Origin of the sequence: Streptomyces sp. MST-110588 (genome assembly GCF_022695595.1) — a bacterium.
Classification (GTDB): domain Bacteria; phylum Actinomycetota; class Actinomycetes; order Streptomycetales; family Streptomycetaceae; genus Streptomyces.
Map to the genome: position 1 here is coordinate 57672 of NZ_CP074380.1, position 55408 is coordinate 113079.

A 55408-nucleotide genomic window follows, 5' to 3' on the forward strand; every position below is an offset into this window, starting at 1 on the left:
GCTGGGTACGGTTCAGCGCGCGCAGGTTGAGCAGCACGACGTCGGGTTTGAGCCGTCCGGCCGTATCGAGCACCTCGTCCGGGCCGTCCGCCTCGCCGATCACCGAGAGCCCGGGCGACTCCGACAGCAGCACCCGGAAGCCGGCTCGTGTGACGGCTTGGTCGTCGGCCAGGAGCAGACGCACGGTCATAGCGCCCCCCGTTGGATCCGGCCGGCCTCTGGGATCGCCACTGCCGGCGGATGCGCCCAGCCTAGGACGGCTGCCAGGCGGCGAACCAGTCGTCCGGTGCCACCTGATGCGGAATCGGCCGACCCGTGCCCCGGCCGTCACGGTCGGGGCCTGGCTCGTACCGAAACCGGACGGCCGCCACGGTACGTATCGGTATGCGCCCTCCCACCGCCCCCGTCCCGATACCGGCCCGACTCACGGCCCCCGCTCCTGGCCCGATCCTGGCCCGACTCACGGCCGGATGACGGGTGCGGTGGCGGCAGACGGCCAAGGCGCCCGCCCGGCCGCCGGTGCGGTGACGAATTCCACGGCCGCCACCTGCTCCCGCGAACGGCGGTCCAGCAAGACCACCGATGCCGCCTCCCGTACGAGGTCAGGGAGGGGAGCCGTCGGCGCGGCAGGCCGTTCCGTCAGCCTGGTGGCGGGGGGTGATGTGATAACGGCCGTGCCACCGGCGCGCGGTGCGGGTGGGGGTGCCGCGTCCGGTCCGGACAGTGCCCGCAGCAGGCGGTCCAGGCCCTTGCGATGGCGGGCAAAGGCGCGGCGCGGCGCCCACCGGCCTCGGGCGTCCTGGCCGGACAATGCCTCGGCCACCCCTACGTCCAGCACGATCAGATGCAGTTCACGTCCTTGGCGTCCGGTATGTCCGGACAGCCATCGGCGCATCCACGGTCGGCCACCGCAGTCGTGGACCAGCAAAGGCCCGCCACTGCGTACCTCCGTGCGCAGCCAACGGAAGTACCGCCACCGCGCCCAGGGCCGGTACACCGCGTACGGCAACCAGCCCGGCATCACCGCCTCACAGGCGACATGCGCCACTCGTGGATCGATGACGGGTGCGGCCTCGGACGTACGCCGCAGCAGGGTGCTCTTACCACTGCCGGGCAATCCGGACACCACCACGACCGCGTCCACTGGATACGTCAGTACAGCGGGAACGCCCCCCTTTTCCACACCCCGCAGATCCACCACACCACGCGGCCGGAAGACCGGCCCCCGGTCCGCGATGACGGGCTTCCCCGTTTCCGTCACACCCGCCGATATCGAATTGCTCACTACCTGACCTTTGTCGGACCTGACTGCCCGCTCACGGCAGCCACGGGCGACGGATTTTTCTGCCAAGGCCCGCCCAGGAGCCCTCTGGGCGCAGAGGCACAGCCTGACCTTCGCCTCCCCGTTCACCTGCGCGGATACGCCTGCTTCAGAGAGCGAACAAAGACTCTAACGCCTCGCGGCTCCACGGGTGCCGCTCGCCTCCTGTGCCGTACGGGTTCGGCGCGGACGGAGTGAGCCGTGCTGAGCCGCGCCGCGCCGAGCCGAGCCGTCAGCGGCTTCAACGCCGTGAGGTGCCGAACAGGAGGCGATAGATGACGAGCAGCACCAGGGCACCCGCGATGGCGGCGACCCACGTGGCACCGTCGAAGAACTCGTGGGCGATCGGACGGTGCAGGAACTTCGCCGACAGCCAGCCGCCCACGAAGGCTCCGGCGATACCGATGAGTGTCGTACCGATCAGCCCACCGGGGTCGCGACCGGGAAGCAGGAACTTGGCTATCGCGCCGGCCAGCAGCCCGAGCACGATCCAACTGATGATGCCCACGGAAGGTCCTTCCATCCTGTGTGATTCGTCCAGACGCCAGCCGCTGACGCCGAGGCCGGAGGCGATGCCGGCCAGACCGGAGTGACGACTTCGCCGACCTGTGCCGGGACTCCCGCACGGTTCACCGCCACCGACTCGTCATTACCTTCGCCGCACCGGTGAGTGCGTAACCGTACGCAAAATCTACAGCACTGTAGAAGCTGCGGCCTGGGATCCACCGGCCATCGACTCGAAGTCGTACGTCGGCTTGCCCCACCAGCCGTTGTACGGGAGAAGTACGCGCCGCCGGCGACGTGGCCGGGCAGCACGGCCAGCACCACCGCAAGTACGGCGAACAGCCGGTCACGGAGCCGAGGTGGGATGATGTGCGGTCCGTTCATGCCTCCGGTCAAGGGGCGTGATGCTGCCAGGCCGTATCCGATTTTCGATATGCCGACGATATGGCACCGGCTCGTAGCATCGGACTATGCGTGTGTTGATCGTCGAGGACGAGCCCTACATGGCAGAGGCCATCCGCGATGGGCTGCGCCTGGAAGCGATCGCGGCCGACATCGCCGGTGACGGTGATACCGCTCTGGAGCTGCTGAGCGTCAACGCTTACGACATCGCCGTCCTCGACCGGGACATCCCCGGACCCACCGGGGATGAGATCGCCAAACACATCGTCGCCTCCGGCAGCGGCATGCCGATCCTCATGCTGACCGCTGCCGACCGGATCGACGACAAGGCCACCGGGTTCGAGCTCGGTGCCGACGACTATCTCACCAAGCCCTTCGAACTCCGAGAACTCGTGCTCAGGCTCAGGGCACTCGACCGCAGGCGCGCCCACAACAGGCCACCTGTGCGAGAGATCGCAGGCTTACGTGTGGATCCGTTCCGCCGCGAGGTCTACCGCGATGGCCGCTACATCGCGCTCACCAGGAAGCAGTTCGCTGTGCTCGAAGTCCTCGCCGCAGCCGAAGGCGGTGTCGTCAGCGCAGAAGAGTTGCTGGAGCGAGCGTGGGACGAGAACGCGGACCCGTTCACCAACGCCGTGCGCATCACGGTCTCGGCTCTGCGTAAACGCCTCGGCGAGCCCTGGCTGATCGCCACTGTGGCCGGGGCCGGTTACCGCATCGACACAGGACCGGACGCCGGTGACCGGGGAGCGGAACGTGGATAGGCGTCAAGGGTTGAGCGTCCGCCTCAAGCTCACCCTCAGCTACGCCGGGTTCCTCGTGATCGCGGGCACCTTGCTGCTCGCCGCCGTGTGGGTGTTCCTTCTGCGAGGAAGGTCGAAAAGCCTGAGCGTCCCCGGTCTGTCCGACTTCATACGCGTCTTCGACCCAGGCAATTTCGGCCCAGTCGTCTTCGTCCCGGCGGGAATCCTCGTGCTGGCGTTCCTGCTGGTGTTCGGTCTCGTGGGCGGGTGGATTCTGGCCGGCCGGATGCTCACCCCGCTGATTCGCATCACCGACGTCACACGCAGCGTGGCGAACGGGCCGCTCTCCTGCCGGATCCGCCTGCCGGGCCGCCGGGACGAGTTCCGCGAACTCGCCGACTCCTTCGACACCATGCTCGCGCAGCTCGAAGCCCACGTCGCCGAACAGCAGCGATTCGCGGCCAATGCCTCTCACGAACTGCGCACCCCGCTGGCGGTCACGCAAGCGATTCTCGACGTGGCCCGCAACGATCCGGACGGCGACATCTGCGAGCTTGTCGAGCGCCTGCGCGTGGTCAACACTCGAGCCATCGCCCTCACCGAAGCATTGCTCCTGCTCAGCCGCGCCAACCAGCGGGCATTCACCAGGGAACACGTCGACCTGTCCCTCATGGCAGAAGAAGCCACTGAAACGCTCCTCCCCTTGGCAGAAAAGCACGGCGTCACCATCGAAACCTCCGGCGACAAGAGCATCACCATCGGCTCACCGGCACTCCTGCTGCAGATGACCACGAACCTTCTGCACAACGCGATCGGCCACAACCTGCCTGGACAGGGCGTCGTATGGGTGAATACCGGCGTCCGCCCCGACACCGTTGTGCTCACTGTCGAGAACACCGGAGAGAAGCTCACCTCACAGATGCTCTCGACACTCACCGAGCCATTTCAGCGCGGCACCGAACGCTTACACACCGGCCAGGCAGGTGTCGGCCTTGGCCTGGCAATCGTCAAAAGCATCACCCAAGCACACGACGGAACCCTCACTCTCACCCCCCGCCCCGCCGGCGGGCTCCGCGTCACGGTGCAACTACCCGCCGCGTCAGCACACACAAGCAGATGGCGAACAAGCCTGACGAACGTCCGGATTTCCCAGGGAAACCCTCGGTGAGTTTCTTCAGCGTTGCCGCTCCGGGTGGGGACAGCTATGGCGGTGGGCGTCATGCGGTTGGACTGCAACGGTATGTACGCAAGACCCGCCAGGACTTCAGGTGGGTGGCGCCGCGTTCGATCGGCGTGTCTACGCATGCACGGCCTCGACATTTTTCCTGCACCGTCTCGGGGGCGGGCCATGGCAGCCGAGCCGCTGGCGTGACACGCCCGGGGCCACCGCCCTTTCCCGGTCCGCCCTTTCCCGGTCCGCCCGTTCAGCGGAAGGCTGCCGATCGCCTCGAACCGCTCGCGCTCGTCCCTCATCGCCGCCGGTGTCGGGTGCATGCTGAACGCCATTCCCGGGCAGCGATGCCGCTCGGGCCACCAGCCGGCCACCCGCCGGTACCCCTTGATCGCATTCACCGGCACCGAAATATCCTCCGACAGCCGGTGCAGCCACGCTGATACCCCGAACAGGCGACAAGGCGTACAGCTCACGCCGAAACCGCCGCTACCTGCGAAGTCGCCAGATCAGGCACACCATCCCTGAGCCGAAGGACCAGCGGGCCAACCGTAGACGCCACGGCCGCAGGGGAGGTCGGCCCGTCGGCTTCGGCAGCGAGGTCTGCAAACGCCGCAACGAGGTCGAGCGGACGAGCAGCCTGCTCAAGAGCTTCCGAGCCGTCGCCGCCCGCTACGACGAGAGGGTCTACGTCTTTCACGGCACCGTCACCTCTCAGCGATCCGGCTCTGGATCCGCCCGTGAGATTGCGCGACCTGGCCTGGATCCGCCCAGAACTCCATGTCCGCCAGCAGCATTCGTCCCATACAGTGCCGAAGGTATGACGGCACTTGCATCCTTCGCCTTCGTGCGCCACATCGACGGACTCCGCTACCACTTCGAGCGCGACGGCGAGCGCAACGGCCGCCCCGCCTACCGCCGAGCGGACGGGAACGTGTGGTGCGTCTGGTCGCCGACCGACGGCTGGCACTGCGAGATCGCCGGCGGCCTCGTCACCGCCTATCCTCTCGACAGCCACGAGGACCAACCCGACCCCCCGGCCACCGTCTGGCGTAGCTTCAAGAACGATCGCTCCTACCTCTACGACCTAATCGCGGTCGGCCCATGGCCCCACTGACCCGTCCCTTTGGGAAACGATCACAAGGCCAACGGGAAGCGATCTCCCATCACGTCCGGCAGTGCAGGTCAGGGGTTCTGGTGAACATCCGACGTCATCGCCCGCCACCGGCCACCGGCAGATCACCGGTGAAAGTGACCTCGAAGGAACCCGGGCGACCTCCTCGGCCGATCTGTTGACCGCTGAGACGGCATGTGCGATCAGCGGGCGCGACCATCCGGACTACGCCGGTTTCTGCTTCCATGCCCACTTCGCGTCTCGCCCGCCGAGTTCCGCCATCGGCAGGCTGCCTCAGCCTCGACGGGACATGTAGACGTCGAATGCCTTGTAAAGCAGGCGATTCAGCGGCAGGTCCCATTCGCCGAGATACTCCACGGCTTCGCCGCCGGTGCCGACCTTGAACTGGATCAGGCCCAGGTGCGGGTCGTTCCTGTCCACGGTGTCGGTGATGCCGCGCAGGTTGTAGACCGTACATCCGGCAGCCAGAGCGTCAGTGATCATCTTCCACTGCACGGCGTTCGACCCGCGTACCTCCCGTTTGGCCGTGGCGGAGGCGCCGTAGCTGTACCAGGCGTGTTCTCCGACCCGGACCCAGATGGTGGCGGCCACCAGGTCACCTTCGTGGTGGGCGAGGTAGAGCCGGATCCGATCCTTGTCCTCGGACAGCAGCGCCTGAAACATGGCCGGGAAGTAGCTGAACGGCCGCGGGATGAAGTGATCACGTTTCGTGGTCTGGAGGTAGACCCGGTAGAAGTCGGGTAGGTCCTCGACACCGCCCTGGGTCACGATGACGCCCGCTTTACCGGCCTTCTTGATGTTGCGCCGCCAGAGCTGGTTCATCCCCTCAAGGAGTTGATTTTCGTTCTTGCCGGCCAACGGGACCTGGAAAACCCAGCGCGGCTGCCCGGCGGAGAATCCTTCTTCTTCTTTCGGCGGGCGCCAGCCCAGGTGTCGGAGCTGGATGCGTGCCCGGCCGGCGGCGGCGTTGACCGTATCCGGCGGCACGTCGCTGAGCCTGGTGATCCCCGGGTCGGCGATCGCGGCCTTGATCGTCGCAGCACTCCAGGTGCGGGCTGCCACCGTCGTCCCGATGCGTACGGCGAAGGCGCCGGAGCGCTTGAGGTGGTCCACCAACGGGCCGAGCCAGCCGGCCAGATCATCCGAGGCCCAGTCGATCACCGGCCCTTCGGGCAGGTACGCCAGCGACGTCTTGAACCCGGGCAGCCGCCGGTACAGCACCAGGCCAGCGCCGACCAGTTGACCGCGGTCGTCGAACCAGCCCAGCGACTCCGATCCCCACTCGCTCTTCACCGACGCCCAGGCCGGGGTCTGCAGGAAACTCACCGCAGGCCGGGTCGCGTTGAACGCGGCGTGATCGCCAGCCGTGATGGTCCGTACCCGAAAAGCCACAGCCGCTCCTACCTGTCGTCCATCGGTCGATCCGCCGGCACACCGTGGGGGCCGGACACGAGCGCGGCGACGACCTCGTCGAGGCGCGCCCCGCGGGAGGCCTTGACGAGCACCACATCGCCGGCGGTGAGCCGACCGCGCAGCCACTGGACGGCCGCGGCGTTGCCGGTCAGCGCCACCGCCCGCTCTCCGGCGCCGTCGGCGAGCGGGCGGGCTCCGACCGCGACCACCACGTCCGCCCGGGAGGCGGCGTACTCCCCGATGGCGCGGTGTTCGGCCGCGCTGTCGTCGCCGAGTTCGAGCATCTCGCCGAGGACGGCGATGCGGCGCCTGCCCTCGATTGCCGCCAGCGCGTCCAGGGCGGCACGGGTCGAGTCGGGGTCGGCGTTGAAGGAGTCGTCGAGCAGCGTTGCGCCGCCGACGAGGTCACGTAGCTCCAGGCGCCACTTCGAGAGCGAGACCGTGGGCAGCGCCGCCGCGGCCGAATCGAGGCAGACGCCGGCCGCCAGCCCCACTGCCGCGGCAGCCGACGCGTTGAGCGCCTGGTGCGTGCCTACGAGCGGCAGCGCGACCGGGGCACAGGCGGCGGCGGTCCGCAGTGTGAAGGACGGCCGGGCGAGCCGGTCCAGCACCACGTCGAGTACGCGAACGTCGGCATGTTCCGCCCGGCCGAAGGTCAACAGCGGGCGGTCGGTGAGCGAGCGCATCGCGGCCACCCGGGGATCGTCGGCGTTCAGGACCGCGGTGCCGCCGGGCGCCAGACCCTGCACCAGCTCGCCCTTGGCCCGGGCGATCGCCTCGCGCGACCCGAGATGGCCGAGGTGGGCCTGGCCGACGTTGAGGACGACACCGATGTCGGGCGCGACCAGGCGGGTGAGTTCGGCGATGTCACCGATGCGGCGGACTCCCATCTCAAGGACGAGGAACCGGGTGGCCGCGTCGGAGCGCAGCATGGTGAGGGGCACGCCGAGCTCGTTGTTGAGCGAGCCGATCGTGGCGATCGTCGGCGCGGCGCTCGACAGCACGGCCGCCAGCAGGTCCTTGGTGCTGGTCTTGCCGCGGGATCCGGTCACCCCGACGACGGTCAGCCCGTCGCGCAGCCGTGCCACGACGTGGGCGGCGAGGGCCTGCAACGCGGCCTTGGCGTCCTCGACGACGATGGTCGGCAGCGCCGTGGGCCGGGAGCCGAGCACGGCCACCGCGCCGGCTCGGCCGGCCTGGACGGCGTAGTCGTGGCCGTCGGCGTACTCGCCGGCGAAGGCGACGAAGAGGCTGCCCGGCTCGGCCTGCCGGCTGTCGAGCACGGCCGGCGCGGTCACCGTCACGGCGCCGTCGCCCGCGACCCTTCCGCCGACCACTGCGGCGATCTCGCCGAGGCTGAGCGGGATCACGCCTCGACCGCGCAAAGATCGGCGAGGCGCCTCAACAACCGGCCGCTCGCCGTGACGGCGAGCGGGGGCGGGCCGACGGGGTGGTGGAGGGCAGAGGCTGGTTCGTTACTCATGCCGTCCACTCAAGAGAGCGTGGTGTTACCGGCGCGTATGCAGTTTTCGATACGCCGACGATATGTCGCCGGCCACCACCCCGCGAGAGCGTGGATGCGGCTGGCCGGCCGCGTCGGCTTCGCCCGTGGGATCGACCGGACGAGCCGACAGTTCGAGCATCAGGTCCGGCGGCAGCATTACCGGCCCGTCCGAGCGCCGCTTCGGGATCGCCCGGAGCTCTGAGGGCGACGCGACGACGTGTTGCGCATTCACCCTGCCGGCATCCTCTGTGGGTCGGGGACTCGTCCTTGACGACCGAGCCGAGCATCGTCCTGCGCGTGCAACGGCCGGCAATATATCGTCGGCGTATCGAAAAATGCATACGCCTCGGCAACACCGTGCTTTCTTGACTGGACGGCATGAGTTCCAGCGGACCCACACGAGCGGCGATGTGCCGCACCCGAGTGCCGGCGCCGTCCTCACGGGCTGTCTCGACAACGGGAATCACGGTATACGGGTGCGAGCAGGATGAGGCCCTGCTATTCCGGGAGATGGCGCCTCGCTTTGGCATGGTGCCAACCATCACGAAGGAAGCGGTCTCTGAGGCCAATGTCGGCCTGGCAGTCGGGAATCGATGCATCAGCATCGGCCACAAGACGCACGTCACCCGTGCCACGCTCATCGCACTGAGCCGCGCCGGTGTGGAGTATCTCTCCACACGAAGCGTCGGATGCAACCACATCGACGTGAGCTACGCGGAAAGCATCGGTATCTCCGTCGGAAACGTGGCGTATTCTCCCGACAGCGTTGCCGACTACACGCTGATGCTGATGCTGATGGCTGTACGCCACGCGAAGGCCACTATCCGCCGCACCGATGCTCATGACTACCGACTGAGTGAGATACGCGGCAGAGAGCTGCGCGACCTGACGGTCGGAGTGGTCGGCACGGGGCGTATCGGCACAGCAGTCGTCGACCGGCTGCGAGGCTTCGGCTGCCGCGTGCTGACCTACGACAACCGCCCCAAGACTTCCGCCGATCACGCGCCGATCGACGAGCTGATCCGGCACAGCGACATTGTCACGCTCCACACCCCGCTCACCGCAGAAACCCGCCATCTTCTCGATCGCCGGCGTATCGAGCAGATGAAACACGGCGCGTTCATCGTCAACACCGGACGCGGTCCGCTCATTGATACCGAAGCCCTTCTTCCGGCGTTGGAGAGCGGCAGATTGGGCGGCGCGGCGCTGGACGTCCTCGATGGCGAGGAAGGAATCTTCTACACCGACTGCCGGAACAAGCCCATCGAGAACCGCTCGCTGTTGCGACTGCAAGAGCTGCCGAATGTTTTCATCAGCCCACACACGGCCTATTACACCGACCACGCGCTACGGGACACCATCAGAAACAGCATCATCAACTGCCTCAACTTTGAAAGCGGGACAACGTGAACAGGTTGAAGATCGGAATCATCTTCGGGGGTTCTTCCGAAGAACACCCCGTCTCCGTCAAGTCCGCCCAAGAGGTCGCAAAGAACCTCAACACCGATGCATACGAACCGTACTGGATCGGCATTACGCAGTCCGGCGCCTGGAAGCTCTGTGACTTCCCCGGCGCAGACTGGGAGAACGGCGGCACCCGTCCGGTCATGCTGTCACCCGACCGAAGCGTCCACGGACTGCTCGTCCTGGAACAGGGACGATTCGAAGTGATCCGCCTGGACCTCGTACTGCCCGTGCTGCACGGCACACTCGGCGAAGACGGAGCGGTCCAGGGCCTCCTTGAGCTCTCCGGCATTCCCTATGCCGGCTGCGACGTCCAGAGCTCCGCCATCTGCATGGACAAATCCCTGACCTACACCGTCGTCAGAAGCGCGGGAATCGCCACGCCGAATTTCCGGGTGGTCACGGGGAACGAGAAGGTCGACGCCGGCCGGCTTCCTTACCCTGTGTTCGTGAAGCCGGCCCGTTCGGGCTCGTCCTTCGGCGTCAGCAAAGTCGCCGGAGAAGAGGACCTGCCGGGTGCACTTGATGCCGCACGACGGTACGACTCGAAGATCCTGATCGAAGAGGCCGTGGCCGGGAGCGAGGTCGGCTGCGCAATCCTGGGGGACCCCTCCACCCCGATCGCGGGCGAGGTGGACCGCATAGCCCTCTCACACGGATTCTTCAGGATCCACCAGGAGGACTCACCCGAGACCGGCTCGGAGAACTCGACGTTCATCGTTCCCGCCGACATCTCCGAAGAATCGCGTCGGCTCGTCCAAGAGAGCGCCAAGACCATCTACCGCACCCTGGGCTGCCAGGGGCTTGCCCGCGTGGACATGTTCCTCAAGGGGGACGGCCAGGTGGTACTCAACGAAGTCAACACCCTGCCCGGCATGACCTCCTACAGCCGCTATCCCCGGATGATGGCCGCCGCAGGACTGCCGCTTCCCGACGTGATCGACCGGCTCGTGTCCATGACCCTGCACCGGAAAAATCGATGAACGAGGACTTCGTGTACCTGGACGAGCTGGTGCCCGGCATCCGTTGGGATGCCAAGTATGCCACCCGGGACAACTTCACCGGAGCGCCGGTGGACGGATACCTGGCAAACCGGATAGTCGGCACCAGAGCTTTGTGCACAGCCCTGGGGCGAGCGCAAGAAGAAGCCGCATCCCTCGGCTTCGGCTTGCTCGTTTGGGACGGATACCGTCCACAACGCGCCGTCGACTGCTTCCTGCGCTGGTCGGAACAGCCGGAGGATGGCCGGACAAAGCAGCGCCACTACCCCAACATCGACAGATCCCAGCTTTTCGACAAGGGGTACGTGGCCGCCAAGTCGGGCCACAGTCGCGGCAGTACCGTCGACTTGACGCTCTACAGCCTCGCCACCGGAGAAAGCGTCCGCATGGGTGGCGGCCATGACCTCATGGACCCGATCTCGCATCATGGAGCAAGAGGGATAACGCCCACCGAAGCGGGAAACCGCAAGTGTCTTCGCTCCATCATGGAGAACTGCGGTTTCGCTCCCTACGCCTGCGAGTGGTGGCACTACACGCTGAAAAGCGAGCCTTATTCAGATGTCTATTTCGACTTTCCCATCGCCTAATGGAAGCCTCCCGTACGTCTCACAGTGGGGAAGCCTGGACCGGAACGACGAGGTCGTCATGCGGCATGCCACCCCATCGGGTCTCGACGTCTTCCTGAGGCGCACCGAGCCATCGCAACTGCACGACTGGGCCTTTGACGGATACCACTCGCGCGAGGAATATCTGTTCTGGTCCCGCAAAGTCTGCGGCTTGGCGTGCCTGCAGTCCCTGCTCCATGGCTGGACGGACATCCGACTGCCGATGCGTGAACTCCTTGCGCTGGCCCTCGACCGGGGCTGCTACGTGGTGGAACCCCAGGGCAAGGTCCACGGACTGATCTACAGGCCATTCATGGCTTGGGTCAGCTCACAATTCGGATTCGCATGCCAACTGGTCGAGAACACACCGATCCAAGAGTCCGCCCGAGCGGTGCGCCCCGGGCAAGTCCTGATCGCTTCGGTATCTCCTGAGATCCGCGACCCGAGAACCTACGAACCGCGACGGGGAGGGCATCTTGTGCTGGTTCATGCAGTCCACGGCGGGATGGTGCGGTTCCATAATCCGTCGGGCTACTCCCACAATGCGGACTCCGCATCGCTGCCCATGCGCATATTCGAGCGGTTCCATGCAAGACGAGGAATACTGGTCAGCGCCACATCGTGAGCCCAGGCGAACCGGCACCGCGCGTCGTTGTCACCGGCGGCCACTCGGTGGGGCACACCGAGCTCTTTCAACGATCCCGAAGACCCCGGGATACCGGCCCTGCGAGGGGCCGGCGCAGGTGCGGTGCTCAAGAACAGCAACCCGATCGTGCGGGGAGCAACGTTCGGGACCTGTGGATCGAGCTCGGGGAGCATACGAAGGGCGTACCTTCACGAGTGATCGGTTGATGGGCATCGAGTAGGCCGGCTCCGCTACGGCGTACGAGCAGCAGTTGACGGCTGTGCCAGCGATGACGGTGGCGCGAAAACCGTTTGGCGGACGGGGCGATCACTGCTACTTTTCCGGAGGCCGTGCGAGAGAGCGAGGAGGTGGTACCCGTGAACACAGTATTGACATGGGTGCTCCCCTCCGGGGTCACGGTCGGGCGATAGACAGGTCGTCCGGGAGCGCCGTTCCAGTGCACTCCCGAAAGGCACGACCATGCATGTCACTTCCGAGAAACGCCTCGACGACGGCGTCCTCGAACGCGAATTCACCCTCGGCGGGATTCCCGGCATCCTGTGGACACCCGAAGCCGCATCCGCATCCGCGCCGGTGCCACTGATCCTGCTCGGCCATCCCACGCTCGGCCTACGCACGATGTACCCCCGACTGGTGGCCCGAGCCCGGCACTCCGCAGCGGAGGGCTTCGCCACGGCCACCATCGAGCTCCCCGGATGCGGCGACCGGCCCCGTTGGCCCGCCCTCGACCAGGCCCGGGCCGGCCTGCGCCGGGCGATGCAGGCCGGCGAGCCGGTCGGCGACGAGATGGTCGACGCCCTCGTCCTCCCGCTGGTCGACAAGGCGGTCCCGGAATGGCAGGACGCGCTGGACGCCTTCCTGTCGCTGCCCGAGATCGGCGGTCCGGTCGGGTACTCGGGGGGAGTGATCTCCATCGGCATCCGGCTGGCGGTGGTCGAGCCGCGCATCGTGGCCGCCGGCCTGTTCGCGGGGAGCCTGGTGCCTCGCGTCATGTTCGAGGAGGCCCGGCAGGTCACTATTCCGCTGCATGTCCTGCTGCAGTGGGACGACGAAGGCAACGACCGGCAGGCGGCGCTGGACCTGTTTGACGCCTTCGGTTCCAGGGAGAAGTCCCTGTACGCCAATATGGGTGGTCACACCGGCGTACCGCAGTTCGCTGGGGAAACTGCGGCCCAGTTCTTCGCACGGCACCTGAAAGGGAGGCCGGGCCGTGAGACCGGCAGCAGTCGATAGCTGATGCCGACGGCATACCGCCCATCGAGGGCAGGTGCCGTCCCACCATGGGCCCCATGAGCGTGTACTCGGGAGCGTCGGGCTCTGCCGCTTCGAAGTCGGCGTCGGGTGCCGGCCTCGGGTGCGGGTGGTTGCGTCACGGTGCTCGTACGGCCAGGACGGCGCGTTCGGTGTCGTCCGCGGTCAGGTCGGCGTTGAGCGCGGCGGCTGCCGTGACCCCCGACGCCGTGGCCTGCATGACGCCGGCGGTCACGTCGAGTACGTTGCCGGCGACCCACACCCCGGGCACTCCGGTGAAGCCGCTCGGGTCGGCCTGAACCTGGCGGCCGATGCCGAGCGGGTGCTCGACCACCTGCACGCCGAGGGGCACGAGCAGGTCGAGCCGGGACTCGAACCGCGGGCCGACGACGATGACCTCACGCGGGTGGACCTCGCCCGAGGCGAGCCGGACACCGACGACGCTGTCGCCGCTGACCTCGATCGCCTCCACCTCGCCGGGTACGACTGTGACGCCGCGGGCCGCGAGCCGGGCCCGTTCCTCTTCGGCGAGCCCGGGCGCGGTGTGCTCGAACAGCACGACGTCCTCACTCCACTGACGCCACATCAGCGCCTGCGCCGCCGCCCCGGGCCCGGTGCCGAGGACGGCGAGGGCCCGGTCGCGATGCTCCCAGCCGAAGCAGTAGGGGCAGTGCACGACGTCGCGCCCCCACCGCTCGCGCAGACCTGGAAGGTGCGGGTAGCGGTCAACCAGTCCGGTGGTCACGAGCACCCGCCGCGCCCGGTGACGGTTGCCTTCCCGGGTGGTGAGGAGGAAGCCGTCGTCATCGAGCGGCGTGATGCTCTGGACGGCACCCTCGATGATGCGCCCGCCGTAGCCGCGTACCTCCTGCCGCCCCAGCCTGAGCAGTTCGAGGGGAGGCGTGCCGTCGCGGGTCAGGTAGCCGTGCGAGTGTGCGGCCGGCGCGTTGCGCGGGTGGCCCTCGTCGATGACGAGGACCGAGCGGCGTGCGCGGACGAGGGTCAGGGCGGCGCCGAGGCCGGCCAGGCCGCCGCCCACCACGACGACATCGGCGCGGTCTCCGATGTCACCCGGTCCGGGCGCGGTTGTGTTTGCGGATTGCGCTGGCGTAGTCATGCGCTCACTGTGCGGGGATTCGGCGGGGAGGGGAAAAAACTTTGCGGAAAGCGCAAGCTTGTCCCATGACCGACAACCTCAACGCCGTTCTCGACGCGGTCGGGCCACGGCTGCGCGCCCTCCGCAAGCAGCGCGGGACGACACTGAAGCAACTCGCAGAGCTGACGGGCATGTCCGTCAGCACACTGTCCCGGATCGAATCGGGCCTACGGCGCCCGACGCTGGAGGTCCTGCTCCCCTGGCGCAGGCGTACGGCGTACCGCTCGACGAACTGGTCGGTGCCCCGGCGACGGGCGATCCGCGCATCCATCCGCGGCCGGTGAACCGTGACGGCGTGGTGTGGGTGCCCCTCTCCCGGGAACCGGGCGGTCTCCATGCCTTCAAGCAGGTCCTGCCGGTACCCGTGCAGGTCCCCGAACGGCTCGACCAGCGGGTGCACGAGGGCCACGAGTGGCTCTACGTGCTGTCCGGCAAGCTGCGGCTCGCTCTCGGCGACAACGACTTCCTCCTGGGTGCCGGTGAAGCCGCCGAGTTCGACACCCATGTACCGCACGCCATAGCGAACGCCGGCCGCCGGCCCCTTGAGCTGCTCATCATCTTCGGACAGCAAGGGGAGCGCATGCATCTCCGCGCCCGTACGACGTGACCTGGGCCCTCGGGCCCGCGCCCACGGCCACGGCTACGGCCACGGCTCAGCCCCTCACGCCGTGCGCACCTCCCCGCGCGCCGGCCCGGGCGCTTTTTGCGTTTGCCGCAACTTCCTTTGCCCGGGCCGGCGGTCCGCAGCACGGTGGGTCCGTCGGAACCGGAACAACGGGAAGGCAGGTGCCACACCATGGCATACGTCCAGGACACCGCTGGTGAGCAGTTCACACAGGACTGGAAGGAGTGGCGGGCCGGATGGGAGCAGTGGCTCGTCGCACCGCACGGCTGGCTGTCGGCCCGCTCGCTGTTCTGGCTGGACAGCACGCCCCGCCGCTACCCGGGGCTGCCGGGCCTGTGGTCCCAGGACCAGGACGAGGTCGTCATCGACCCGGACGGGGTGACGATGTCCTTCGGCGGCGAGAGTTTCGGCACCGTACGCCGTATCTCCCTGACCGGGGCCCCCGATGACCAGCGGGTGACGGCAGGCGGCCTGGAGGTCGGCATCACCTGCCGCGGGACCTGCATGATCGTGGTCTACGACCCGGCCACGCCGGCACGGCGGAACTTCCGCGGCGTACCTGTCTTCGCGCCGGACCCCGACTGGGTGCTCACCGGCCGCTACGAACCGTACGCGTCATCCCATTCGATCAAGCTCAGTTCCGTCGATCCGGGGCTGGATGAGCACACCTACGACTCCCCCGGGCTCGTACACCTTCAGTACGAGCGGCAGACCTACACCCTGCAGGTGCTGCGTTCCGGCGGGACGCTGAACACGGTGTTCGCCGACGCCACGAGCGGCGTCACCACCTACGGCGCGGGCCGCTCGCTGATGATCTCCGAAGTGGGCGAAGACGGGCTGGTACGCCTGGACTTCAACCGGGCGGTGAACCTGCCGTGCGCGTTCAGCGACAATTTTCCCATCTGTCCCGTGCCACCCCCGGGCAACCGGCTCCCCTTCGCCATCGAGGCGGGGGAGCGGACGCCACGGGAGAAGACGGGCTGACGCCGCGGCTGTCTGGCCATCCGGTGACGGGCGGGCCGGTTCCCCGACCGGGAGCTCATCCCCCGCCCGTCACCGGCCCGGCCGCCCCCGGAACGGTGTCCCCGATGACGCCGGCAAGGCGGTGCAACTGTGCGGCGAGTTCGCACCGCTCCTGCGGGTGAAGCGCGACAGAGCGGCGTATTGACGGGCCCGCAGTTCGGCCTGCATGACGTCGAGGCGCTCTGCGCCCTCCTCGGTGAGCCGGACGAGGACCTGACGTTCATCGTGTGCAGCGCGGCGCCGGGTGACCACGTTCCTGTCCTCCAACTGCCGCAGCATACGGGTGGCGGTGGGGACGCTGACCTCGGCGTTGGCGGCCAGTCGGCTGACCGGCAGCCCTTCGCCCCCGGCGTCCTCCACCAGTGCCCTGAGCAGGGTCAACTGTGACATGGACAGCCCGGCTTCGGACCGGCCTGCCGTGGCGGACCGTGAGCGCCGCATGGCGTGGAAGAGCCGGTCGGCAGCCCGGGCCAGGTCCTCGACTCCGGGCTCGGCGGGCGGGACACGAGGGCCGGGCTTCTCGGAGTTGCCTGTCTTCCTCATGACGGTTAGCTTACTCAGCTATTCGTTAGCAAGCTAACCAATTGGAGGCGGCGCGGCATGGCCTTCCCCGCTCGCATCGACGTCCACCAGCACATCGTTCCGCCGGTCTGGTCCCAGGCGCTCGCTGCGCAGGGCCTGGACTCCGGCGGCTGGGCCATCCCCTGCTGGAGCGCCGACAGTGCCGTCGCCATGATGGACCGGCAGGGCATCGCCGCCGGCGTCCTGTCCGTCACCTCCCCCGGCGTGCACCTCGGCGAGGACGGCCGGGCCCGGCGCCTCGCCCGCGCCGTGAACGAGTACAGCGCCGAGGTCGTCAAGGACCGCCCCGACCGCTTCGGCCATTTCGCGAGCGTCCCGCTGCCCGACATCGACGCCGCCCTGGCCGAGGCCGTGTACGCGCTGGACGTTCTGCGCGCCGACGGCGTGGTGCTGATGTCCCATGCCTGCGGGCGCTACCTCGGCGACCCCGGCTTCGAGCCGCTGTGGGCCGAACTCGACCGCCGCGCGGCGAACGTCTTCGTCCACCCCGCCCAGCCCCCGATGGCCTTGCTCCCCGGCACTCCGGCGCCGCTGGCCGACTATGTCTTCGACACCACCCGCAGTGCCCTCAACCTGGTGCTGAACGGCGTCATGAGCCGCTATCCGGACCTGCGGGTGATCCTTTCGCACGGCGGCGGCTTCCTCCCCTATGCCGCCTACCGTTTCTCCGGCCTGATCTCCACCGTCGTCGCTCCCGACCGCAGGGCCGAAGACGTCCTGCACGACCTGAAACGCTTCTACTTCGACACCGCCCTGTCCGCCAGCCCCAGCGCCCTGCCCGCCCTGCTGGCCTTCGCCGAACCCGACCATGTCCTCTACGGCAGCGACTGGCCCTTCGCGCCGCAGGAGGCCGGCACCTACTACAACCGCTTCCTGGAGACCTACCCCGACTTCACGCCTGGCCAGGCGGAGGCCGTCAACCGCAGGAACGCCGAGGTCCTCTTCCCCTGCCTCGCCCGCTGACCAGGGGCGGGGCACCGGCAGCCCACGTCGGGCGCGCCGTCCGGCGGCGCGCCACCGGGCGGTGGGTCCGCACGGCCCCTTGCCCCCGGCGCGGGTACGGGCGATTCCGCCCGCGCCTCAGTGAGCGCTCCGGTAAGGGTGGAGGAAGGGCAGCAGGTGCTCCAGCAGTGCTTCGGGCGCTTCCTCCGGAACGAAGTGACCGCAGTCGGCAACGACGGTGCTGCGCACGTCATCGGCCAGGGAACGGACTTCGTTCTCCATGTTCTCCCCGCCGAGGGCGTCACCCGCGACAGCCAGCACGGGAAGGGTGAGCTTGCGCTTCTTGCGTTCGAGGCTCTGCGCCATGGTCTCGTCGATGGCACGGTAGTACTCGAAGCCGGCCCGCAACGCCCCGGGAAGGCGCATGGCCTGGACGTACACGGCCACCGCGGAGGCGGGGACCGCGGTGGGGGTGGATGCCTTGGTGGCGAACTGGTGCCCGAAGTAGAGGTCTTCCCGCCCCCGGACGAGGTCTTCGTTGACATCAAGCGCACGGTTGAAGTTGAAGTGCCACAGGAAGTCGCTGGTACGCCGGTCGCCGAGGAGCGGGGGCGAGGCGGAGACACCGGGGATGATCGCGTCGACCAGGGCCATGCGCTGAATGGGGCCCGGATTGTCCGCGGCCATGGCGTAAGCCGTCCATACGCCGATGTCGTGGCCGACGACGGCGAACCGGTCGTGGCCGAGCAACTCCATCAGCCGGTGGAATTCCCGTGCGCAGGTCGCGGAGTCGTATCCGGTGGCGGGCTTGTCGGACAGACCGGTGCCGCGCGCGTCGGCGACGATCACGGTGTAGTGCCCGGCCAGCGGAAGCATGACATGACGCCACTGGTACCAGAACTGCGGCCAGCCTCCGATCAGGAGCAGCGCCGGCCCCTGTCCTCCGGTGACGGTGTGCAGGCGTACCCCGTCCACGTCGACGTACCGGCTGGAGAAGACGTCGCAGAAGCCGGCAGGCAGGCCCGGCACGCCGGTGGCGGTACCAAAACCCGACGGCCGGACCGCGCCGGGAGACGTGACGGACCGCATGGCGGCGCCGGGGAGTGCTGAGGTCATGATGGTCCGATACCTCCTTGTCGGGCCCCGCGGGAGCCGCCTTTCCGGCTTCCGCGGGAGGTGGGTCCGGCTGCCCCGTGCCGGCGGAGGGAAGAGAAACGGCGAATGCGCCGCCCTTCCCCACTTCCGGACCGACTGATCCAGTCTGCTGCCGGACGGCGGTCGCGTCAATATTGGACCCATCAATCCAAAACCAGGCGAGCGCCCTGCTCTCCTCTGCGGTCACCCCGCAGCCTGACGCTCCCCCAGGCGAGACCGCTCCGGCCTCCGTATGCCGCCAGGACAACCGTCCGGGCTTCCGCCCGGGAACCGATCGCCTCGCCCGTCACCGAGCTGACGGCGCAGTCCTCTCAGGCCAGGGTTTGTCCAGCATGGTGCAGATCGCGGCGTTGACGAGGTCCTTGTTGGCGGCGGCAGCCGTGGGTTCCTTGATGTGGAAGTTGGTTGCCGTCAGCACCGCGACACTACGACGGCCGCTCTGGTCGGTGTAGAACTCGCTGGAGTACCCGGGCAGGCCGCCTGTGTGGCCCCAGACGGTGCCGCAGGAGGTGTCGACCTTCATCAGGCCCAGTCCGTAGCCGCCGCCGTCCTGCGGGTCGGGCACCGTCTGCCGCATCTGCTTCATCTGAACCGCGGGCAGCAACGTGCCGGACATCAGCGCGCTTTGGAACCGCTGCCAGTCCGGTGCAGTGGACACCAGTCCGCCCGCCGCCCAGGTCCAGCCCGGATCGACGGCGCCGGCGTCGACGTTGTCGTGCGGACGCCGGGGGCCCGCTACCTCCGTCCCCTCGGGCAGGTCCACGATCCGCGCGAGGAGGCTGCGCAGCCGGCCCGGGCCCGGCTCATAGCCCGTCACATGCTTCTTGCCCCGGCTCCAGGCGGCGTCCGTGGCCAAGAACGTGTCTTTCATGCCCAGCGGCTTGGTGATCCGCTGTTCGATGAGATCGGCCACCTTCTTCCCGGTGGCCTTCTCCAGGATCAGGCCGAGCGCTTCGTAGTTGGTGTTGCTGTAGGAGTACTTCTTCCCTGGAGCCCCCGAAGATGTCCGGCCCGGGGAGAGCGCTATGAGTTCCTCGGGCGTCCAGGTGCGCTTGTCCTGACCGGTCAAGGAGGGCAGAAAGCGTGGCGTCAGCGCGAAATCCCCCAGTCCGCTCGTGTGGTTGAGCAGCATCTTCACGGTGATGTCCGGCCCGCCCGGGACCAGCCCCGGCAGCCATTTCTCCACCGGGTCCTCCAGGCCGATCCGGTGTTCGGCGACCTGCTGCAGTACGAGGGTGGCCGTGACCGTCTTGGTGTTCGAGCCCACTCGGAACTGGTCGCCGACGGCAAGGCGTCCGTCGGCCTCGGTCCAGGCGGCCTGCCGCACGACCTCCATGGGACGGCCCTGGCCCCGGTCGACCCGGACGATCACTCCCAGAGAGTTGTTGTCGACCGCCCGCTGCGCCATGCCGCCCAGGCGCTGGACGGTGGCCGCGGGCGGCCTGCTCGGTCGCCGCCCGCGGGCCCGGTCCCGTATTCGAGCAGCCGACAAGTGCCCCGCCCACTGCGGCTACCAGGGTCAGCGCCGTCACGCCCCGCGGAAACCGGCGATACGACGGTGTGCGTGCAGACATCGGTGTTCTCCCTCGCGTCATCCAGGATGCGGCAACCACCAACGCCTGCTGCCCGGTTGCCGTTGCGGCGTTCCCCATCCTTGTCTGCGCAAGATCCACGGCAACATCCGGCGGTCCCGCCGGATCACCGGGGGTTAACCCCCTCACCGGGCACTGAGCCCGGCCCCTGCCGGAGGTGGCGCAGAGCGACGGGCAGGACCGCGGCGGGGGCCGCAGTTGGCCGGCTGTTCCGGGGCCTGCGTCTCCTGTACGGACCGGCGCCGGTGACGAGCGGGCCGGTTCCGCCTCGCGTGGGAGGCCGTCAGAGACCGGCTATCAGCGCGTAGCGTTCGTCGGTGACCGGGCCGCCCCACAGGTCGGCGTCATGGCTGAGGTCTTCGACGCGGAGACCGGTCACGAGGGGGTGCACAGCGGCGGTGAGGTCGGCGGCACTGACGCCACGGTGCCAGGGCAGGGTGCCGGCGCCGGCGACGTAAGGCACGCCGCTCTGCCCGGCTTCCCGCCAGCGGCCCTCGACCAGGACCAACAGGCCGCCCGGGCGCAGCCGGGTCACCCATTCCTGTAGTGCGGCCCGGGGTCGGGCAGGGTCCACAGCAGGTGTCGGGAGAGCAGGACGTCGAACCGTTCGTCGCCGGTGGGCGGGTTGGCGGCGTCGCCGACGAGGAAGTGGCCCTCCAAGCCGGCCGCGCGCAGTTTCATCCGGGCCTGTTCGACCATTCTCGGTGCGAGATCGACGCCGGTGACCCGGTGTCCCGCCTCGGCGATGAGCTTGGACAGGGAGCCGGTGCCACAGCCCACGTCCAGCACGCTCACCGGTGTGGCCGGCAGCCAGGAAGCCAGGCGGGTGGCCCATGCGGTGCGCGTGTGCTCGGCGGTCAGTCCATGGTCGGGTTCGTCGTCGAAGGCGTCGGCGGCATGGTCCCAGTAAGCCGTGATGGCGGCGGAGTTCGTCATCTGCTGATCGTCTCAGCGACCACTGACAACCGGCCGGCCCTGGCGCGACCGACGTGGGGTGCGACGGGCAAGGGCGGCATGCGGGTCGGCACCGACGGGAGGGTGGCACCGTCCGCGCCGGCCGGGAAGACGCCGCAGCCGCACCCGTCTCGGGCTGCCGGACGGTTGTGTCCATCCGGTGTCAGCGAGATCGCGGACGGGGCCTGCCGCAACGGCGGCTCATCCCGGGTGCCGGAGGTTTCCCGGGCGGGGACGCGATCAGTTCTCTGCCCGAGGGAGACCGGCGGTCTCCTCTTCACCGACGAAGAACCACTGGTCACCCGGGCTGGCAGGCCGCTTGGCGACGAAGCGCATGAAGGGCACGTTCTGGTGTTCCTCCACGAGGAAGGTGCCGAGGGCGTGCAGGCGGTGGATGCCGGCCCGCGCGGTGGCGGGGTCGGCGCCGACGAGTTCGGCGGCCTGCGCGAGGGACACGATGCGGCCCCCGTCGGGGCCGTCCAGGACTCCCAGGCGGCCCTTGTCGATGGCGGTGTCGAGCACAACAGCGGCCACCGGCGCTTCACCACCGTAGTGAGGAGCGATCGCCACGAGTCGCTCCATGACATCGCGCGAGTCCCGGCTCAGCCGCGGGTCTGCCCGCATGTGGCTCAGGTCCGTGTCCGACGGTACCCGGATCCACTCCCCGTACAGGTCCCCCGGTGGTTGTAGTTGGTGCAGGCTGTACGACGCCGCCTGCCGTGGCCGGCGCTGCTTGCCCGGCTTGCTCCTGCCCATCGTCCGCACCTTTCCGAGGTCGCCTGGTCTGTGCCCCCTCAACACTGACGGGGCACCGGGCCGGCCGCCGCGGTGGACCGACCGTGCCCTCCCCGGTCAACCGGAGTTCGGGCCGGGAAGTTACGCCGAACGCGGCACGTAACACGTAAATAGCACGATCCCATCCGGCACCGGACCCGGGCGACGGCACTCCACCCTTCGGCCTGCTGCCGGGCAGCAGGCCGAAGGGTGACTGCGGGGTCTACTCATGCCCGTCTGAGTACGGGAGCTCAGGCGGGCCGCCGAGGCAGGCTCGTAGCGTCCACGGCATGCATAAAGATCATTCGCCGTATGGTCCGGCTGGTCCGGCTCGTCGGGTGGGAATCACCGCGGTGGCCTCCTGCCTGCCGCATCGTGTGGTGACCTCGCGGCACTTGGAGGAGCGGATCGTGGCCGTCTCCGGGGTGCAGGTTCCGGAGGGGTTGGTGGAGCGGGCCACGGGCATCGTTTCCCGGCGGGCGGCCGAGGAGGGTGAGTACGCCTCGACGTTCGCCGTACGCGCGGCGCGCACGGCGCTCGGGCGGGCCGGGCTGGCGCCGTTCGACATCGACCTGCTGGTCTTCGCCTCGGCCACCCGGGACATGGTGGAGCCGGCGACCGCGCACGTGGTGCAGGCCGAGCTGGGGTCCAGGGCGCATGCCGTGGATGTGACCAACGCGTGCAACAGCTTTCTGAACGGCATCGATGCGGCGCGGGCGATGATCCTGGCCGGCCGGGCGCGCCGGGCCCTGGTCGTCACCGGGGAGACACCCAGCCGCGCGGTACGGCACGCGCCCGCCGGCCCGGAGGAGTTCCGGGCCGGATTCGCCGGTTACACCTTCGGCGACGCGGGGGCGGCCGTCGTCCTCCAAGCGGTGGAAAGCGGCGGGATCCTGGACGTGGACACCGAGACGCACTCCGAACACTGGGAGGTCGGTGGGATCTTCGGTGGCGGGTCGCGTCATCCCCGCGGGGAGGAGCACACCTATTTCCGCGGTGACGGAAGCGAGCTGCGCGAGGTGTTCGAGAAGGTCGGTACGTCGGTGCTCGACCGGATGCGGCAGCGTACGGGCCTGGAGTGGGGCGACTTCGCGCACATCCTCGTCCACCAGGTGACGGTCCCGTACCTGGAGCGCTTCGTGGAGGTCGCCGGGGTGCCGCGGGACCGGCTCGTGGTCACCGTCCCGTACCTCGGCAACCTGGCCAGCGCCACCCTCGGTGTGCAGCTCGACCTCGTCCACGAGCCGCTGCGGTCCGGTGACCGGGTTCTGTTCGTGGGCCTGGGCGGCGGTGTGAGCATCATGACGATGGTCTGGGAGAAGGCGTGAGCGCGCTGTGGGTGGTGGTGCCCGCGCACCAGGAGGCCGCCCGTATCGGCGGCACGCTCAAGGCTCTGGCGGCCCAGCGCGACCGGGACTTCACGCTGGTGGTCGTCGACAACGCCTCGACGGACGACACCGCGGCCCTTGCCCGCGAGTTCGCCCGCCGGGCGCCCTTTGAGGTCCATGTGCTGCACGAGCCGGAGAAGGGGGTGGGCTGCGCGGTCGACACCGGGTTCCGGTACGCGATCGGGCACGGGGCGGCGCTGCTGGCCCGTACGGACGCCGACTGTCTGCCGCACCCCGGCTGGACGGCCGCTGCCCGCGGTGCTCTGGGGCGCGGGGCCGGGCTGGTGTGCGGACGCATCGATGCCCGGCGTGACGAGCACGGGCCGTTCGGGCGTGCCGTCTTCCGTCTCCTCGTACGTACAGCGGCGCTGTTCGGGCGGCTGCGCCCCGCCCACCGGCGCCGCCACGGCTACCTGGCGCCCTACCGGATGCACGCCGGCAACAACATGGCCGTCACCGCCAGGCTCTACGAAGCCGTCGGCGGGATGCCGCGCCGCCCCTCCCCCACCGACCGGCTCTTCTTGAACCGGGTACGCCGCCATACCACCGCCATCGTCCACGCCCGCGACATGGTGGTGGAGAACTCCACCCGGCGCCTTGCCGCGTACGGCCTGATCGGCACCGCCCGCTGGTACCTGGACCGGGGCCCGGGCCGGCACGGGGAGGACCCTCGCTGATGCTCGACGCACTGACGCACACACTGCGGCGTGCCCCCGGCCGGCCCGCCGTGCTGGGTACCACCCGGTCCGGGGCCCCGCGTACCAAGGCCACCTGTGGCGATCTGGCCGATCTCGCCGACCGTTACGCCGCGGCCCTGCGCGCGCGGGGCACCGGGCGGGGCAGCACCGTCGGGGTCGCCGTCCGGCCCGGTCCCGGGGCGCTGGCCGTGCTGCTCGCCGTGCACCGGCTCGGTGCGCGGGCCGCGGTGCTCGACCCCGGCGCCGGGCCGGAGGTGCTGCGGGCCCGGCTGGCCCTGGCCCGCCCCCATCTCGTACTCGCCGATGCCGCCGCCCAGGCGGTCGCCGGCTGGGCCCGGCCGCTCGCCCGCCGGGCCGGCCTGGCGCTGCCGGATCTCGCCGGGCTGGGGACCGTTGTCACGGTCGGCCGCCGGCTGCCCGGCTGCGCCCCTGTACTGGACACCGGCCTCCCGACAGCGGGCCTGCCCCCGGCGGTGGACGAGGACGGTGACGCGGTCATCGTCTTCACCTCGGGCACCACCTCACGGCCCCGCGCGGTGGTGCACACCCGCGCCTCCCTGGCCGCGGGCATGGCCACCGTGACGGATCTGGTACGGCCCCGGGCCGGCCGGCCCGTTCTCGGCGGCACCTTCTTCGTCCTGGTGCCGTCCCTGGCGAGCGGCGCGCCGGTCGCCCTGCCCGCCCGCTCCCCCCGCGTCCTGGTACGGCAGATGCGCCGGCTCTCCCCGCAGGCCACCTACCTGACGCCGCCGCAGCTCCGGGCCGCACTGGCGGCGGGGGCGCGGTTCGGCGGGCGGGTGTGGACCGGGTCCGCCCCGGCCGGTGCCGAACTGCTCACGCGCGTGAAGGAGGCCGGGGCGCAGGAGGCATGGGGCGTGTACGCGCTCACCGAGCTGTTTCCCGCCGCCGCCGTCGAACAGGCCGCCAAGGCGGCCTTCACCGGCCACGGCGACCTGGTCGGAGCACCGCTGCCGGGCGTTGGGGCCAAGATCGGCGAGACGGGCGAGCTGCTGCTGTCCGGTTTGGCCGCCCGGACCGGTATCTCGGCCAGGAGCCGGACCCGTGGGTGGCCACCGGCGACCGGGCGCGCCTGGAGGACGGCCGGATCGTGCTGGCGGGCCGCTGCAAGGACATGGTGCTCAGGAAGGCGGAGAACATCTACCCGGGCCTGTACGAGGGCTCGTTGCACGTGCCCGGTGTGGAACTGGCGCTGCTGGTCGGCGTCCCGGCCGGGGACGGCGACGAGCGCCTGGTGGCGGTGGTCCAGCCGCGCCGCGGGCGGATCCGGCGCGGCTGCGCGCCGCCTTGCGGGCGCCGTTGGCGCGGATGGGGTCGGCCCGGCCCGACGCCCTGCTGTTCGCGGACATCCCGCTGTCGGGCCGCTCCCGCAAGCCGGACCGTGCGGCGGCCTCGCGGCTGGCCCGGGCACGTCTGGAGGGCCGCGGCCGATGACCGTCCCGCCTGCGCCCGGTGGCGCGTTGTGGGTGGTGGTGCCCGCTTTCAACGAGGCCGCCGTCCTCAGTGGTGCCCTGTCCGCCCTCGCCGCCCAGAGCGACACCTCCTTCTCCCTCGTCGTGGTCGACAACGCCTCCACCGACGCCACCCCGGGCATCGTGCGCCGTTTCGCCGGTACGGCCCCCTTTCCGGTCCACCTCGTCCACGAGGGACAGCCGGGCGCCGGCGCCGCCGCCGACACCGGGTTCCGTCACGCCATCGCCCACGGCGCGGCCTACCTGCTGCGTACGGACGCCGACTGCCTGCCGGCCCGGCACTGGACCGCCGCCGCCAAGGCCGAGTTCCAACGCGGAACCGAGATGGTGTGCGGGCGCAGCCTGCCGCGTCCGGACGAGGCTCCCTCGCTCGCCGAGCGGTATCTGCTGCCGGCGGTGGTGCGGATCACCGCGCTGTACGGGCGCTACCGCGCGGCTCACCGCCACCCGCGCTACCGCGCCCCGTACGTACTGTGCCACGGCCACAACCTCGGCATCACCGCCGAGCTGTACCTGCGGTGCGGCGGTGCGCCGCGCATCCCGCTGGAAGGGCCGCCCGAGGACGTGGTCCTGCTCAACCGGGCCCGTGAGCACAGCGACCGCGTCGCACGGGCGGAGGGGATGGTCGTTCACCACAGTCTGCGGCGGCTGCGGGCCTGGGGCGCGCGCCGGACCCTGCTGTGGTGCTGGGACCGCCGCTACCGCCCCGCCGACCCACGAAAGGTGCATGTCAGGTGACCGTTTCCCCGGCTGCCGTCCGCGCGGCCCGCCGCCGTGACCGGCGGGTGTACACCCGTTCCCACCCGCTGTTGTTCGCCTTGCTCGCGGCGGCCCGCCGCAGGCCCGTGACCCGACTGGGCAGGGCGGTGCTGGTGCACGACGCGGCACCGTACCGGCACGCCCTCACCCGTATCCCCCTGGACCGTACCGCCGCCGGTACGACCGGAGGCGCGGCGCGTGAACTGTCCACGGCCGACGTGCTGTTCGACCAGGAAGGCGGCGGGCACCGGGGCGCCCGCCGGACGCTGGCCGAGGACCTCTCGGCGGCCGGCGTGGAGCGGCTGCGCCCGGTGTGGCAGGAGGCTCTGGGGCGCCATCTGGCTCCGCTCGCCGAGGGCCGCGACGTCGATCTGGTCCCGCTGGCCCGGGAGCTGGCCGCGGTCGGCGTCTGCACGCTGCTGGGCAGTGCCGCCGATCCGCACGCCGTCGCCGTGGCGGCGGGCGAGGCCGCGGCAGCCGCGGTACGCGACCATCTGCCCGGCCCCCGCCTGCCGGGCGCCCGACGGGCGGCGGCCACGGCCACGGCCCGGCTGGAGACGCTGCTGTCCACCGGTACGGACGGCCGGGCCGGACTGCGGGCGATGCTCGCCGTGGCCGCGGTCAACACCAGCGTCGCCGCACTGCCGCGCGCCGCCGCGTGGTGCGCGGACGCCGGACTGTGGGACCAGGCGGCCGACGACCGGTTGCGGCCGGCCCTGGTCACCGAGCTGCTGCGGGTCACCGCGCCGTCGCCGCTGCTGCCCCGTGCCGCAGCCGCCGACGCCGACCTCGGCGGCTGCCCGGTACGCAAGGGGGACCGGCTGATCCTGGTGGCCCGGCACGCCGTACGCGCACACCTCCAGCCCCCCGACGCCCGCCGTCCGGCACCGCCCGCCGTGGCCCAGCTCGTCTTCGGCGCCGGCCCGCACGCCTGCCCGGGCGCCCGGCTGGCCCGCGCCCAGCTCGAAGACGTCCTGGCCGCGCTCGCCCCCCACCGCCCCGCCGTGACCGGCGCCCGCGTCGACCGCGGTGCGGCGCTGCCCGGCTGGCGTTCCCTGACCGTCCGGGCGGCCGGCCGCCACGAGTCCGCGGCCCGCTTTGAGGAGGATCGATGACGACCATCGCCGTCACCGGGGCCAGTGGCTTCTGCGGCTCCCACGTCGCCCTGGCCGCCGCTGCCGGCGGCGCCGACGTCCTGTGCGTGGGACGGCGCCGCGGACCCGTCGGCCGGCACGTGCCCTGGGACGCCGCGCGGCACGCGCCGGACCTGTCCGGCGCCGACCTCGTCGTGCACTGCGCGGCGGCGGTCGGCGACCCGGTGCCCGGCTCCCCGGCCGAAGCCACCATGCACGCGGTCAACGTCGAGGGCACCGCCCGGCTGCTGGACGCCGCCGCCGGGCGGCCGGTGGTGTGGGTGAGCAGCGCCAGCGTGTACGCGCCGGAGCCCGGCCGCAGCCGGATCACCGAAGACCATCCGGTGCGCGGGCAGTTGAACGCCTACGGCCGTACCAAGGCCGAGGGCGAGGCCCTGGCGCTGGCCGCCGGGGCCGTGGTGCTGCGACCGCGCGCGGTGTACGGGCCCGGCGACCCGCATCTGGTGCCCCGGCTGCTGTCCCGCGTCCGCGCGGGGGTGCTGCTGCTGCCCGGCCGCGACGTGCGCCTGAGCCTGACGGCCGTGGAGAACCTCGCCGACGCGTGCCTGGCCGCCGCCCACTGGCCGCCGGGCGCCTACAACATCGCCGACCCGGCGCCGTACCGGCGTGACGCGGCCCTACGCGCCGTCCTGCACGCCCACGGCATACGAGCGCACCTGGCCCACCTTCCGCGGTCCGTCGCCCACGGCGCGGCCGGCGCGGCCCAGAGGCTGTCCCGTCTGCGCCCGCACACCGCTCCCGCGCTGACGCACTACGCCGTCGACCAACTGGCGCACAGCGTCGTCCTGGACGTGTCCAGGGCCGAACGGCAAGGCTGGCGGGCGCGGCGCTCCTTGCGGGACTACACCAAGGGGCTGGGCCGGTCCGGACCGTGAGGAGAGCACTCGCGCCGGTACGGGCGCGGCACGCCGGGCCCCTGCCTGCTCGCCGAACGGCGGTGCACTGAGCAGGCGTTGCGGGCCTCGTCCCACCACGGCGCGTCGCGGTGGTGGGACATCCGGCGCCCCAGGAGAAGGGTCGCGGCCAGGCAGCAGCAGCCGACCACGGCCGGCGGACCGGGCAGCGGCAGCAGCTTGCGCGAGACCGCCACGGCGCTCCGACGGCCGACCAGGGGCATCGGCAGGAAGTTGAGCAGCACGATCACGCCGGCCGTGCTTCCGTACTCCCGCAGCGGCGCCACACGGGCCCGGACCGTACGGACGGACACCGTCAGCGCGCTGTCGCCGCACAGGGAAGCCGCAGAACGCCAGGGGCCCGCTCTTCGAAGATCTCGACCAACCAGTCGAAGACGGTCCTTCCACGCCCTTCGCGCGCCGCGGCCAGATCGGCACCGACTGCCGGACGACCCGTGGGGTGGCAGCGCGCCCAGCGGATCTCAAGCTGTCGAACGGTCTCCGGATACCCCAGATACTCGCGCGAGACCTGATGGTCCCTCCACTCGACCATGTAGTCGTCGGTGTCGGGGGCTCCGGGCCCACCGCTCAGGCAGTCCGCGAGGGCGTCGAGGTTCCGGCCGAAGTGGTGGCGGCCGGGGCCGTCGAACGCCTCCATCAGGACCTGCCAGAAGTCCTCCAGTGTCCGGATCCGGGTGCCGTCGAGCACGTATGCCGCTGTCATGATCCGCAGAATACGGCCCCCTCGACGACCCCGCCCTCATGGGTCACCTGGGCCCCGGAGACGGTGACGGGACGTCCTCGCGGACCCGCGCGTTCATGACGGCCCTGTGGTCCGGAACCGGGTCAGGACCCGCTCGGCCTCGTCCATCATCTCCTGGACGATGTTCCCGGCGGGCCGTACGTCGTGGACGAGGCCGACGCCCTGCCCCATCAGCCAGGGCATCTCCTCCCAGTCCGCCTCCGTACCCGGCACCGGCGGCAGCACGTTGAACTTGCGCAGCACGGTCCGTTCGCCCTGGAAGACCGTGGTGCCGACCTGCTCCAGCGTGTCACGGTCGGCCGGCACCTGGTCCAGCCGGTCGTGCCACTGGGCCACCACACGGTCGCGCTGCACCCGCATCGGGTTGAAGTCCGGCCATTCGGGGCCGAAGACCGCCGTACGGATCGTGTCCTCCCCCTGGGAAGCGATCAGCCGCCGGTGGTGCTCGGGATGCACCTGGGCCTCCTGCGAGGCGACGAGCCGGGTGCCCACCCACACGCCGTCCGCCCCCAGGCACAGCGCCGCCGCCACCTGGCGTCCGTCGGTGATCCCGCCCGCGGCCAGGACCAGCGCCCGCTGCCCCACGGCGTCCACGACGGCGGGCACACCGACCATGGTGGGCAGACCGCCGTAGTTGTGCCCGCCGGCCTCCCAGCCCTGCGCGACGACGACTTCCACCCCGTCCGCCACGGCGCGCCCGGCCGCGTCGGCGGAGCCGACCTGCTCCCACACCGACACCCCGGCCGCGCGGAGCTGTTCGATCTGCTCGGCCGGCGGGTGCCCCCAGTGGTAGGAGACGATCGGCACCCGTTCCCCGGCGCAGACCCGGACGTGCTCGGCGTTGTCGAAGTACGTGATCAGGTTGACGTGGAACGGTGCCTGCCCCGCGCCCGCCCGGATCTCGCGGATGACCTGCCGGAGGCGGTCGGCGGGCATGAGGGCGGCCCCCACCGCGCCGATGCCGCCCGCGTTGCAGACGGCCACCGCCAGATCCGAGGTCCCGCCCGCGAAGGCCATGCCCGCGCAGGCGAAGGGGTAGGGAGCGGCGAACTTCTCGGTCAGCCTGGTGGACAGCACCCCCATGACGGTTCCCTCCCGAAGCTCGGGCCGGCTAACGACACCACACCCAGCGGGCAGCATCCGGGCACCGCGCCATGTTCACCGCACCGGTGTCCGTCCCGCAGGTTCCCACCGGGGCAGCAGGAAGCCAGGGTCTTAACTCCCCCGGGCCGGGCCTGAGTTCACGATCCGTAGCCGGGCTGCCGGGTACGGGAAGCCGGCGTACCCCACCCCGTAGCGGTCAGTGCCGCGGGTGCGGCGCCCGGTCGCGGTAGGCGGCGACCGCCGTCCGGACGAACGAGCGGATCAGTGGATCGGTGTCGCCCTCCTTCCAGGCCACCACCATGCGGCTCGGCGGCATGTCGGTCAGCGGCACCACGGCGAGCCCCTGTACCGGCTCGTGGTCCAGGAGAGTCATGCCGACCGTGCCGTTCCACAGCACGGCCTGCCGGCATTCCTGGACCGTGCGCACCACCGGGCCTTCGCGGGATCGGCCGCCGTTCCAGTACGACTGCCATCGGGGGTCGGTGCCCTGCGGGAACCGGAACCATTGGCGGTCGGCCAGGTCGGCCAGGTTCAGACACGCGCGGCGGGCCAGCGGATCGTCGGCGCGCAGCAGGGCTCCCACCGGGTCGGTACGCAGTTCCCGCACGGTCAGGCCGGTCTCGTCGAACGGCCCGCGGGTCAGGGCGACGTCGACGAGTGCGGCGTGCAGTCCGCAGGTGGGGTCGGTCAGGTCCGTGTCACGGATGCGCGCCTGGACGTACGGATGCCGCCGGTGGAAGGCACGGGCCAGCCGGGACGCGGCCGGGTCGCCGCTGTCACCCAGGATGCCGACGGTGAGGGTGGCGGTGCCGGCCGCCGCGGCCACGCGCACGCGGGCCCGGTCGGCCTGGTCGAGCAGGGCGCGCGCCTCGTCGAGCAGCACCGCTCCGACCGGGGTGAGCCTGACGCCGGCGGGTGACCGGTCCAGCAGCGGGGCGCCGGCCTCGGTCTCCAACTGTCTGATCGCGCGGCTCAGGGGCGGCTGGGTCATGTGCAGCCGGGCGGCGGCCCGGCCGAAGTGGAGTTCCTCGGCGACCGCCACGAAATAGCGCAGCGTACGTAACTCCATGGTGCGACGATACCCGTACGGTATCGGCGTCACCGAACGGGTCTTGGACGGTCGCGGTGCCCTGGCTGTGGGATCGAGGCATGACTGATGAATCCACGGCCGGCGTGCCGGTCGCCGACCCCACCACGACCGCCAGTCCCGCCATGTCCGCCGGCCCCGCCATGTCCGCCGGCCCCGCCGTATCGGTGGTCGGCCCGGGCGACGGAGAGACGATCGTCCTGGGCACCACCCGTATGCGCGTCCTGGAAGACGGCAGCAACACCGGTCACCGTCTCGCGCTCACCGAGTCCGTCCTCGCGCCACACACGCCCGGACCGCCACAGCACCGGCACGCCCGGCACGACGAGGGCTTCCACATCATCTCCGGCACGGTGCGGTTCACGGTCGGCGACAGGGAACACGACGCGACCGCGGGCACGTTCGTACTGGTCCCGCCCGGGGTCCCGCACACGTTCGCCAACGTCACCGGCCAACCGGCCGTCATGCTCAGCGTTTTCACACCGGATCTGTACGTGCAGTACTTCCGGGACCTGCGGGACCTGATGGCCGACGGCCGGCCGCCGACCCCCCAGGAACATGTCCGGACGATGAGCCGTTACGCCACCGAGCCCGCCACCGACTTCACCTGACGGCCGGGAGGGCACCGTCCCGGCGGGCTTGGCGGCGACGGTCGAGGAGGCCGGCCGTACGGCGGAGTTCTTCGGCATCCGGGGCGCGACGGGTGCGTCCCGGAGGCACACTCACACGTCGCGGCGCCGCACGACGAGGACGGCGAGGGCGATCGCGGTCAGCGGCCAGAGTGCGTACACGATCCAGGAGCCGGGGACCGTGGCGCTGTGAGCCAGGGATCCGGGATCCGGTTCCCAGGTCTGGACCAGACGCTTCCAGGCGGCCGGCACCATCGCGTGGTTGATGTCCGCCGACCAGCGGTCGCGCTCGGAGAACATGGGCGGCAGGATCAGCAGGGCGAAGGCGCCGGTGAGCACGGTCGCGGCGCCGTGCCGGAGCAGGACGCCGAGGCCCAGGCCGATCAGTGCGCAGACCGGGGCCAGCAGCGCGGAGACCACCAGCGCCCGGAGCGCCCCGGGGTGGGTGATCGGGACACCGGCGTGCCGCCCGTTCAAGATGGCCTGGGAGATCAGGAAGCAACCGGTGGAGATGACCGCGCCGGCCGCGGTCCACAGCGCGGCAGTGACGGCCGCCTTGGCCAGCACGACCGAACCGCGGGCGGGGACGGCCACGGTGGTGGTACGGATCAGGCCGCTGCTGTACTCGCTCACGACCGTCAGGGCGCCGATGACGCAGGCGATGAGCATCAGCGTGTAGTAGCCGGTCGGCGGATAGGCGTCGTAGGGCCGGAATTCGGCGGGGCCGAAGCCCGCGGCGTTGTCCGCGAGCGTGGCCACGGCGGCGGACCCGATGACGGACAGGGCGGTGAGGATGATCGTCCACGGAGTGGACCGCAGCGACCGCGTCTTGATCCACTCGGCGGCGAGCAGGTCGCGGAAGCGGACGGGCGGCTCGGCGACGCGCGTGGCCGAAGAGGTCGGCGGGACAGGAAGGACCGTCGGACGGACGGAGGCGCGTGTGGTCATCGGGGCTGTCCTGTCTGATATTCGACGCTGTCGGCGGTGAGTTCCATGAAGGCTCTCTCCAGCGAAGCGGTACGGGTGGTCAGCTCCTCCAGCCGGATACGGTGCTCCAAGGCGAGCGCTCCGATCCGGTCCGCCGGGAGCCCGGTCACGGCCAGCTTCCCGGCGCCGGCCGGGCCCGTGCACTCGACCGAGGCGCCCGCCGCGGTCAGCACGGCTGCCAGCTCGGCGGCCCGCGGTGTCCCGACCACGACGCTGCGAGGAGTGCCGCGGGCCGCGAAGTCCTCCACCGACTCGGCGGCGATGAGACGGCCCCGGCCGATGACGACCAGTTGGTCGGCGGTGTTCTCCATCTCCGACATCAGGTGGCTGGAGAGGAAGACCGTACGTCCCTCGGCTGCCAGGCGCCGGAACAGGCGGCGTACCCAGAGCACGCCCTCGGGGTCCATGCCGTTGATCGGCTCGTCGAACATCAGCACGGGCGGGTTGCCGAGCAAGGCGGTGGCGATGCCGAGGCGCTGCTTCATGCCGAGGGAGAAGCCGCCGATGCGGCGGCCCGCCACCTCGGTCAGCCCCACCTCCCCCAGTACTTCCGCCACCCGGCGCCGCGGGATGCCGTTGCTGCGGGCCAGGGCGGACAGATGGGCGGCGGCGCTGCGGCCCCCATGGACCTGGCCGGCGTCGAGGCAGGCGCCGACGTGCCGCAAGCCGCGCGGGTGGCGGTGGAAGGGGACGCCACCGACGGTGGCGGCGCCGGTGGTGGGCGCGTCCAGACCGAGGATCATCCGCAAGGTGGTGGACTTGCCGGCTCCGTTGGGGCCGAGGAATCCGGTGACCCGGCCCGGCCGGACGGTGAAGGACAGACGGTCGACGGCCGTCTTGTCGCCGTAGCGCTTGGTGAGTTCGCTGACTTCGATCACGGCATCCACACTGCCGGGACGGCCTCGGTCCGGCATGGGGCCGTGGGCGGCAATCGCGCGGTCGGGTTGGCCCGGGGGCGTACGTCCTCGGGCTGACGCCGCACGGGAGCGGTCCGGTTAGTCTCACGGCGTGAACCCCCATGACGATCACTTCGCTGCCCGCGCCCGAGGCGCGCGGCGGCCTTCTCCCAGGGGCGCGCCGCCGATGACGAGAACGCCGATGACGGGACCGAAGGCCGTGGCCTGGGCGGGCGGTGTCTGCTACCTCCTGATGACGGGTCTGCTGGCGGGGGCCACGACACGGGCCTCGGGTACGGTCCACGGTGTCGGGTCGCTGTTGGCCGTGAGCCTCCTCGTCGGCGTGGTACGGCGGATGCCGCTGACGGCCCTGGCCATGGCGCTCCTCGGCTCCACCGCCGTGGTGGTGGGCACGCCGAGCCCCGCCCACGCGCCCTGGGCGGTTTCCTACCAGGGCCAGTTCCTGTCGTACCTGGCGGTGGATCTCGTCCTGGGCTACGTCATCTCCACCTGCACGCGGCGGGCTTCGGCCGTCGCCGTGGCCGTGTCCTTCACCGTGCAGCTCCTGGTGATCGGCGCCTTTACGCACGGGAGCGACCTGACCGTCACCGGCCTGATCGCCTTCCTGGCGATGGCCGTATGCTGCGCGGCCGGTCTGCTCGGCCGCGAGCGGCGCGAGCACGCGGTGGCGCTGCGCTCGCAGGAGGTGGCCGAGGCCGTGACCGCCGAACGACTGCGGATCGCACGGGAACTGCACGACGCGGTCGCGCACAGCATCGGCATCATCGCCATCCAGGCAGGCGTGGGGAGCCGGGTCATCCGCACGCAGCCGGCGCAGGCCGGCGAGGCCCTGCGCGCCATCGAGTCCACCAGCAGGGAGACGCTGGCGGGCCTCAGGCGCACGCTGGTCTCGCTCCGTCAGGCCGACCGGGGCACCACCGGCCCGAAGCGGTCACCGCTCACGCCCTCGCCGGGGCTGGCGGACGTCGAACGGCTGGCGGCGACGACCGCGGACGCGGGGGTACGCGTCGAGGTGTGCCGCAGCGGGGAGCAGCGTGCTGTGCCGGCCGACATCGACCTGTCCGCCTACCGCATCGTGCAGGAGGCGCTGACCAACGTGGTGCGCCATGCGGGCACCGGGCACTGCCGGGTGACCATCGGCTACAGGGAGGCGGAGCTGTCCGTGGAGGTCGTCGACGACGGGCGCGGCGCCACCGGGAACGGCGCGGCCCACGGCTTCGGCCTCGTCGGCATGCGGGAGCGCGTCGGCCTGCTGCACGGCCACCTCAGCGCCGGGCCGCGCCCCGAAGGCGGTTTCCGGGTGGCGGCACGGCTGCCGCTGCCCGCGCCCGTCACGATGGGGGTGGAGGCCCGGTGACCGTCCGTATCGTGCTCGCCGACGACCAGCCGCTGGTGCGGTCCGGTCTGCGCGTGCTCATGGCCGACCACCCCGACCTGGAGGTCGTCGGTGAGGCCGCCACCGGCGCCGAGGCGGTCCAACTGGTCGCGGAGGTCAGCCCCGATGTCGTGGTGATGGACATCCGGATGCCCGGCATGGACGGGATCGAGGCCACCCGCCTGATCACGAACGGTCCGGCGACGACCCGGGTCATGGTCCTGACCACCTTCGACGAGGACGAGTACGTCTACGGCGCGCTGCGGGCCGGTGCGAGCGGCTTCGTGGTCAAGGACATGGCGCTGGAGGACATCCTCGCGGCGGTCCGCGTGGTCGCCGCCGGTGACGCGCTGATCGCGCCGGGCGTGACGCGCCGTCTGATCGCGGACTTCGTCGGGCGCCCTGAAGCCGCTCCCGTGCGCTCCCCACGGCCGGTCCGGGGCATCACCGAGCGGGAGCGGGAAGTGCTGACCCTGGTCGGACGCGGCCGGTCGAACACCGAGATCGCGGAGGACCTCTTCATCACGGTGGCCACCGCCAAGTCGCACGTGTCCCGGCTGCTCACCAAACTGGGCGCCCGGGACCGGGTGCAGCTCGTCATCACCGCGTACGAGGCGGGGCTGGTCGCGCCTGGGCAGAGCTGAACAAGCCGATCGAGGCGCTGCCTCCAACGGGTCGGCTCGGGTATCAAAAGGCCCATGGCAGCGGGGAACACCCACGGCGAACACAGGCCCCGCGAGCCCCGGTTCCTACCGGCGACCGGGCGCAAGAGCGGCATTCCGGTCATGGTCGTGGTGGCGAACAGCGGTGCCGCCGGGGCCGGTCAGCGTTTCAGCGCTCGTTCTCCTGCCGGTCCCCGCCCGGCGCCGGACACCACGCCGGACGTGGCCGGGCGGCCGTCGGGCCCCAGCGGTGCTGCGTTCACGCGGGGCCGGAAGATCTGGATCAGGACAGCGCGGGCCCGAAGAACCGGTCCGTTTTCCGGTCTTGTGCCGCAAGGAGGCGCAACGTGCCCGCGGCGGCCGGGTCCGGCCGCTTCGTACGGATCCGGCCGCTTCGATGATCTTTGGGGGTGGCCAGACCCTTTCGACGGGAAGGACGGGTTCTGCCGGAGCCGCCCCGAAGAGGGGACCACGTCCTACGCTCCCTGGTCATGCGCAGAACAACGAGCAGATTCAGCAGGGCCGGCCTTGCCGCCCTCCTCGCCCTGGTCGTCTCCGTCCTCGGCCTGGGCGGCGCCTCCCCGGCCTCGGCCGAGACCCCGGCACTCGCCTTCGCCGTGGACAAGGCACAGGCCACTCCCGGCTCCGCCGTCACCCTGACCATGGCCTTCACCAACACCGGCACCGCCGATGTCAGGTTCGTGTGGCAGTCGTTCCAGCCCACGTGGGAGACCTCTTCGACGAGCGGGCTGAAGTACACCTGGACCACATGCACCGCCGACCCGGGAGTGACGTGCACGCCCGGCAAGGGCGCCTCGTACTCCGTACCGATCGCCCCCGGTGCCAGCCGTAAGGTCACGATGACCTACGACATCGCCGCCGACTCCTCCTGCGGCTACCCCGACGTCTCCTTCTACTCCTACATCTACTACAAGTTCGCCGGTGGCCTGCCCGCCAAGGAGGGCACCTTCTTCACTCCCGCCACCCGCGTGATCTGTCCGACCACTCCCCCGGCCGGCGCACGCGTCTGACGCGGGCCGTACGGGTCGTGGTCCGGGCCCGTACCACCGGCGCGGATCCCCCGGACGCGGCCCGTCCCCGCCAGTCCTGCGCTCCTGCGGTCCAGGGCCGTCCGTGGCCCCGCCTTGGACCGGGGGAGCCCAGCGACCGCCGTGTCGCAGCGGCCCGGCCGAAGATCTCTTACGGAATCCGGCCGCACCTCCCTTACGCTGTAAAAATGCAGATCCCCACTCCGGAAGCGATACGTGCCCTGCACGAGCGGCATGCGCCGACCGCCGCCGCCTTCAACCTCGTCCACACGCACTGCGAGATCGTCTGGAAGATCGCCGAACAGCTCCTGGACGGCATGGCCGAGGACATCGACCGGGATCTGGTCCGGGCCGGCTGCCTGCTGCACGACATCGGCGTGTACCGGCTCATCGACGGCGAGGGACGGCTCGACGGTAAGAACTACATCCGGCACGGCGTTCTCGGTCACGAGATCCTGGCGGCCGAGGGCATGCCCGAGGAGATCTGCCGTTTCTGTTCCTGTCATACGGGCGTGGGGCTGACCCGGCAGGACATCGTCTCCCAGGGGCTTTTGCTGCCGGCCGGCGACTACGTGGCCGTCAGCAGGGAGGAGCAGTTGGTCATGTACGCGGACAAGTTCCACAGCAAGTCCACCCCGCCGGTGTTCCTCTCGGGCGACACCTACGCCGCGCGTGTCCGGCGTTTCGGCGAGGACAAGGCGGAGGCGTTCACCGCTTTGCGCAAGACCTTCGGGGAGCCGGACCTGGAGGCTCTGGCGGTCTCCTACGGCCATGCCCTGACGTAGCGGGCCAGGCCGCAGACGCCCGAAATGGGGTCGAGGGGGTACGGGACATGAGATGTCCCGTACCCCCTCGACGCGCTACCGGGGCCGGCGTCAGCCGATCTGGCTCTTGATCCAGTCGCGGTACGCGACGACACCGGTGAATACCTCGCCGCCGACTCCGCACTTGTCGCCCAGGCTGCGGCTGTCGAGACCGACGAGCTGCCAGCGGCCCTTCACCTTCTGGATCGCCGGAGTGCCGGAATCGCCGCCGCAGGCGCCGCCGGGGCCGTCGTTGTCGTCCGCGCAGATGTCTCCGTCCACGGCGCCGAACGTGTCACTCTGGCACTTGGTCGCCGTGGGCTTGAGCGCCTTGAGGCTGATCTCCTGGAGCTTCTTGGGGAGCTTCGTCGGGTCGTGGAGACGCTCGGTGGTGTAGCCCCAGCCCATGGTCTTGAACGTGCTGCCTTCGGCGGGCAGTGCGGTCGCCATGGGAGCCGGCTGGTTGGGGACCTTCTCGGTGAGCTGCACCAGGGCGAGGTCGTACCCCTTGTTGCTGTCCCAGCCGGAGAACTTCCACTTCGGGTTGACCTTGAACTGCTTGGCCTGGGCGACGACTCCGCCCTGGGTGCGGTCGTTGGATCCGATCCGCGCATGGACCTTGGCCGGGTCCATGAGTTCGTACGGCTTCCCGTCCTTGCCCGGGTCGGTCACGCAGTGTGCCGCGGTGACGATCCAGTCGGGGGCGATGAGGGTGCCGCCGCACAGGTGGCTGTTGGGGTCGCCCTTGTTCTCCCACTGGAGGGAGACGATGAAGGGGTAGTTCTCCTTGGACTCGACGCCGCCGACGATCCCGGGCTGGTTCTCGCCGGGCGGCGGGGAGGACTGACCGGCGTAGGCGGCCGATCCGGCCGCCGCGACTCCGAACGCCACAGCCGCTATCGCGCCGGCGCGCATCTTCATTCTCAGCGTGCTAATTTTCCCGCTCCGATCTGGTCATAATCGAACGCACTCGGTCGAGAATTGACCCCCGACGGGCAGGAACCTAGCTCCCCCGCCGGAGCGGGATCAAGCTTCAAATTCTGTAGTTAAGCCAGGAGTTGAATGCGCAGCAAGCAACGGGCACGCGGGCCGCAAAAAGCCCGCTCGTCGGTATGTTTCCGTCCCGCGAGCGGGCTTCTGTTCATGCGCGGTCTTCGGCTCAGGCGGGCAGCGCATTCAAGCCCTGCGCGGCGTGGGCGACCGCCGCGGCGGCCAGGGCCCGGATGACCGGGTGGGGAAGAGTCCCGTCACCCGCCAGCTCGGGCTGGAACAAGGTGGCGAGGAAGAACGGGTGGTCCGGCAGTTCGGCCATGCGCACCTCGCCCGCCTCGTCGACGCCACCGAAGCGCATACCGTGCGCACGCAGCACATCCAGATGGGCCGAATTGGGGCCGTACGAACAGTGGTACCGCTCGACGGTCCGCTCGGCCCCCACAACGCGCTCCGCCAGCGACCCCGGCTCCACCTTGACCACGCCCTCGTGCCCGGCCAGGGAGCACGCCAGCGGGACGATCAGCAGCTCGTCGCCCTCCGGCTGGTTCTCGGCGTGGCCGATGCCGCCGAGCCCGCACACCTCGCGCGCGAACTCCAGCAGCGCGTGCTGGAACCCGGCACAGGTGCCCAGAAACGGAATGCCCCGCTCACGCGCCGTACGGACCGCCGCGAGCGCCCCGGCCTCACTGCGGTACGGGCTGCCGGGCATCAGCCAAATGGCATCGAATCCGGCGAGGGCGTCGGTGGATTCCGCGTCCTGGGTCGGTATCCAGTAGGCGTCCAGGACCAGTTGGTCGCGCCGGGCCAGCGCGTCGAGAAGGCCGGGAATGCGGGCATGGGCCCGCACGCCGGGCGAGCGGTCGCCCACCAGCGCGAGCCGGGCCGTCGAAGTGTGCACGGAATTCGTGGCTTTGGTCATGTGGTCATCCTGGCCCGGCAGCCGACTTCAGCGCCAACGATGATTCATGACCCGTCCATCAGCAATACTGATGGATCATGGATCCGCACCTTCTCCGTACGTTCGTGACCGTCGCCCGTCTCGGTTCCTTCTCCGATGCGGCGCGGGAGCTGGGGTACACCCAGTCGGCGGTGTCCCAGCACATCGCCGCGCTGGAGAGCGACCTGGGAACGGCCCTGCTGCGTCGGCGCCCGGTCGCGCCGACGACCGCCGGCGCCCGGCTGCTGGAGCACGCCGGGCCGCTGCTGCTGCGTCTGGACGCCGCCCGCGCGGACATCGCCCGTCTGACGGCGGCGCCCGCCACCCGCCTCGTCATAGGCGTGTCACCGTTGGCCATGACGTCGCAGTTCGCCGCGACGCTCGCGGCCACGCTCCGGTCACAGCCCCTGTGGGAGGTGACGGTGCGCGTCCTGGGCCGGGCGGCTGTCCCCCGGCATGTCGCGACCGGAGCCGTGGACCTCGGCCTCGTCGACGGCATCGCCGCGCCCAACGACCCGCTCCACCTCCCCGACACCGGCCCCCTCACGGCGCTGGCCGTCACCGGGCAGCCGCCCGCCGTCGCGCTGCCCGTCGGCCACCCCCTGGCCGGCCGGACCGGTCTGTGCCTGACCGACCTCGCCGACGCCCGGTGGCTCGACGCTCCCGAGGCCGCCGTCCCGCTCGGCCAGTTGCGGGCCGCGAGCGGCAGTGACGGCTATCGCCCGTCCTTGCGCTACGAGGGGTCCGACGTACGGGGGCTCCTCGCCCTGGTCGCCGCGGGGCAGGGGCTCGCGCTCCTTCCCCGGGCGGTGGTCGACGGCACACCCGGCGTCGTCCCGGTGCCCCTCGCCGCGCCGCGGCTGGTGCACCGCGTCGAAGCGCTGCACGGCGGTACGGCGGACGACCCCGCCGCGCTCCTGGCAGCGGCCCTCACGGCAGCCACCGGGTAACCGGGTGACAGGTGGCCGGGGGCGGCCACCGGATGACCGTGGCCATCCCAGGCGCGCCCCGGCGTGATCAGTCCTTCACGGCTTTCCGTACGGCCTCCAGGTCGACGAACTTGAAGTCGGTCGAGGGGCGTCGGCCCTCCTTTGGCGTGTCGTGCCCGTCCTGCACGACGAGCAGCCCCTTCGGGTACTTGGCGCCCATCGGGGCCGCCAGCGCGGCGGCCCCGTCGCACTCCTGCGAGCCGTCCAGGACCGGGGAGGCCGCGGTGACGCGGAAGCCGCCCTCGTACTCGTTGTCCTCCAAGATCTCGCGGTCGTACGCGGCGAAGGTGTCGTCCCCCTGGCTGGACGCCAGGAGATAGCCGTCGCCGTCGGGCTCGGTGACCAGGGTGAGGCCCTCGACGTCGGCCGCCAGGCGCTTGCCGCCGTAGCCCGGATCGGCGCCCGCCACGCACCGGTCGGTGGCGTCGTCGTAGGTCGCCGGGACACCGTACCCACGGACCTTGTCGATCAGCTTCGGCGTGCCGGTCAGGTCGGCACGCAGCCGCCAGATGCCCACGTCCTCCTGCCCGGCGTACAGCGTGCCGTTGGCCGGGTCGACCACCATGCCCTCGACCTGCGGGAGTTCGCCCGGCTTGGCGCAGGGCGACCAGGACCTGCCGTCGGGGAGGCGGAAGGCGGCGGGGAGGTCGAGGGTACGGACCTTGCGGTAGCCGACCGTACCGCCGGGGCGGGGGTGAGTTCCAGGAGGGCGAGACTGGTCCGCTCGCGGCGGCTGACCAGGGCGTACGCGCGGCCGGTGGCCTTGTCGGTCCAGGTGGCCAGCCCGTATGCGGTGTGCTGCCGGTCGATCTCCTCCTGGGAGGCGGAGAAGACGGGCGGGGCGGCCGGGTCCGTGATGTCGGTGAGCGGGCCGCCGGCCCGGTCGCGGTCGATGCGGTGGATACGCAGCCGGTCGTTGCCCCGGTCGCTGCTCACCGCGAGGTCGGCGCGGCCCGGGGAGAGCCGCAGTCCGTGGACGAGGTCGACGTTGTTCAAGCGGCCGGGAGCGTGGCCGGGGCCCGGCGCGGCGGGCGCGGGCAGCGACTGCACCTCGCGGGCGTCGAGGTCGTAGACCCGCAGGCCGCCCCGTTTGGCGGTGGCGATCACCAGGCTGCGGCCCGGGTCGGCGGAGTTGCGCCAGATCGCCGGGTCGTCGGCGTCCGCGTGGCCGCCGGCCTCGTCGTCGTGCAGGGCCGCGGTCTCGGCGCGCGGCGTGACGGCGGGCAGCGCGGTCGCGGGCCGTACGGTGGCGGGTTGCACGGCGGTGGGTCGTACGGCGGTTGGTTCTGCGGCGGCGGGTCGTACGGCGGTTGGTTCTGCGGTGGCGGGCGGTACCGCGGGGGCGGCGGACGCGGCCGGGAGGGGCACGGTCACGACGGCGAGTGCCGCGAGTGCCGTGGCGAGCGTGCGCGTCGCCATCCGGGCGCTGCGGGACATGACCACGAAGAGACTCCTTGGTTCGAGGGGACCGGGGCCGGGGTCGGGGTCGGGGTCGGGGTCGGGGTCGGGAAGAAGCGTGCCGAGTGTGTGAGGTGCGCATGAAGACTTACGGACCGGTGACGCGGCCGGTCCGCGTCCAAGAGGTGAACGAGCGGTGGTTGCGGACTCATCGGCGCCGGCCGCCCTCAGGAGCTGACGTACTGGTCGGCGTACTCGGCCGTCGGCTCGATGGGCGTGATGACGTCGATGAGGATCCCGTTCGGATCGGTGACGATGAAGTGCCGCTGCCCGAACTCCTCGCTGCGCAGCTCCAGTTGAGGCGTCAGTCCCTCATGGACGACCAGTCGGCGCCATTCGGCGTCCACGTCCTGGACCTCGAAGTTCAGCAGCAGCCCCTGGGCGGGGACGCGATGCCGTTCGGGCAGCGTGGGATGGGTGTGGTCGATCAGTGCGAGTTCGTACGAGGGATTTCCCGGCCGGCGCAGACTGACGTACCAATCCGCCACGAAGGTGGTCTCGAAGCCCAGCAGCCGGGTGTAGAAGTCGCGGGACTCCTCCAGCCGCGCGGTGCCGATCACGGGATAGAAGCCGGTCAGTTCCATGGGAATCACCTTTCGCGTACCATCGGTATGCGAAGAGGCTAGTTCACATACCAGCGGTATGCCAATAGGTGGGCGAGGCGAGACGGTGCGGCAGGGCATCAGGGCACAGCAACGCGAGAAGACCAGGCAGGCGTTGCTGCTGGAGGGACGGCGTCTGTTCGCCGAGCACGGCTACGGCGCGGTCGGCCTGTCCCAGATCGTCGGTGCGGCCGGGGTCACCAAGGGGGCGCTCTACCACCACTTCGACTCCAAGGCCGCCGTGTTCCGCGCGGTCCTGGAATCGGTGCAGCGCGAGGTGGGCGAGCGGGTGGCGGCAGCCGCGGACGCCCATGGCGACCCGTGGCTGCAACTGACGGCAGGCTGCCGGGAGTTCCTCGCCGCGACCACGGCACCGGACGTTCAGCGGATCATGCTGGTAGACGGCCCGGCGGTGCTGGGGTGGAGTGAGTGGCGGTCGATGGACGAGACCCACTCGGCCCGCCACCTCAGCGACGTTCTGACCGTCCTGGTCGCATCAGGGGTGATCGCTCCACAACCGGTGGCTCCATTGGCACACCTGCTGTCGGGAGCCATGAACGAGGCGGCCCTGTGGCTGGCCTCCTCCTCGTCCCCGGACGACCTGACGCACACCCAGGCCGCGCTGGAGCGCCTGCTCGATGCGTTGCGCACCGCCTGAAGGCAGCTTCACGTGCTCACCACACGCGTGGACGAGGAAGGCGATCAGATGGTCAGGGAGTCGATCAGATGGTCGACGACGTCAGGGAGGCCGGCGCGGCGCCGGCAGGCGGCACGCTGGCGTTCGGCGCCGCCGCCTTTGGCGCGCAGCCGCGACCACCCGGCGCGTACCAGCCCCAGATCGCCGTGGTGCCCCAGCGCCGGCTGAATCCACCTCACGAGCTGTTCGACCCGCACCTCCGCGGGGACCAGGCGGCTGGTGAGTACATCGACCCCCTTCCCGCTCAAACCGTCGCGGGCGGCACGCCAGCAGGCCGCGCGCAGCGTCTCCGGCTGCGGACGCGGCGCCGGTTCCCCCGCGTCGATCGCCTCCAGTGCGGTCGCGGCCATGGCTTTGACGACCGCGGCCAGCAGGAGCGTCTCGTCGGTGGTGGTGGCCGCGTCGGCCGCCCGGACCTCCAGGGTCGGCACATGGCTGGAGGGCCTGATGTCCCAGTACAGGCCGCCGCGGTCCATGACGGCGCCGGTCTCCATGACGCAGCCGACGAGGTCCTCGAAGTGCGCGGGAGATTCGAAGTACGGCGGAGGGCCGGCGATCGGCCAGCGCGCCGCGGTCATGGTGCGCCAGCTCGCGTAGCCGGTGTCCCTCCCGGACCAGTAGGGCGAGTTGGCCGACAGGGCGATCAGGACCGGGATCCAGGGGCGCAGGTGGTTGCTGACCTTCAGGGCCCGGGCCAGGTCCGGGATGCCGATGTGGATGTGGCAGGCGCAGGCGGTCTGCTCGTCGTCCAGGGCCCGGAACGTCGCGACGCTCCGGGCGTACCGGGCCCCCTGCGAGATGGGGGGCGGCAGCGACTGTCCCAGGACGGGCGATCCGCTGGAGACGACACGCAGACCCTGGCGGCCGGCGGCGCCTGCGATGACGGCACGCATGGAGCGGATCTGCTCACCGAGGCCCCCCATGCCGGTGTGCGGTTCGGTCCGCCCCTCGACCTGGTAGCAGGTCAGTTCCGTACCGACCCGCTCCCCCAGCCCGAGGGAGGACGCCTGTGTCACCACCTTCTGTCCCCGCGGGCTCACTTCCCGGGTCATCGGATCGACCAGCAGGTACTCCTCCTCCACTCCCACGGTCAGCGGTTCCCGGACCGCGGCGGCGGCACGGCGCCGACCGCGACCGCAGGGGAGGGAGGTTTCCGCGTCCGTGGTGCCGTCGGCTTCACCGTCCACGGTGAGCAGTCTGTCACGGGCGGCAATCACCGGGTACGGCGAGAGGCGGCCTTGTGGGTGGAAACGGACACAGCACCCGGTCCAGCTCTTTTTCCGGCCCTTCCCGGCCCCTTTCTCGGTTCCTGCCCGGTCCCTTCTCAGTCCTTCGCGCCGCCCGCGTCGGGCAGGAGGGGGAAGAGCCGCGCGATGAGGGCCACCGGCCGGGCCGCGGAAGGCCGTACGGACGGCTGCCGTTCGCGGGCCCGGTAGGGGGCGAGCGTCCGGCGTACCGCCTCGGCGACCGCGCTCATCTCCTCGGGCGTCAGGTAGGCCACCGCGCTGAAGGCTTCGTCCTGACGCCACGCCTCTGGGGCCCGGTCCCGCCGGTCGAGCCACTGCCGGTAGCTCTCGTCCTCCAGCCCGCGGGCCAGTTGCCCGAACTCCCCGGCACCGGGCTCGGCGGACGTCTGACCGGAGGACCCGGCGGGGGGGTCGGCGGCCGGAGGCGGCGCCGTCTGCCGCAGGCGCCACGGCCGCGCCCGGCCGCCGGCGTGCGGGGCCTCTTCGATGTGTCCGTACCGCGCGAGCTGCCGCAGGTGGAACGAGCACAGGCCGGAGCTGTGGCCGAGCCGCCCGGCGGCCTCGGTGGCCGTGAGTGTGCCGGTCTCCGCGAGAAGGTCCAGCAAGGCCCTGCGCACCTGGTGCTCGGGGAGACGGTCACCGGTGTGCCGGGGAACGCCGGCTTTCGCGGGTACGGGTGCCACGCCGGCATCTTCTTCAGTCACTTTGCAAAGTCTGCTACTTTGCAAAGCGCTTGGCAAGCGGCTTACGGATCGACCGCACCCGGTCGACGAGTTGTGCCCCTCGTCCGGTATGCCCTCATATCCGAGAAAGGATGATGTCCGCGGTGTCCGCACGTCACGATCGCCCCGACCTTGCCGACCGCCGGGTCCGGGTGCAGGGCCAACCCGTCGACTCCTACCCGCTGTTGCCCCCGGAGGCCGAACGTGGCTCGGTCCGCCGGATCACGGAGGTGGGCGAGGAGGTCCTGCACCGCCCGTGCCGGGAGGTGACCGAGTTCGGCACCCCGGCACTGTCCGCTCTCATCGACGACATGTTCGTCACCATGCATGTCGCCGACGGCGCCGGGCTGGCCGCCAATCAGGTCGGCATCGACCTGCGGCTCTTCGTGTACGACTGCCCGGACGACGACGGCATCCGCCACGTCGGGCACATCGTCAATCCGGTGCTCGACGCACTCGACCCGGCCGGCCGCCGGCTCATCGACGAAGGGGAAGGCTGTCTGTCGGTGCCGGGTGCCGTCATGGCCGTCCCCCGGACCGATCGTGCCGTGGTGCGCGGTTTCGACAAGGACGGCAACCCGCTCGTCATCGAAGGCACGGGGTACTTCGCCCGGTGTCTTCAGCACGAGACCGATCACCTCTTGGGACACGTCTATCTCGACCGGCTCGCCAAGCGGGACCGGAAAGACGCACTGCGGCAGATGGCCGACCGCCGCGAGCAGGTCTTCGCCCGGCGGGCCGGCAAGGCCGCCGTGCTGGGCCGTTAGCACCATCACCGACACCGGGTGCCGGTGATGGTGCCGGTGATGATGTGGCGGGTGTCGGTGTTGACGTGGCGGGTGCCGGTGCCGGTGTGCGCGAGGGAATCGGCACGGCGCGGTCGTGACCGCGTGCGCGCACGGTCTTCGAGCCCGCCCCGGCTACTACGACGGCCCCGGCGAGGGCTCCGACCCGGCCGCGGCTCCTGACCCGGCCGCGGCGTGCCCCGGGCGGCCGAGACGCGCCTGCGAAGTGCCGGGGCAGAGCGGCGAGTTGCCCGGGTACGACGGCGCCGGGGCGCCGCCCTCAGGCCGTGCGGTGAGGGCGGCGGTCACCGGGGAGCGTGGTGCGGTCCGCTTCGTCCTGGACGAGCAGGGAGAGCAGCGATGCCACGGTCAGGCCGGCTTCGGCCGGGTGACGCAGGATCTTGCTGGGATCGATCTGGTAGGTGTTGGTGCGCCCCTCCCGGGTGTGGGAGAGATAACCGTCGCGCTCCAGATCGGAAATGATCTTCTGGACGGCACGCTCGGTCAACCGGCAGTGCGCGGCGATGTCGCGGATACGGGCGTGGTGGTTGTCGGCGATGGCTGCCAGCACCCGAGCATGGTTGGTCAGAAACGTCCATCCGGTATGCGGCTCGGGCACTCCGTTATTCGGTTCGGACACTCCGTTCATGCTCCAACTCTACCGACCAAGTATTCACGCACCAGAAAACACGTACGGCGTTTCATGTATTTGCTAGCGTATAGGGAGTGGTAGGCAGCCTGCGGGCCGAGGCAGGCGATCCGTGACGGGAGAGGAAGGCCATGCCGGAGCACACGCGTCGGGCGACATCCCTCACCGGGGAAGACGCCGGACACCACAGGAACGGCAGGACACCGGCCGCGGCCTCGCCCGCCTCTCCCCTGCCGGCGGTCGAGATCCTGGCGGACGGCGACCGGGTGAGCGTGGCGCTGCGGGGAGAACTCGACCTGGACGTGGCCCGCCGGATGGAACCCGAGCTGCACGAGATCCTCGGCCGCTCGCCCCGCGGACTCGACCTCCACCTGGACGCGGTGGGTTTTTGCGACTGCGCCGGTCTCAATCTGCTGCTGCGTCTGCGTCTGCGGGCTCTCGACCAGGACAAGACCGTGGCCATCCGCTCCAGCAGCCGCGCCGTCGAGCGGCTGCTGGACCTGGCCGGAGCCCGGGCGCTGTTCGTCCCGCCGAAGCCGACCGGCCATGACGTGACGGGTTCCGCCGCCCTCCACGGCAAGGGCTCGCAGCAGGACACCTGTCAGGCGCTGTCCGCGGAAGTCGCCCAGTTGCGCCGCGCCATGCAGACCCGGCCGACCATCGACCTGGCGCGCGGCATCTTGATGGCCACCTTCAGCCTGAGCCCCGACGCCGCCTGGGAGACACTGGTGACCGCTTCACAGAACACCAACACCAAGCTGTACCGCCTGGCTCAGGGCCTGGTGAACTGCGTTCAGGGGACCGCGCTGCCCCAGACGGTGCAGCAGCAGTTGGCGGCGGCGGTCGCCAAGGCGAAGGCGGCTCCGACGAGTCTGTCGTAGAGCCCGGCCCCAGCCACCGGCGGCGCCGGCGTCACCCGCCGATGACGGCGTCGGGCCGGGACGGCAGTGCGATCGAGGCGAGGAAGCCGTCGAGCATGGCGACCTGTACGTCCTCGGGGAACCGGCCGGGGTCGAAGAGCGCCTGGACGACGAGCCCGTGGGTGAACGCGACGGCGGTGGCGGCCAGTTGCTCCGGGTCGGCGGTCGCGGGCAGCTCGCCGAGATCACGGGCGGCTTCGAGGTGCGGCCGGATCGCCGTACGCATCCGCGCATAGCGGTCGGCCTGGTCCGTACCGAGAGCGTCGTCGGCCAGGGCCAGATCCCAGGAGCTGACCCAGATGCGGTTACGGGCGACGTCGTCCGGGGTCAGCGGCAGGACGTCCAGCAGTACGGCCCTGAGCGCGGCGAGCCCTTCGATGGGGCGTGCCCGCCGGGGGCGTTCCGCGGTGCGTTTCTCCAGCAGGTCCAGGGCGTGCGCGACCAGGGCCCGTTTGGTCGGGAAGTAGTGCATGAGCATGCCGGTCGAGACGCCCATGGCGGTGGCGACGGCACGCAGCGTCAGTCCGCCGAACCCCTTGTCGGCGAGTACGCGCCACACCGCCTGGGACACGTCCTCGCGGCGGGCTTCACGATCTCCAAGTGCGGGAGGCATGCTGCTACCTTACATACCGAACGCTCGTTACGTACCTATGCTCGTTACGCACTCACGCTTGTTACGGCCCGCGCTCGTGACGTACCTGCCGTACCTGACCCTGGAAGGTGTCCGTGTTCACACTCCCGCTCGGCGACCATGCGCAGCTCCGCCCCCTGGAGCCCTGGCGCGCGGAGGAGTTCTTCGCCCACATCGAACGTGCCCGGCCCCACGTGGACCCGTGGATACCCTGGGCGACGCTCAGCCCCGACCTCGCCTCCGCCACGGCCGTCCTCAAGCGGTACGCCGCGAACCAGGCCGAGGACGCCGGGCGGATCTACGGGATCTGGCTGGACGGAAAGCTGGTCGGCGGCGTCATGTTCACGAAGTTCGACGCCGCTTCCGGGGTGTGCGAGATCGGCTGCTGGCTGGAGGCGGACGGGGCCGGCCGCGGGCTGGTGACCCGGGCGTGCCGGGCCCTGATCGACTGGGCTTTCGAAGAACGCGGGATGGCCCGGGTCGAATGGTGGGTGGCGTCGGGGAACGTCCGCAGCATCGAGGCCGCGCGCCGGCTCGGCATGACCCGCGACGGGGTGCTGCGGCAGCGCTATCCGTACCGGGGTGTGCGGCAGGACAGCGAGGTCTGGTCGGTCCTCGCCGAGGAGTGGAACGTGCCGGCCGGCGGCGACAAGGCCGAGCTCGACGAGCTGATGCGCACCTTCCTCGGCGCGTTCACCAACACCGACGGCAGCCGGCCGGACGTGGACGCCGTCCGTGAGGTGTTCATTCCGCAGGGCACGATCATCAGCAACGTCGGGGGCGAGCCGGTGATCTACGACCTCGACGGGTTCATCGAACCCCGGCAGAAAATGCTCACCGACGGGACGCTGACGGAGTTCTCCGAATGGGAGGTCGCCGAGCGGACCGAGATCTTCGGGTCGATCGCGCACCGGTTCAGCGAGTACCGCAAGTCCGGGTACCGGGACGGCGAGTGGTTCGAGGGCACCGGTCACAAGACCACCCAGTTCCTGCGGACGCCTGCCGGCTGGCGGATGAGCTCGATGGCCTGGGACGACGAGTAGAGGAGTACGGGTTCTCCTCACCGGGGCGCCCGCCGGGGTGTGAGAAAGGGACAGCCCGGTGCCGGGCGATGGCCGCCCAAGAGTTCATGACATCCTGTGACGTCGCAACTCGCCGGACCGGATCGGCGGGATTACAGGGAAGATCAATGAAACTCTGCTTCCTGGTGGAGGAGCACTACCGTCACGACGGCATGCCGATCGAGGTGATCCAGCAGCTCACCTCCTGGGGACACCACGTGGACGTGCTGCGGCCGGGCGGTTCTCTGCTGCGCATGTCGGAGATGGTGCAGGCGGGCGCCCATGACGCGTGGGTCCTCAAAACGGTCTCCGGCGGCCCGGGGCTCACCCTGCTCGAAGCGGCGGCCTCGGCCGGGGTGAGGACGGTCAACGACGCCCGGTCGATTCGAGGTGTACGGGACAAGGCGCTGGCCGCGGCGATCGGCCGCAGCCGCGGGCTCCCCCTGCCGCCGACCTACGCGGCGGCGCGGCCCGAGCTGCTGGCGGAGATACCGGCGTCGGAGTACCCGCTGGTGGTCAAGCCCGCCGACGGCAGTTCGGGGCGGGCCGTACACCTGGTGTCCTCGCCGGACCGGCTCGCCGCGATGGCCCCGGAACTGGCGGCCGAGGGCATGCTCATCGCCCAGCCGTACGTGCCCAACTCGGGCACCGACGTCAAGGTGTACTGCGTGGGCGGCGAGCTGTACGCCACCGAGCGCCGCTCACCGCTCCACCCGGAGCGCCCGGTGCCCGAACGCCGGGTGCCGCTGTCGGCCGAGGTGGCCGCGATCGTCACCGAGGTCGGGGCGGTCTACGGCCTCGACCTGTACGGCGTGGACGTACTGCTGGGGCCCGACGGCCCCGTGGTCGTCGACGTGAACGACTTCCCCAGCTTCCGTCAGGTCCCGGACGCGGCGGCGCGGGTGGCGCGGGCCGTGCTCGAACTGGCCCGTACGGGACAGGGGGCCGGTGCCTGCGCGCTCTCCACGGCCCGTTCCGCGGCCCGTCCCGCGGAACGGCACGATCCGGTCGGCGAATCCGCGCTGACGCTCCGCCCGCACCCCGCGCCGGCGCCGGAGCCGCAACCGGTTCCGGCTCCGGCGCCCGTGCAGGTCCGCGCGGTGGCAGGGGACAGCGTATGAGGATCGGCCTGATCACACCCGAGCCCGGCCACCCGCTGCTGGCCGCCGCCACCGCCCTGCTCGCCCCCGGGCACCAGGTGGAAGCGCTGAACCCGGAAACGGTGGAGAGCGCCCCTGAGCCGCTCGCCGACGTCTATCTGCTGAAGTCACGCACGCCCCGCGCCCTCGCTCTCGCCCGCAGCCTGGAGCACCGCGGGGTTCCGGTGGTGAATCCGGCCGCGGCGACCGCGCTGTGCCAGGACCGTACGGCGATGGCGGAGCGCGCCCGGCGGGCCGGGCTCCCGTTCGCGGGCACCCGGACCTTCGCCACGCTCGCTCAACTGGCCGCCGGCCCGCGGCTTCCTGGCCCGGTGGTGGTCAAAAGCCGCCACAGCCGCAAAAACGACCTGGTGGCCCTTGTCCGTCATGCCACACAATTGCGGGAGCTGGCCGACGCGTACCCGCAGGAACCGGTCGTGGTGCAGGATTTTGCACCGAACAGCGGCTGGGACCGCAAACTGTGGGCGATCGGCGACCGGCTCTTCGCCGCCTTGCGCCGCTCCGAGCTCTCCCCCGAAGGCCGGGGCCCCACCGTGCCGCTCCCCCTCGACAGCCTGCCGCCCGGCTGGCCTTCTTTGGTGCGCCGGGTCGGCGAGACCTTCCAACTGGACGTCTACGGTGTCGACATCATCGACACGGGCGACGGCGTTCCGCTCATCGTGGACATCAACGCCTTCCCGGGCATCCGGGACCAGTCCGGCGCCCCGGAAGCCCTGGCGGCGCTGGCCGTCAGCAGAGCCGGCCAATTGCGCGAGGGCGCGGCGGTCAAGGGCAGGGCAGCCAAGGGCGCGGCGGCCGGGGCCGTACGGCATGCCGTCCTCGGTCATTTCTGACCGAGGACGGCCGGATGCGATGGGAAAGGTGCTCAGCAGTTACGGATGTACCAGACGGGTGACCAGTCCTGGTTGTGCAGGATTCCGCCGTCGGGCCTGCTGGTCACCAGGACGTTGCTGTTCCGGTCGTAGAGGTAGGAGGTGACGTTGCCCGTCTGCTGGTTGTAGTAGGCGCCCTGGCCGCTCCAGTAGGACAGCGCGTACTTCCGGCAGGTGTAGAGGAAGAAGATCTTCCAGTCGGACGTCGTGGGATCCCAGACGGCGGTGCAGAAGTTCCCGTCACCGCAACTGAAGGAACCGCCCGCCGGCACGTGCTGGGTGCGGACGGCCGGTGAGATGGACGGGGAGGTCGCGGCCGGGGCCGAGGCCGGCTGAGCACCTTGGGGCGCCGACGGTACGGTCACGATCCGGCCGCCCGCGCCCTGGGCCGCCGGAGTGCTCGCCTGGGCCGCTCCGGTGGCGAAGACCGCCACCAGCAGGCAGGCGAGAGCACAGATGGTGCCGATGATGGAGCGCTTGACGCGCATGGTGGGAAACCCCCTGTCAGGACGACAACACGCGAGGCCCGCGTGTCGCAGTGCCTGCCGGACAGCGCCGCTCCGCGAAGGCCGCCCCCGCGTACGGTGAGCGCCTCCGCAGGGGCCGGTGCCCACCCGGGAACCGGCCCGGTGCCAGAAGCCCTTGTCGCTCCACGCACCCTTGTCAGCCGCTGTCCGGCCTTGAGGACACGGGCCCGGCGGGCCCGTGTGCGTTCACGAACCGGGCCCCGGGCCTTGCCGGCTCGGTCGGTCCCGCCGTACGCGTCGTGGCGGCGCTCCGGCACTCCACGGCGCTTCCCCCGTGACCCCCGTTCGCACCCCCCAGACTGTCGCCGTCACCCGTGTCGCCGCCATGCGCTTTAGACACCGCTTAACTGGCGAGCGATGCGCCGGTGCCCTGCTGAGCTTCCTGTCGGCCGGGGCCCGGTCAGGGGGTGGTGGCGGTGCCGCTGTCGGGGTGGAGGGTGAAGACCTGGTCCAGACCGACGATGCGCAGGACGCGCAGGGTGTTGGCGGGTACGGCGGCCAGGGCGAGGCCGGCCCGGGCGGCCGTGGCGTGGTTGCGGGCGGCCAGCAGCGCGGTGATGCCGCTGGAGTCGCAGAACTCCATTCCCGCCAGGTCCAGGACCAGGCGCTGGCCCGGCTTGAGGTCGAGGCCGGTCACCAGGTCGCGCAGTTCATCGGCCCGGGCGTGGTCGAGGTCGCCGACGATCTCCAGTACGGGGCCGGTCGCGGTGTCTCGGGTGGTGATTTTCAGTGAGGTCATGTCCGGGATGTCGGTGCGGGATGGGAGGGGTCAGGGGAACGGGTGAGAGAGGTGACCGGAGGGCGCGGGGGCGGGCGGCGGGTGGGCGGGGGCGGGAACTCCGAAGGCGAGCAGGGCGGTGTCGTCGTCCAGGCCGTCCCCGAAGCTCTCCAGCAGCCCGGTGAGCGCTTCGATCACCGTGTGCGGTGGGGCGCCGGCGTGGTGGGCGACGAACGCTTGCAGGGCCTCGTCCCCGTACAGGGCACGGTCGGGACCGGTACGGGCTTCGGTGAGGCCGTCGGTGTAGAGCAGGAGGGTGTCGCCGGGGGCGAGGGTGGTGGTGGCGGTGGCGAAGTACGGGTCGGGGAGGATGCCGACGAGCAGTCCGCCCGGGGTGGGCAGGTAGTCGCAGCCGCCGTCGGCACGCAGGATCAGCGCCGGGGGTGGCCGCCGGAGGCGAGCCGTACGGTGACCCGGCCGTGTCCGCGGTCGTGTCCATGGCCGTGTCCGTGACCGCCTTGGTGTCCGTGCGCGCGTGCGCTGTCGGAGGTGGCTGTGGTGTCGGTAGTGGCTGTGGTGTCGGTAATAGCGGTGGGGTCGGGAGTGGCGGTGCGGCCGGGGTCGGGGGCGGGTTCGAGGGTTCCGAAGATCGCGGTGCAGTAGCGCGGGTCACCGCCCGTGTACCGCTCGTGCAGCACCGCGTTCAGGGTGGACAGGGCGGCGACCGGGTCGGGGTCGTGCAGCGCGGCGGCGTGCAGGGTGTAGCGGGTCAGTGAGGTCAGGGCGGCGGCCCGGGGCCCCTTGCCGCTCACGTCCCCGAGGAAGAACGCCCACCGTTTGCCGTCCAGGGCGAACAGGTCGTAGAAGTCGCCGCCGAGCCGGTCGGGTGAGGCGGTGTGGTAGTACGAGGCCGCTTCCAGCCCGGGAACGGCGGGCAGTTCGGCGGGCAGCAGGCTCTGCTGGAGGACGGCGAGCGCCTCCTGCAGCCGGAGACGATCGGCCTCGGCCCGTTTGCGGGCCGCTTCCGCCTCCTGTTTGCGGCGCAGCAGTTCCTGCTCGTAGGCGCGGCGTTCGCGGGCGTCGAAGACGGTGGTACGGATCAGCAGCGGCTCGCCCTCGCTGCCGTACTTGACGGTCGAGGAGACCAGGACCGGCATGCGGGTGCCGTCGGCGTGCCTGACCTCCAGCGCGATGCCGTTGACCTGTCCCTGCATACGCAGCAGCGGCGCGTAGTGCGTCTCGTGGTAGAGCTTGCCGCCCACGGGGAGCAGGTCGGTGAAGCACATCCGCCCCACCACCGCGTCCGAGGTCAGGCCGAGCCAGTCCAGGAGTGTGCGTTGGCCTTGACGACGGTGCCGTCCATCAGCGTGGACAGGTATCCGCACGGGGCGGAGTCGTAGAGCTCTTGGGCGCTGTCCTCCAGCAGGACGGTGAACCCGGCGTCCGCGTCGCGCTCGCCTCCTGCCCCGTACGGACCCTGCGCGCCGCAGGGGTCGTCCCGGTCGTACGGGCCGGGGTCCTCTCCCGTGCCGTACGTCACCGCAGGGCCGCCAGGAAGCCGGTGATCGCCTCGTTGGTGGCCCGGGGTGCGGACAGGTGCGGGCAGTGCCCGGTGGCGTCCAAGGTGACCAGCTCCGAGCCGGGTATCTGCGCGTGGACGAACGCGCCGACCTCGCGCGGGGCGATGACGTCCTGCGTGCACTCCAGCACCAGCGTCGGCACGCCGACCGTCTTCAGGTCCTCGCGGGAGTCGGACAGGAACGTGGTACGGGCGAAGACCCGGGCCATGTCGGGGTCGGTGGCACAGAAACTGTTCGTCAGTTCCTCAGCGAGTTCGGGCCGCTCCGGATTACCCATGATCACCGGTGCCATGGCGGCCGACCAGCCGAGGTAGTTCGATTCCAGGGACTCCAGCAGTTCGTCGATGTCCTCGGCGCTGAACCCGCCGCGGTAGCCGGCGTCGTCGATGTAGCGGGGGACGGGGCGACCATGATCAGGGAGCCGATGCGCTCCGGGGCCTGCCGGGCGGCCAGTACGCCGGCCATGGCGCTCACCGAATGCCCGACGAACGCCGCTTCGCGCAGGTCGAGGGCTTCGGCCACCTCCACCACGTCCTGGGCGTAGCCGCTCAGGGAGGCATAGCGGTCCTCCCGGAACGCCGACAGGTCGGAACGGCCGGAGCCCACGTAGTCGAACAGCACCACCCGGTAGGTGTCGGTCAGCGCAGGAACCGTCAGACGCCACATGTTCTGGTCGCAGCCGAACCCGTGGGCCAGCACCACCACCGGCCCCCGCGGGTTGCCGGCGACGGTGACGTTGTTCCTGCGCAGGATGTCCATACGGGCCATCCTCGCATTCCCCTGTGACATCGCTGCCCCGGCCCGCTCCCGTACTACGGCGCACACGCGCGCGGCCCGGCGGCTGCACCGTACTCGCACCGTCGGCCCCCTTCCTGACGGCCCGTCACTTCGCTGCGTTCCTGGCCTTCCCGGCGTTCCCGGCGTGCCCGGCGAGGGTGGGCGAAGGTCTGGTACTCGTCGATCGGCCCGTGCCCGGTGAGGAGACCGGCGAGTGCGGAATCGCCGAACGGCCCTGCCTTCGGGGCCGTCGCACCGCTCGGGCACCGGCGTGGAGAACCGCAGCCGGTTCAGCCGAGCACCGCGACCAGTTTCCCGGCGAACTCGGCCGGCTGCTCGGTGGCTCCCAGATGACCGCCCGG

The 55408-nt window shown here is 70.7% G+C and carries 54 protein-coding genes and 8 pseudogenes (2 of these 62 only partly in view); 29 read left to right on the top strand and 33 right to left on the bottom strand.

Annotated elements, in window-relative coordinates:
• The 3 genes from KGS77_RS00270 to KGS77_RS00280 all read right to left on the bottom strand — a co-directional run.
• A protein-coding gene (locus tag KGS77_RS00270; protein ID WP_242577897.1) for a response regulator transcription factor crosses the window boundary here: on the bottom strand, positions 1–190 show its 5' portion. Its footprint begins 494 nt before the window's first position; the window shows 190 of its 684 coding nt (coding positions 1–190); the start codon lies at positions 188–190; its stop codon lies off the left edge, out of view.
• A gap of 270 nt (positions 191–460) precedes the next feature.
• Positions 461–1285, bottom strand: coding sequence for a TGBp1 family protein (locus tag KGS77_RS00275; RefSeq protein ID WP_242577898.1), 825 nt, complete (start codon positions 1283–1285; stop codon positions 461–463).
• 277 nt (positions 1286–1562) lie between these two features.
• On the bottom strand, positions 1563–1829 hold the full coding sequence (locus tag KGS77_RS00280; RefSeq protein WP_242577900.1) for a GlsB/YeaQ/YmgE family stress response membrane protein: 267 nt from the start codon (positions 1827–1829) through the stop codon (positions 1563–1565).
• Between the two features lie 466 nt (positions 1830–2295).
• On the opposite strand from KGS77_RS00280, the gene KGS77_RS00285 reads away from it, so the two are divergent.
• Positions 2296–2991 carry a response regulator transcription factor gene (locus KGS77_RS00285; protein ID WP_242577901.1) on the top strand — a complete coding sequence of 232 codons (696 nt, stop codon included), beginning with the start codon at positions 2296–2298 and terminating at the stop codon, positions 2989–2991.
• Positions 2984–4138: a HAMP domain-containing sensor histidine kinase gene (locus KGS77_RS00290; RefSeq protein WP_242577902.1), complete on the top strand. Its 1155-nt coding sequence runs from the start codon at positions 2984–2986 to the stop codon at positions 4136–4138. The genes KGS77_RS00285 and KGS77_RS00290 overlap by 8 nt, the downstream gene beginning before the upstream one ends.
• Positions 4139–4161: 23 nt before the next feature.
• Here the strand turns inward: KGS77_RS00290 and KGS77_RS00295 are convergent.
• A pseudogene (locus KGS77_RS00295) lies at positions 4162–4262 on the bottom strand (IS5/IS1182 family transposase); the annotation flags it as partial.
• A 333-nt stretch (positions 4263–4595) separates the two neighbouring features.
• Between KGS77_RS00295 and KGS77_RS00300 the strand changes: the two are divergent.
• A pseudogene (locus KGS77_RS00300) lies at positions 4596–4885 on the top strand (IS5/IS1182 family transposase); the annotation flags it as partial.
• A gap of 76 nt (positions 4886–4961) precedes the next feature.
• Complete coding sequence (locus tag KGS77_RS00305; protein ID WP_242577904.1) at positions 4962–5258, top strand: hypothetical protein; 297 nt, start codon at positions 4962–4964, stop codon at positions 5256–5258.
• A gap of 291 nt (positions 5259–5549) precedes the next feature.
• Here KGS77_RS00305 and KGS77_RS00310 read toward each other — a convergent pair whose 3' ends face one another.
• From KGS77_RS00310 to KGS77_RS00320, 3 genes are all read right to left on the bottom strand, one after another.
• Positions 5550–6668 carry a peptidoglycan bridge formation glycyltransferase FemA/FemB family protein gene (locus tag KGS77_RS00310; RefSeq protein WP_242577906.1) on the bottom strand — a complete coding sequence of 373 codons (1119 nt, stop codon included), beginning with the start codon at positions 6666–6668 and terminating at the stop codon, positions 5550–5552.
• 8 nt (positions 6669–6676) lie between these two features.
• Positions 6677–8059 carry a UDP-N-acetylmuramoyl-tripeptide--D-alanyl-D-alanine ligase gene (gene murF, locus KGS77_RS00315; RefSeq protein WP_242577908.1) on the bottom strand — a complete coding sequence of 461 codons (1383 nt, stop codon included), beginning with the start codon at positions 8057–8059 and terminating at the stop codon, positions 6677–6679.
• Between the two features lie 138 nt (positions 8060–8197).
• Positions 8198–8425 (bottom strand): hypothetical protein, encoded by a 228-nt coding sequence (locus KGS77_RS00320; protein WP_242577910.1) that lies wholly within the window; start codon positions 8423–8425, stop codon positions 8198–8200.
• A 176-nt stretch (positions 8426–8601) separates the two neighbouring features.
• On the opposite strand from KGS77_RS00320, the gene vanH reads away from it, so the two are divergent.
• From vanH to KGS77_RS00345, 5 genes are all read left to right on the top strand, one after another.
• Complete coding sequence (vanH, locus tag KGS77_RS00325) at positions 8602–9603, top strand: D-lactate dehydrogenase VanH (RefSeq protein ID WP_242587227.1); 1002 nt, start codon at positions 8602–8604, stop codon at positions 9601–9603.
• Positions 9600–10640: a D-alanine--(R)-lactate ligase gene (gene vanA / locus KGS77_RS00330; protein WP_242577912.1), complete on the top strand. Its 1041-nt coding sequence runs from the start codon at positions 9600–9602 to the stop codon at positions 10638–10640. The genes vanH and vanA overlap by 4 nt, the downstream gene beginning before the upstream one ends.
• Positions 10637–11245 (top strand): D-Ala-D-Ala dipeptidase VanX, encoded by a 609-nt coding sequence (gene vanX, locus KGS77_RS00335; RefSeq protein WP_242577916.1) that lies wholly within the window; start codon positions 10637–10639, stop codon positions 11243–11245. The genes vanA and vanX overlap by 4 nt, the downstream gene beginning before the upstream one ends.
• A gap of 58 nt (positions 11246–11303) precedes the next feature.
• Entirely contained in the window at positions 11304–11888 is a 585-nt protein-coding gene (locus tag KGS77_RS00340) for a hypothetical protein (protein ID WP_242577917.1), read from the top strand.
• A 480-nt stretch (positions 11889–12368) separates the two neighbouring features.
• Positions 12369–13142 carry an alpha/beta hydrolase gene (locus KGS77_RS00345; protein WP_242577919.1) on the top strand — a complete coding sequence of 258 codons (774 nt, stop codon included), beginning with the start codon at positions 12369–12371 and terminating at the stop codon, positions 13140–13142.
• Positions 13143–13278: 136 nt separating this feature from the next.
• Here the strand turns inward: KGS77_RS00345 and KGS77_RS00350 are convergent, their stop codons facing one another.
• Positions 13279–14277, bottom strand: coding sequence for an NAD(P)/FAD-dependent oxidoreductase (locus KGS77_RS00350; protein WP_242577921.1), 999 nt, complete (start codon positions 14275–14277; stop codon positions 13279–13281).
• A 65-nt stretch (positions 14278–14342) separates the two neighbouring features.
• Between KGS77_RS00350 and KGS77_RS00355 the strand changes: the two are divergent.
• Both KGS77_RS00355 and KGS77_RS00360 read left to right on the top strand, forming a co-directional pair.
• Positions 14343–14923: pseudogene (locus KGS77_RS00355) on the top strand (XRE family transcriptional regulator).
• 189 nt (positions 14924–15112) lie between these two features.
• Positions 15113–15925 carry a DUF1684 domain-containing protein gene (locus KGS77_RS00360; protein ID WP_242577923.1) on the top strand — a complete coding sequence of 271 codons (813 nt, stop codon included), beginning with the start codon at positions 15113–15115 and terminating at the stop codon, positions 15923–15925.
• Between the two features lie 69 nt (positions 15926–15994).
• Here the strand turns inward: KGS77_RS00360 and KGS77_RS00365 are convergent, their stop codons facing one another.
• On the bottom strand, positions 15995–16507 hold the full coding sequence (locus tag KGS77_RS00365; RefSeq protein ID WP_347404411.1) for a MarR family transcriptional regulator: 513 nt from the start codon (positions 16505–16507) through the stop codon (positions 15995–15997).
• Between the two features lie 57 nt (positions 16508–16564).
• On the opposite strand from KGS77_RS00365, the gene KGS77_RS00370 reads away from it, so the two are divergent.
• Positions 16565–17509 carry an amidohydrolase family protein gene (locus tag KGS77_RS00370; RefSeq protein WP_242577925.1) on the top strand — a complete coding sequence of 315 codons (945 nt, stop codon included), beginning with the start codon at positions 16565–16567 and terminating at the stop codon, positions 17507–17509.
• 117 nt (positions 17510–17626) lie between these two features.
• Here the strand turns inward: KGS77_RS00370 and KGS77_RS00375 are convergent, their stop codons facing one another.
• The 4 genes and pseudogenes from KGS77_RS00375 to KGS77_RS00390 all read right to left on the bottom strand — a co-directional run bounded on the left by KGS77_RS00375 (position 17627) and on the right by KGS77_RS00390 (position 21945).
• Positions 17627–18604, bottom strand: coding sequence for an alpha/beta hydrolase (locus KGS77_RS00375; RefSeq protein ID WP_242577926.1), 978 nt, complete (start codon positions 18602–18604; stop codon positions 17627–17629).
• A gap of 325 nt (positions 18605–18929) precedes the next feature.
• Positions 18930–20051, bottom strand: a complete 1122-nt coding sequence (locus KGS77_RS00380) for a serine hydrolase domain-containing protein (RefSeq protein WP_242577927.1) — start codon at positions 20049–20051, stop codon at positions 18930–18932.
• 467 nt (positions 20052–20518) lie between these two features.
• A pseudogene (locus KGS77_RS00385) lies at positions 20519–21171 on the bottom strand (class I SAM-dependent methyltransferase).
• Between the two features lie 258 nt (positions 21172–21429).
• On the bottom strand, positions 21430–21945 hold the full coding sequence (locus KGS77_RS00390) for a hypothetical protein (protein ID WP_242577928.1): 516 nt from the start codon (positions 21943–21945) through the stop codon (positions 21430–21432).
• A gap of 398 nt (positions 21946–22343) precedes the next feature.
• On the opposite strand from KGS77_RS00390, the gene KGS77_RS00395 reads away from it, so the two are divergent.
• From KGS77_RS00395 to KGS77_RS00415, 5 genes are read left to right on the top strand one after another with little or no spacing between them, the layout of a single operon-like run.
• Positions 22344–23291: a ketoacyl-ACP synthase III gene (locus KGS77_RS00395; RefSeq protein ID WP_242577929.1), complete on the top strand. Its 948-nt coding sequence runs from the start codon at positions 22344–22346 to the stop codon at positions 23289–23291.
• Complete coding sequence (locus tag KGS77_RS00400) at positions 23288–24028, top strand: glycosyltransferase family 2 protein (protein ID WP_242577930.1); 741 nt, start codon at positions 23288–23290, stop codon at positions 24026–24028. The genes KGS77_RS00395 and KGS77_RS00400 overlap by 4 nt, the downstream gene beginning before the upstream one ends.
• Positions 24028–26277, top strand: coding sequence for an AMP-binding protein (locus tag KGS77_RS00405; RefSeq protein ID WP_242577931.1), 2250 nt, complete (start codon positions 24028–24030; stop codon positions 26275–26277). Before KGS77_RS00400 ends, KGS77_RS00405 begins: the two co-directional genes overlap by 1 nt.
• Positions 26274–27413, top strand: a complete 1140-nt coding sequence (locus KGS77_RS00410) for a cytochrome P450 (protein ID WP_242577932.1) — start codon at positions 26274–26276, stop codon at positions 27411–27413. The genes KGS77_RS00405 and KGS77_RS00410 overlap by 4 nt, the downstream gene beginning before the upstream one ends.
• Positions 27410–28327 (top strand): NAD(P)-dependent oxidoreductase, encoded by a 918-nt coding sequence (locus tag KGS77_RS00415; RefSeq protein WP_242577934.1) that lies wholly within the window; start codon positions 27410–27412, stop codon positions 28325–28327. Before KGS77_RS00410 ends, KGS77_RS00415 begins: the two co-directional genes overlap by 4 nt.
• Here the strand turns inward: KGS77_RS00415 and KGS77_RS00420 are convergent.
• The 4 genes from KGS77_RS00420 to KGS77_RS00435 all read right to left on the bottom strand — a co-directional run bounded on the left by KGS77_RS00420 (position 28294) and on the right by KGS77_RS00435 (position 31281).
• Positions 28294–28659: a hypothetical protein gene (locus KGS77_RS00420; protein WP_242577936.1), complete on the bottom strand. Its 366-nt coding sequence runs from the start codon at positions 28657–28659 to the stop codon at positions 28294–28296. The two genes, KGS77_RS00415 and KGS77_RS00420, sit on opposite strands and share 34 nt — an antisense overlap.
• A 2-nt stretch (positions 28660–28661) precedes the next feature.
• A complete protein-coding gene (locus tag KGS77_RS00425; RefSeq protein WP_242577937.1) occupies positions 28662–29069 on the bottom strand; it encodes a barstar family protein in 408 nt (135 codons plus the stop codon).
• A gap of 93 nt (positions 29070–29162) precedes the next feature.
• Positions 29163–30191 carry a nitronate monooxygenase gene (locus tag KGS77_RS00430; protein WP_242577938.1) on the bottom strand — a complete coding sequence of 343 codons (1029 nt, stop codon included), beginning with the start codon at positions 30189–30191 and terminating at the stop codon, positions 29163–29165.
• A gap of 217 nt (positions 30192–30408) precedes the next feature.
• Complete coding sequence (locus tag KGS77_RS00435) at positions 30409–31281, bottom strand: LysR family transcriptional regulator (RefSeq protein WP_242577939.1); 873 nt, start codon at positions 31279–31281, stop codon at positions 30409–30411.
• A 143-nt stretch (positions 31282–31424) separates the two neighbouring features.
• Here KGS77_RS00435 and KGS77_RS00440 point away from each other — a divergent pair, with 143 nt between their 5' ends.
• Complete coding sequence (locus tag KGS77_RS00440; protein WP_242587228.1) at positions 31425–31910, top strand: cupin domain-containing protein; 486 nt, start codon at positions 31425–31427, stop codon at positions 31908–31910.
• 111 nt (positions 31911–32021) lie between these two features.
• Here the strand turns inward: KGS77_RS00440 and KGS77_RS00445 are convergent, their stop codons facing one another.
• Together KGS77_RS00445 and KGS77_RS00450 are read right to left on the bottom strand one after the other, a co-directional pair.
• The gene (locus KGS77_RS00445) at positions 32022–32876 is read right to left on the bottom strand and encodes an ABC transporter permease (RefSeq protein WP_242577940.1); all 855 of its coding nucleotides are present in this window, start codon (positions 32874–32876) and stop codon (positions 32022–32024) included.
• A complete protein-coding gene (locus KGS77_RS00450; protein ID WP_242577941.1) occupies positions 32873–33793 on the bottom strand; it encodes an ATP-binding cassette domain-containing protein in 921 nt (306 codons plus the stop codon). Before KGS77_RS00450 ends, KGS77_RS00445 begins: the two co-directional genes overlap by 4 nt.
• A 220-nt stretch (positions 33794–34013) precedes the next feature.
• Here KGS77_RS00450 and KGS77_RS00455 point away from each other — a divergent pair, with 220 nt between their 5' ends.
• The 4 genes from KGS77_RS00455 (at position 34014) to KGS77_RS00470 (ending at position 37703) form a co-directional block, all read left to right on the top strand.
• A complete protein-coding gene (locus KGS77_RS00455) occupies positions 34014–35189 on the top strand; it encodes a sensor histidine kinase (RefSeq protein WP_242577942.1) in 1176 nt (391 codons plus the stop codon).
• A complete protein-coding gene (locus tag KGS77_RS00460; RefSeq protein WP_242577943.1) occupies positions 35186–35851 on the top strand; it encodes a response regulator transcription factor in 666 nt (221 codons plus the stop codon). Before KGS77_RS00455 ends, KGS77_RS00460 begins: the two co-directional genes overlap by 4 nt.
• A gap of 509 nt (positions 35852–36360) precedes the next feature.
• A complete protein-coding gene (locus KGS77_RS00465; protein WP_242577944.1) occupies positions 36361–36900 on the top strand; it encodes a hypothetical protein in 540 nt (179 codons plus the stop codon).
• Between the two features lie 206 nt (positions 36901–37106).
• Positions 37107–37703, top strand: a complete 597-nt coding sequence (locus KGS77_RS00470) for an HD domain-containing protein (protein WP_242577946.1) — start codon at positions 37107–37109, stop codon at positions 37701–37703.
• Positions 37704–37793: 90 nt separating this feature from the next.
• On the opposite strand, the gene KGS77_RS00475 is transcribed toward KGS77_RS00470, so the two are convergent.
• Both KGS77_RS00475 and KGS77_RS00480 read right to left on the bottom strand, forming a co-directional pair.
• Entirely contained in the window at positions 37794–38642 is an 849-nt protein-coding gene (locus KGS77_RS00475) for a serine protease (protein WP_242577948.1), read from the bottom strand.
• A gap of 238 nt (positions 38643–38880) precedes the next feature.
• Positions 38881–39633 carry a hypothetical protein gene (locus KGS77_RS00480; RefSeq protein WP_242577950.1) on the bottom strand — a complete coding sequence of 251 codons (753 nt, stop codon included), beginning with the start codon at positions 39631–39633 and terminating at the stop codon, positions 38881–38883.
• A gap of 77 nt (positions 39634–39710) precedes the next feature.
• On the opposite strand from KGS77_RS00480, the gene KGS77_RS00485 reads away from it, so the two are divergent.
• Positions 39711–40601, top strand: a complete 891-nt coding sequence (locus KGS77_RS00485; RefSeq protein WP_242577952.1) for a LysR family transcriptional regulator — start codon at positions 39711–39713, stop codon at positions 40599–40601.
• 67 nt (positions 40602–40668) lie between these two features.
• Here KGS77_RS00485 and KGS77_RS00490 read toward each other — a convergent pair.
• Together KGS77_RS00490 and KGS77_RS00495 are read right to left on the bottom strand one after the other, a co-directional pair.
• Positions 40669–42014: pseudogene (locus KGS77_RS00490) on the bottom strand (phytase).
• Between the two features lie 251 nt (positions 42015–42265).
• Positions 42266–42682, bottom strand: coding sequence for a VOC family protein (locus KGS77_RS00495; protein ID WP_242577954.1), 417 nt, complete (start codon positions 42680–42682; stop codon positions 42266–42268).
• Between the two features lie 58 nt (positions 42683–42740).
• On the opposite strand from KGS77_RS00495, the gene KGS77_RS00500 reads away from it, so the two are divergent.
• Positions 42741–43358, top strand: a complete 618-nt coding sequence (locus KGS77_RS00500) for a TetR/AcrR family transcriptional regulator (RefSeq protein ID WP_242577962.1) — start codon at positions 42741–42743, stop codon at positions 43356–43358.
• Between the two features lie 44 nt (positions 43359–43402).
• On the opposite strand, the gene KGS77_RS00505 is transcribed toward KGS77_RS00500, so the two are convergent.
• A complete protein-coding gene (locus tag KGS77_RS00505) occupies positions 43403–44584 on the bottom strand; it encodes a glutamate--cysteine ligase (protein ID WP_242577963.1) in 1182 nt (393 codons plus the stop codon).
• 137 nt (positions 44585–44721) lie between these two features.
• On the bottom strand, positions 44722–45327 hold the full coding sequence (locus tag KGS77_RS00510) for a winged helix-turn-helix domain-containing protein (protein WP_242587229.1): 606 nt from the start codon (positions 45325–45327) through the stop codon (positions 44722–44724).
• Positions 45328–45470: 143 nt separating this feature from the next.
• On the opposite strand from KGS77_RS00510, the gene def reads away from it, so the two are divergent.
• Positions 45471–46133 carry a peptide deformylase gene (def, locus tag KGS77_RS00515; protein WP_242577964.1) on the top strand — a complete coding sequence of 221 codons (663 nt, stop codon included), beginning with the start codon at positions 45471–45473 and terminating at the stop codon, positions 46131–46133.
• Positions 46134–46431: 298 nt separating this feature from the next.
• On the opposite strand, the gene KGS77_RS00520 is transcribed toward def, so the two are convergent.
• The gene (locus KGS77_RS00520) at positions 46432–46800 is read right to left on the bottom strand and encodes a helix-turn-helix domain-containing protein (protein WP_242577966.1); all 369 of its coding nucleotides are present in this window, start codon (positions 46798–46800) and stop codon (positions 46432–46434) included.
• Positions 46801–46931: 131 nt separating this feature from the next.
• Between KGS77_RS00520 and KGS77_RS00525 the strand changes: the two genes are divergently transcribed.
• Positions 46932–47681 carry an ANTAR domain-containing protein gene (locus KGS77_RS00525; RefSeq protein ID WP_242577968.1) on the top strand — a complete coding sequence of 250 codons (750 nt, stop codon included), beginning with the start codon at positions 46932–46934 and terminating at the stop codon, positions 47679–47681.
• 31 nt (positions 47682–47712) lie between these two features.
• Here the strand turns inward: KGS77_RS00525 and KGS77_RS00530 are convergent, their stop codons facing one another.
• Entirely contained in the window at positions 47713–48333 is a 621-nt protein-coding gene (locus KGS77_RS00530) for a TetR family transcriptional regulator C-terminal domain-containing protein (protein ID WP_242577969.1), read from the bottom strand.
• A gap of 113 nt (positions 48334–48446) precedes the next feature.
• Here KGS77_RS00530 and KGS77_RS00535 point away from each other — a divergent pair, with 113 nt between their 5' ends.
• From KGS77_RS00535 to KGS77_RS00545, 3 genes are all read left to right on the top strand, one after another.
• Positions 48447–49394 carry a GNAT family protein gene (locus KGS77_RS00535; RefSeq protein WP_242577971.1) on the top strand — a complete coding sequence of 316 codons (948 nt, stop codon included), beginning with the start codon at positions 48447–48449 and terminating at the stop codon, positions 49392–49394.
• Between the two features lie 146 nt (positions 49395–49540).
• Positions 49541–50533, top strand: a complete 993-nt coding sequence (locus KGS77_RS00540; protein WP_242577973.1) for a hypothetical protein — start codon at positions 49541–49543, stop codon at positions 50531–50533.
• The gene (locus KGS77_RS00545; RefSeq protein ID WP_242577974.1) at positions 50530–51405 is read left to right on the top strand and encodes an alpha-L-glutamate ligase; all 876 of its coding nucleotides are present in this window, start codon (positions 50530–50532) and stop codon (positions 51403–51405) included. Before KGS77_RS00540 ends, KGS77_RS00545 begins: the two co-directional genes overlap by 4 nt.
• A 32-nt stretch (positions 51406–51437) precedes the next feature.
• Here the strand turns inward: KGS77_RS00545 and KGS77_RS00550 are convergent, their stop codons facing one another.
• The 6 genes and pseudogenes from KGS77_RS00550 to KGS77_RS00575 form a co-directional block, all read right to left on the bottom strand.
• A complete protein-coding gene (locus tag KGS77_RS00550; protein ID WP_242577975.1) occupies positions 51438–51932 on the bottom strand; it encodes a hypothetical protein in 495 nt (164 codons plus the stop codon).
• 439 nt (positions 51933–52371) lie between these two features.
• A complete protein-coding gene (locus KGS77_RS00555; protein WP_242577976.1) occupies positions 52372–52710 on the bottom strand; it encodes an STAS domain-containing protein in 339 nt (112 codons plus the stop codon).
• Positions 52711–52740: 30 nt separating this feature from the next.
• A pseudogene (locus KGS77_RS00560) lies at positions 52741–53168 on the bottom strand (PP2C family protein-serine/threonine phosphatase); the annotation flags it as partial.
• A 150-nt stretch (positions 53169–53318) separates the two neighbouring features.
• Positions 53319–54133: pseudogene (locus tag KGS77_RS00565) on the bottom strand (SpoIIE family protein phosphatase); the annotation flags it as partial.
• Between the two features lie 92 nt (positions 54134–54225).
• Positions 54226–55028, bottom strand: a pseudogene (locus KGS77_RS00570) (alpha/beta hydrolase).
• A 308-nt stretch (positions 55029–55336) separates the two neighbouring features.
• Positions 55337–55408, bottom strand: partial view of an alpha/beta hydrolase gene (locus KGS77_RS00575; RefSeq protein WP_242577977.1) — the 3' portion only. Its footprint extends 780 nt past the window's final position; 72 of the gene's 852 nt are visible here — the last part of the coding sequence; its start codon lies beyond the right edge, outside the window — the gene reads right to left on this strand; its stop codon occupies positions 55337–55339.

Excerpts from the sequence above, each read along its gene's own strand:
- KGS77_RS00285 (WP_242577901.1), top strand. The coding sequence starts at position 2,296 with ATGCGTGTGTTGATCGTCGAGGACGAGCCCTACATGGCAGAGGCCATC.
- KGS77_RS00305 (WP_242577904.1), top strand. The coding sequence starts at position 4,962 with ATGACGGCACTTGCATCCTTCGCCTTCGTGCGCCACATCGACGGACTC.
- vanH (WP_242587227.1), top strand. The coding sequence starts at position 8,602 with ATGTGCCGCACCCGAGTGCCGGCGCCGTCCTCACGGGCTGTCTCGACA.
- vanX (WP_242577916.1), top strand. The coding sequence starts at position 10,637 with ATGAACGAGGACTTCGTGTACCTGGACGAGCTGGTGCCCGGCATCCGT.
- KGS77_RS00340 (WP_242577917.1), top strand. The coding sequence starts at position 11,304 with ATGCGGCATGCCACCCCATCGGGTCTCGACGTCTTCCTGAGGCGCACC.
- KGS77_RS00345 (WP_242577919.1), top strand. The coding sequence starts at position 12,369 with ATGCATGTCACTTCCGAGAAACGCCTCGACGACGGCGTCCTCGAACGC.
- KGS77_RS00350 (WP_242577921.1), bottom strand. The coding sequence starts at position 14,277 with ATGACTACGCCAGCGCAATCCGCAAACACAACCGCGCCCGGACCGGGT.
- KGS77_RS00360 (WP_242577923.1), top strand. The coding sequence starts at position 15,113 with ATGGCATACGTCCAGGACACCGCTGGTGAGCAGTTCACACAGGACTGG.
- KGS77_RS00365 (WP_347404411.1), bottom strand. The coding sequence starts at position 16,507 with ATGAGGAAGACAGGCAACTCCGAGAAGCCCGGCCCTCGTGTCCCGCCC.
- KGS77_RS00370 (WP_242577925.1), top strand. The coding sequence starts at position 16,565 with ATGGCCTTCCCCGCTCGCATCGACGTCCACCAGCACATCGTTCCGCCG.
- KGS77_RS00375 (WP_242577926.1), bottom strand. The coding sequence starts at position 18,604 with ATGACCTCAGCACTCCCCGGCGCCGCCATGCGGTCCGTCACGTCTCCC.
- KGS77_RS00380 (WP_242577927.1), bottom strand. The coding sequence starts at position 20,051 with ATGGCGCAGCGGGCGGTCGACAACAACTCTCTGGGAGTGATCGTCCGG.
- KGS77_RS00390 (WP_242577928.1), bottom strand. The coding sequence starts at position 21,945 with ATGGGCAGGAGCAAGCCGGGCAAGCAGCGCCGGCCACGGCAGGCGGCG.
- KGS77_RS00405 (WP_242577931.1), top strand. The coding sequence starts at position 24,028 with ATGCTCGACGCACTGACGCACACACTGCGGCGTGCCCCCGGCCGGCCC.
- KGS77_RS00415 (WP_242577934.1), top strand. The coding sequence starts at position 27,410 with ATGACGACCATCGCCGTCACCGGGGCCAGTGGCTTCTGCGGCTCCCAC.
- KGS77_RS00425 (WP_242577937.1), bottom strand. The coding sequence starts at position 29,069 with ATGACAGCGGCATACGTGCTCGACGGCACCCGGATCCGGACACTGGAG.
- KGS77_RS00430 (WP_242577938.1), bottom strand. The coding sequence starts at position 30,191 with ATGGGGGTGCTGTCCACCAGGCTGACCGAGAAGTTCGCCGCTCCCTAC.
- KGS77_RS00435 (WP_242577939.1), bottom strand. The coding sequence starts at position 31,281 with ATGGAGTTACGTACGCTGCGCTATTTCGTGGCGGTCGCCGAGGAACTC.
- KGS77_RS00440 (WP_242587228.1), top strand. The coding sequence starts at position 31,425 with ATGTCCGCCGGCCCCGCCATGTCCGCCGGCCCCGCCGTATCGGTGGTC.
- KGS77_RS00445 (WP_242577940.1), bottom strand. The coding sequence starts at position 32,876 with ATGACCACACGCGCCTCCGTCCGTCCGACGGTCCTTCCTGTCCCGCCG.
- KGS77_RS00455 (WP_242577942.1), top strand. The coding sequence starts at position 34,014 with ATGACGGGACCGAAGGCCGTGGCCTGGGCGGGCGGTGTCTGCTACCTC.
- KGS77_RS00465 (WP_242577944.1), top strand. The coding sequence starts at position 36,361 with ATGCGCAGAACAACGAGCAGATTCAGCAGGGCCGGCCTTGCCGCCCTC.
- KGS77_RS00470 (WP_242577946.1), top strand. The coding sequence starts at position 37,107 with ATGCAGATCCCCACTCCGGAAGCGATACGTGCCCTGCACGAGCGGCAT.
- KGS77_RS00475 (WP_242577948.1), bottom strand. The coding sequence starts at position 38,642 with ATGAAGATGCGCGCCGGCGCGATAGCGGCTGTGGCGTTCGGAGTCGCG.
- KGS77_RS00480 (WP_242577950.1), bottom strand. The coding sequence starts at position 39,633 with ATGACCAAAGCCACGAATTCCGTGCACACTTCGACGGCCCGGCTCGCG.
- KGS77_RS00485 (WP_242577952.1), top strand. The coding sequence starts at position 39,711 with ATGGATCCGCACCTTCTCCGTACGTTCGTGACCGTCGCCCGTCTCGGT.
- KGS77_RS00495 (WP_242577954.1), bottom strand. The coding sequence starts at position 42,682 with ATGGAACTGACCGGCTTCTATCCCGTGATCGGCACCGCGCGGCTGGAG.
- KGS77_RS00500 (WP_242577962.1), top strand. The coding sequence starts at position 42,741 with ATGCCAATAGGTGGGCGAGGCGAGACGGTGCGGCAGGGCATCAGGGCA.
- KGS77_RS00520 (WP_242577966.1), bottom strand. The coding sequence starts at position 46,800 with ATGAACGGAGTGTCCGAACCGAATAACGGAGTGCCCGAGCCGCATACC.
- KGS77_RS00525 (WP_242577968.1), top strand. The coding sequence starts at position 46,932 with ATGCCGGAGCACACGCGTCGGGCGACATCCCTCACCGGGGAAGACGCC.
- KGS77_RS00530 (WP_242577969.1), bottom strand. The coding sequence starts at position 48,333 with ATGCCTCCCGCACTTGGAGATCGTGAAGCCCGCCGCGAGGACGTGTCC.
- KGS77_RS00540 (WP_242577973.1), top strand. The coding sequence starts at position 49,541 with ATGAAACTCTGCTTCCTGGTGGAGGAGCACTACCGTCACGACGGCATG.
- KGS77_RS00545 (WP_242577974.1), top strand. The coding sequence starts at position 50,530 with ATGAGGATCGGCCTGATCACACCCGAGCCCGGCCACCCGCTGCTGGCC.
- KGS77_RS00550 (WP_242577975.1), bottom strand. The coding sequence starts at position 51,932 with ATGCGCGTCAAGCGCTCCATCATCGGCACCATCTGTGCTCTCGCCTGC.
- KGS77_RS00555 (WP_242577976.1), bottom strand. The coding sequence starts at position 52,710 with ATGACCTCACTGAAAATCACCACCCGAGACACCGCGACCGGCCCCGTA.